Annotated in this window: 36 protein-coding genes; 10 read left to right on the top strand and 26 right to left on the bottom strand. The window is 65.3% G+C overall.

The features are described 5' to 3' along the window. On the bottom strand, positions 1–212 hold a 212-nt coding region (locus HV675_RS32270), incomplete at its 3' end, for a hypothetical protein (RefSeq protein WP_217478272.1). Positions 213–259: 47 nt separating this feature from the next. Further along, positions 260–3,028 carry an alpha-ketoglutarate dehydrogenase gene (gene mdeB / locus HV675_RS26750; RefSeq protein ID WP_175114472.1) on the bottom strand — a complete coding sequence of 923 codons (2,769 nt, stop codon included), beginning with the start codon at positions 3,026–3,028 and terminating at the stop codon, positions 260–262. A 149-nt stretch (positions 3,029–3,177) separates the two neighbouring features. Between mdeB and HV675_RS26745 the strand changes: the two genes are divergently transcribed. Continuing rightward, a complete protein-coding gene (locus tag HV675_RS26745; RefSeq protein ID WP_217478270.1) occupies positions 3,178–3,708 on the top strand; it encodes an Lrp/AsnC family transcriptional regulator in 531 nt (176 codons plus the stop codon). A gap of 55 nt (positions 3,709–3,763) precedes the next feature. Here the strand turns inward: HV675_RS26745 and HV675_RS26740 are convergent, their stop codons facing one another. Beyond that, positions 3,764–4,222 (bottom strand): MEKHLA domain-containing protein, encoded by a 459-nt coding sequence (locus HV675_RS26740; RefSeq protein ID WP_175114470.1) that lies wholly within the window; start codon positions 4,220–4,222, stop codon positions 3,764–3,766. Between the two features lie 329 nt (positions 4,223–4,551). Here HV675_RS26740 and HV675_RS26735 point away from each other — a divergent pair, with 329 nt between their 5' ends. Then, positions 4,552–5,451 (top strand): heme-binding protein, encoded by a 900-nt coding sequence (locus tag HV675_RS26735; RefSeq protein ID WP_175114469.1) that lies wholly within the window; start codon positions 4,552–4,554, stop codon positions 5,449–5,451. 78 nt (positions 5,452–5,529) lie between these two features. Here the strand turns inward: HV675_RS26735 and HV675_RS26730 are convergent, their stop codons facing one another. Both HV675_RS26730 and HV675_RS26725 read right to left on the bottom strand, forming a co-directional pair. Continuing rightward, entirely contained in the window at positions 5,530–5,862 is a 333-nt protein-coding gene (locus HV675_RS26730; protein ID WP_175114468.1) for a hypothetical protein, read from the bottom strand. 224 nt (positions 5,863–6,086) lie between these two features. After that, entirely contained in the window at positions 6,087–8,120 is a 2,034-nt protein-coding gene (locus HV675_RS26725) for a hybrid sensor histidine kinase/response regulator (protein WP_246270563.1), read from the bottom strand. A 334-nt stretch (positions 8,121–8,454) separates the two neighbouring features. Between HV675_RS26725 and HV675_RS26720 the strand changes: the two genes are divergently transcribed. Continuing rightward, the gene (locus tag HV675_RS26720; protein WP_175114467.1) at positions 8,455–9,828 is read left to right on the top strand and encodes a cation:proton antiporter; all 1,374 of its coding nucleotides are present in this window, start codon (positions 8,455–8,457) and stop codon (positions 9,826–9,828) included. Positions 9,829–9,959: 131 nt separating this feature from the next. On the opposite strand, the gene HV675_RS26715 is transcribed toward HV675_RS26720, so the two are convergent. Beyond that, positions 9,960–10,241 (bottom strand): DUF6723 family protein, encoded by a 282-nt coding sequence (locus HV675_RS26715; protein ID WP_175114466.1) that lies wholly within the window; start codon positions 10,239–10,241, stop codon positions 9,960–9,962. A 417-nt stretch (positions 10,242–10,658) separates the two neighbouring features. Between HV675_RS26715 and HV675_RS26710 the strand changes: the two genes are divergently transcribed. Continuing rightward, entirely contained in the window at positions 10,659–11,309 is a 651-nt protein-coding gene (locus HV675_RS26710) for a phosphoribosyltransferase (protein WP_175114465.1), read from the top strand. 23 nt (positions 11,310–11,332) lie between these two features. Here the strand turns inward: HV675_RS26710 and HV675_RS26705 are convergent, their stop codons facing one another. The 3 genes from HV675_RS26705 to HV675_RS26695 all read right to left on the bottom strand — a co-directional run bounded on the left by HV675_RS26705 (position 11,333) and on the right by HV675_RS26695 (position 14,013). Beyond that, the gene (locus tag HV675_RS26705; RefSeq protein WP_175114464.1) at positions 11,333–12,253 is read right to left on the bottom strand and encodes a glycosyltransferase family 2 protein; all 921 of its coding nucleotides are present in this window, start codon (positions 12,251–12,253) and stop codon (positions 11,333–11,335) included. Positions 12,254–12,679: 426 nt separating this feature from the next. Beyond that, complete coding sequence (gene galU, locus HV675_RS26700; RefSeq protein ID WP_175114463.1) at positions 12,680–13,573, bottom strand: UTP--glucose-1-phosphate uridylyltransferase GalU; 894 nt, start codon at positions 13,571–13,573, stop codon at positions 12,680–12,682. A 281-nt stretch (positions 13,574–13,854) separates the two neighbouring features. Next, positions 13,855–14,013, bottom strand: a complete 159-nt coding sequence (locus tag HV675_RS26695; RefSeq protein ID WP_175114462.1) for a hypothetical protein — start codon at positions 14,011–14,013, stop codon at positions 13,855–13,857. A 273-nt stretch (positions 14,014–14,286) separates the two neighbouring features. On the opposite strand from HV675_RS26695, the gene HV675_RS26690 reads away from it, so the two are divergent. Beyond that, positions 14,287–15,498: an acyltransferase family protein gene (locus HV675_RS26690; RefSeq protein WP_175114461.1), complete on the top strand. Its 1,212-nt coding sequence runs from the start codon at positions 14,287–14,289 to the stop codon at positions 15,496–15,498. Between the two features lie 147 nt (positions 15,499–15,645). Here the strand turns inward: HV675_RS26690 and HV675_RS26685 are convergent, their stop codons facing one another. The 4 genes from HV675_RS26685 to HV675_RS26670 form a co-directional block, all read right to left on the bottom strand. After that, positions 15,646–18,219 (bottom strand): glycosyltransferase family 4 protein, encoded by a 2,574-nt coding sequence (locus HV675_RS26685; protein ID WP_175114460.1) that lies wholly within the window; start codon positions 18,217–18,219, stop codon positions 15,646–15,648. Further along, on the bottom strand, positions 18,216–19,694 hold the full coding sequence (locus tag HV675_RS26680; RefSeq protein ID WP_175114459.1) for an oligosaccharide flippase family protein: 1,479 nt from the start codon (positions 19,692–19,694) through the stop codon (positions 18,216–18,218). The genes HV675_RS26685 and HV675_RS26680 overlap by 4 nt, the downstream gene beginning before the upstream one ends. 10 nt (positions 19,695–19,704) lie before the next feature. Beyond that, positions 19,705–21,879, bottom strand: a complete 2,175-nt coding sequence (locus tag HV675_RS26675) for an NHL repeat-containing protein (protein ID WP_175114474.1) — start codon at positions 21,877–21,879, stop codon at positions 19,705–19,707. 246 nt (positions 21,880–22,125) lie between these two features. Further along, a complete protein-coding gene (locus HV675_RS26670; protein ID WP_175114458.1) occupies positions 22,126–22,464 on the bottom strand; it encodes a hypothetical protein in 339 nt (112 codons plus the stop codon). Positions 22,465–22,498: 34 nt separating this feature from the next. Here HV675_RS26670 and gmd point away from each other — a divergent pair, with 34 nt between their 5' ends. Further along, entirely contained in the window at positions 22,499–23,542 is a 1,044-nt protein-coding gene (gene gmd / locus HV675_RS26665) for a GDP-mannose 4,6-dehydratase (RefSeq protein WP_175114457.1), read from the top strand. A 611-nt stretch (positions 23,543–24,153) separates the two neighbouring features. On the opposite strand, the gene HV675_RS26660 is transcribed toward gmd, so the two are convergent. After that, positions 24,154–24,504, bottom strand: coding sequence for a hypothetical protein (locus tag HV675_RS26660; RefSeq protein ID WP_175114456.1), 351 nt, complete (start codon positions 24,502–24,504; stop codon positions 24,154–24,156). 12 nt (positions 24,505–24,516) lie between these two features. Between HV675_RS26660 and HV675_RS26655 the strand changes: the two genes are divergently transcribed. Next, positions 24,517–26,655, top strand: a complete 2,139-nt coding sequence (locus HV675_RS26655) for a hypothetical protein (protein WP_175114455.1) — start codon at positions 24,517–24,519, stop codon at positions 26,653–26,655. A 57-nt stretch (positions 26,656–26,712) separates the two neighbouring features. Here HV675_RS26655 and HV675_RS26650 read toward each other — a convergent pair whose 3' ends face one another. The 10 genes from HV675_RS26650 to HV675_RS26605 all read right to left on the bottom strand — a co-directional run bounded on the left by HV675_RS26650 (position 26,713) and on the right by HV675_RS26605 (position 40,266). Further along, positions 26,713–27,879, bottom strand: coding sequence for a glycosyltransferase family 4 protein (locus HV675_RS26650; protein ID WP_175114454.1), 1,167 nt, complete (start codon positions 27,877–27,879; stop codon positions 26,713–26,715). Positions 27,880–28,066: 187 nt separating this feature from the next. Continuing rightward, complete coding sequence (locus HV675_RS26645) at positions 28,067–29,290, bottom strand: glycosyltransferase family 4 protein (protein ID WP_175114453.1); 1,224 nt, start codon at positions 29,288–29,290, stop codon at positions 28,067–28,069. After that, positions 29,287–30,756, bottom strand: a complete 1,470-nt coding sequence (locus HV675_RS26640) for a glucose-6-phosphate isomerase (protein ID WP_175114452.1) — start codon at positions 30,754–30,756, stop codon at positions 29,287–29,289. The genes HV675_RS26645 and HV675_RS26640 overlap by 4 nt, the downstream gene beginning before the upstream one ends. A 2-nt stretch (positions 30,757–30,758) precedes the next feature. Then, complete coding sequence (locus HV675_RS26635) at positions 30,759–31,967, bottom strand: glycosyltransferase (protein ID WP_175114451.1); 1,209 nt, start codon at positions 31,965–31,967, stop codon at positions 30,759–30,761. A gap of 178 nt (positions 31,968–32,145) precedes the next feature. Continuing rightward, complete coding sequence (locus HV675_RS26630; protein ID WP_175114450.1) at positions 32,146–33,066, bottom strand: glycosyltransferase family 2 protein; 921 nt, start codon at positions 33,064–33,066, stop codon at positions 32,146–32,148. 43 nt (positions 33,067–33,109) lie between these two features. Then, positions 33,110–35,338 (bottom strand): polysaccharide biosynthesis tyrosine autokinase, encoded by a 2,229-nt coding sequence (locus HV675_RS26625; protein ID WP_377700718.1) that lies wholly within the window; start codon positions 35,336–35,338, stop codon positions 33,110–33,112. A 162-nt stretch (positions 35,339–35,500) separates the two neighbouring features. Further along, positions 35,501–36,679, bottom strand: coding sequence for a polysaccharide biosynthesis/export family protein (locus tag HV675_RS26620; protein ID WP_175114449.1), 1,179 nt, complete (start codon positions 36,677–36,679; stop codon positions 35,501–35,503). After that, positions 36,673–37,116 carry an arsenate reductase/protein-tyrosine-phosphatase family protein gene (locus HV675_RS26615; RefSeq protein WP_175114448.1) on the bottom strand — a complete coding sequence of 148 codons (444 nt, stop codon included), beginning with the start codon at positions 37,114–37,116 and terminating at the stop codon, positions 36,673–36,675. Before HV675_RS26615 ends, HV675_RS26620 begins: the two co-directional genes overlap by 7 nt. Positions 37,117–37,261: 145 nt before the next feature. Beyond that, positions 37,262–38,680: a UDP-glucose dehydrogenase family protein gene (locus HV675_RS26610; protein ID WP_175114447.1), complete on the bottom strand. Its 1,419-nt coding sequence runs from the start codon at positions 38,678–38,680 to the stop codon at positions 37,262–37,264. 161 nt (positions 38,681–38,841) lie between these two features. Next, positions 38,842–40,266 (bottom strand): undecaprenyl-phosphate glucose phosphotransferase, encoded by a 1,425-nt coding sequence (locus HV675_RS26605; RefSeq protein ID WP_175114446.1) that lies wholly within the window; start codon positions 40,264–40,266, stop codon positions 38,842–38,844. Positions 40,267–40,811: 545 nt separating this feature from the next. Here HV675_RS26605 and HV675_RS26600 point away from each other — a divergent pair. Beyond that, positions 40,812–42,350, top strand: a complete 1,539-nt coding sequence (locus HV675_RS26600) for a mannose-1-phosphate guanylyltransferase/mannose-6-phosphate isomerase (protein WP_175114445.1) — start codon at positions 40,812–40,814, stop codon at positions 42,348–42,350. A 349-nt stretch (positions 42,351–42,699) separates the two neighbouring features. On the opposite strand, the gene HV675_RS32805 is transcribed toward HV675_RS26600, so the two are convergent. Both HV675_RS32805 and HV675_RS26590 read right to left on the bottom strand, forming a co-directional pair. Beyond that, positions 42,700–44,094: a transposase gene (locus HV675_RS32805; protein WP_175114444.1), complete on the bottom strand. Its 1,395-nt coding sequence runs from the start codon at positions 44,092–44,094 to the stop codon at positions 42,700–42,702. 537 nt (positions 44,095–44,631) lie between these two features. After that, positions 44,632–44,928, bottom strand: coding sequence for a YciI-like protein (locus HV675_RS26590; protein WP_175114443.1), 297 nt, complete (start codon positions 44,926–44,928; stop codon positions 44,632–44,634). Positions 44,929–45,236: 308 nt separating this feature from the next. On the opposite strand from HV675_RS26590, the gene HV675_RS26585 reads away from it, so the two are divergent. After that, positions 45,237–45,533 (top strand): PsiF family protein, encoded by a 297-nt coding sequence (locus HV675_RS26585; protein WP_175114442.1) that lies wholly within the window; start codon positions 45,237–45,239, stop codon positions 45,531–45,533. A gap of 511 nt (positions 45,534–46,044) precedes the next feature. Then, positions 46,045–46,496 (top strand): hypothetical protein (locus HV675_RS26580; protein ID WP_175114441.1); only part of this gene is annotated, 452 nt, incomplete at its 3' end.

The raw sequence follows: 46,496 nt of genomic DNA, 5'->3' as shown, positions 1-46,496 counted from the left end.
CACAGCCCGGGCGCGAGCCCCAGCGCGCCGCGCCCGGCCGGCGGCCAGCCGACCCCGCGCGGCAAGAAGCCCGCCGGCTTTTTCGACACCTTGTGGCACACCGTCTTCGGCGTGCGTTCGTAACACGGCACGCCGCGAGCCGGCTGCCGCCTATCGCGCGGCACGCGCGTGCGGCCAAACAGCCGGACAGGCCTGCGCAAAGCGTCCGTCATTGACGATCGTTGCGCGTCGCGCCGCATCGAATGCCGTTCAACGCCGCTCAACGCCACCACGGCGGCGTCAGTCCATCGCCAGGGTTCGCAGCACCGGCAGCGCCGCCGCGGTAACGCGCAATCGCGTCGCGCACCACCTCCCGTCCAATCTCGCCGTCGTCGGCCAGCGCATGCAACGCGGCGATCACGATCGCCACCCGGTCCACCTCGAAGAACGCACGCAACGCGCTGCGCGTGTCGCTGCGCCCGAAGCCGTCGGTGCCGAGCGTCACATAGCGGCGCGGCACATACGCGCGAATCAGTTCCGGCACCGCCCGCACATAGTCGGTGGCCGCGATCACCGGCCCGCGCGTCGCCTCGAGCGCGGCGCTCACGTAAGGCCTGCCCACGCCCGCCGCGTCAAGCGGCGCGCCCGCGTTGCGCGCGCGCCGCTCGGCCTCCATGCCATCGCGCTGCAGTTCGGTAAAGCTCGTGACGCTCCACACCGCTGCCTCGATACCCCAATCGTCGGCGAGCATCCTTCGTGCGGCGAGCGCCTCGCGCAGAATCGCGCCGGAGCCGAGCAGTTGCACGCGCGCGTCCCGCTGCGGCGCCGGCAAGCGGTAGAGGCCCTTCAGGATCGGCTCGCGCAAGGCGTCGAACAGCGCGGGCGTCACGCAAGGGTGCGCATAGTTTTCGTTGGCGACCGTCATGTAATAGAACACGTCATGCTGCGCTTCGACCATCTCGCGCATCCCCGCATCGACGATCGCGGCCACTTCGTACGCGAACGCCGGATCGTACGCGCGGCAGTTCGGAATGGTCGACGCGGCAAGATGGCTCGAGCCGTCCTGATGCTGCAGGCCCTCGCCGCCGAGCGTCGTCTTGCCGGCGGTCGCGCCGATCAGGAAGCCGCGCGCACGTTGATCGGCCGCGGCCCAGATCAGGTCGCCGATACGCTGGAAACCGAACATCGAGTAGTAGATGTAGAACGGCAGCATCGGCAAGTCGTGCACGCTGTACGACGTCGCCGCCGAAATCCATGACGACACCGCGCCCGCTTCGGAGATGCCCTCTTCGAGAATCTGCCCCTGCGTGTCTTCGCGGTAGTACAGCATCGAGCCGCGGTCTTCCGGCTCGTACAGCTGGCCCAGCGGCGAATAGATGCCGACCTGGCGGAACAGGTTCGCCATGCCGAAGGTGCGCGCCTCGTCGGCCACGATCGGCACGATGCGCCGGCCAATCGCGCCGCCCTTCAGAAGCGCGCTCAGCATGCGCACCAGCGCCATCGTCGTCGAGATTTCGCGGTCGGTCGCCGCGAGCGCGAACGACGCCCAGTCCGGCACCGGCGGCACCGCGAGCGCCTGGGTCGCCTGACGGCGGCGGCGCGGCAGATAGCCGCCGAGTGCGGCGCGCCGCGCATGCAGGTACTGCATTTCAGGGTTGTCGGCGGCGGGCTTGTAGAACTTCAGCTGCTCGACGTCGTCATCCGAAAGCGGCAGACGGAAGCGGTCGCGAAACGCCTTGAGCTCGTCGATATCGAGCTTCTTTTGCTGGTGCGTGGTCATCCGCCCCTGGCCCGCGGCGCCCATGCCGAAGCCCTTCATCGTCTTCGCGAGAATCACGCTCGGCTGGCCGCGGTGCGCGCGCGCCTGCGCATACGCGGCGTACAGCTTGCGGGCGTCGTGACCGCCGCGCCGCAGGCGGTCGATATCGTCGTCGCTCATCTGCTCGACGAGCGCCGCGAGCGCCGGATGCTGGCCGAAGAAATGCGCGCGGTTGTACGCGCCGTCGTTCGCGGAGAACGTCTGGAACTGGCCGTCGACCGTCTGCGCGAACGCGCGCGGCAACGCGCTGGTCGTGTCGCGCGCGAACAGCGCATCCCAGTCGGAGCCCCACAGCACCTTGATCACATTCCAGCCCGCGCCATGGAACTGCGCTTCGAGTTCGTCGACGATGCGCCCGTTGCTGCGCACCGGGCCGTCGAGCCGTTGCAGGTTGCAGTTGATCACGAACACGAGATTGTCGAGGCCCTCGCGTGCGGCAAGCGACAATGCGCCGATCGATTCGGGTTCGTCCATTTCGCCATCGCCGAAAAAGCCCCAAACGGTGCGCCCGTCGGTCTGCGCGAGGCCGCGGTTGTGCAGATAGCGCATGAAGCGCGCCTGGTAGATCGCATTGATCGGCCCAATACCCATCGAGCCGGTCGGAAACTGCCAGAAATCCGGCATCAGCCACGGGTGCGGATACGAGCAGAGGCCGGGGCCGGCAATTTCGCGCCGATAGTGCCGCAAATGCGCTTCATCCAGAAAGCCTTCGAGAAATGCGCGCGCATAGACGCCCGGCGACGAATGCGGCTGGAAGTACACGAGGTCGCCGCCGATGCCCGCTTCCGCGCCGGGCGCGGAAGCGCGAAAGAAGTGGTTGAAGCCGACCTCGAACAGATCGGCCGCGGACGCATAGCTCGCGATATGGCCGCCCAGTTCGCCGTACGCGTTGTTGGCGCGCACCACCATCGCGAGCGCGTTCCAGCGCAAGGCGGCCGCAAGCTTGTCTTCGAGCGCGGGGTTGCCGGGGTAACGGCCCTGCTGTTCGAGCGCGATTGTGTTCGTGTATGGCGTCACGCGCGTGCGCGAGGACTGCATGCCGAGCAGACGGGCATGTTCGGCAAGGCTGTCAAACAGGAATTGGGCGCGTTGCTTGCCCGCATGCGCGATGACACCTTCGAGCGCGCTCAGCCATTCGGCCGTCTCCTGCGGGTCGTCGTCTTCACGCACCGCATTGCGTGCAATGTGCAGCCACTGCATGGGTTCAACGCCGTTGGACAGGTCTGTCATCGCGTACTCCGCATCCGGTTGCCGATTGGTTGAGGGTACGGAATATGTTAGTGACGTGTCCGCAAAATGTGCGTCTCAATTGCTTGTGTTTTCCGATTCGCGTAGTGTATTTATTCTTAAGATCCCGCCATAACCGGAATGTTTGCACTATGAGCTCTGCTGCCCGCCCTGCCCGCCGCCTCGACCGGATCGACATCGGCATCCTCAACCAGTTGCAGCAGAACGCGCGCATCACCAATTCGGAGCTGGCGCGCGCGGTGAACCTCTCGCCCACGCCGTGCTTCAACCGCGTGCGGGCGCTCGACAAGCTCGGACTTTTCAAACAGCAGGTCACGCTGCTGAACCCGGATGTGCTGGGTTTGCAGGTGAACGTGTTTATTCAGGTCAGTCTGGAAAAGCAGGTCGAGGATGGCCTGCGGCGCTTCGAGGAAGCGATCAACGCTCGCCCCGAGGTGATGGAGTGCTATCTGATGACCGGCGACGCGGACTATCTGCTGCGCGTCGTGATGCCGGATATTCACGCGCTCGAGCGCTTTATCGTCGACCACCTGACGAAAATTCCAGGCGTGTCAAACATCCGCTCGAGCTTCGCGTTGAAGCAGGTGCGCTACAAGACTGCGCTGCCGCTGCCGGCCAACGGCCTGACGCTGCACGGCCGCGACGACGAAGACGACCTGTAGGCGGTCCGTACTTACGGGCCGCTCGGACACCACGCAGGCACGACTCAGGCACAGCTCAGGCGTCGGTCCAGTCTGCGAACCGCGCCGCCTGGCCTCGATACACGCCCGCGCGGTCGACCAGATTCCACACGATGGCTTTCTCGATCCAGAAACGCCGCCCGGACTTCGCGATACGCAGCCCGCGATAATCGCTCGAGTACCCTTTGCTGCGCACGTCGTCGAGCAGACGCTCGCGCTCGTCGCGGTTCGGCTGCTCCGCCGACAGCCGCGAATGCAGACGGGTGAACTCGTCCCAGTCGTATTCGAAACAGCGCTGCGCAGTTCTGTTTGCATAGACGAAGCGCGGATCGGCATCCGTATTGTGCGCAAGCAGCACGAATGGCGCGTCCTCGTACAACCAGCGTGCGGCATCGGCGGGCGCGATGTCGCGCTCGACGAGGGGTGCGCCGACCAGACGCAAGTGACTATCGGCCAGCAGTTCGGCGAATTCGGTATCGAGAGCAAGAGACTTCATGGGATGACGGCGCGAATGACGTAACGGCGGTTGACGGACAGGTGAAGAGATCGAGCGTTGCGCGAAGCGACCGCAGGCGATGCCGCCCGCGCTGAATCCTCATGCGTCGCGCGCTGATCCAATACTAGCGTAGCGCCGCAGGCGCTGCAGCGCGGCGCGCGGAGTCCCGCATTCCCGCCGTCGAGCGGCGCATCGTCCGCAACGCGGAATAGAGCGCAAACGACGAATGTTTAGATGGCAGGCACGCCAATACAAGGTCCCCGGTGCGCAGTCGGTTCGGGGCGAGGACACGCGGCGCCTCTCGCTATCAACATCCGTGGAGAACGCTTATGCTCACCCGCTTTCGCCCAGGTCCCTCATTAAATGAACAGGTCGAGCAACTGGGATTGCTCGCGTCGTTAGCCGGCCGGTGGTCGGGCAATGGCTACAACCTGATCATGCTGCCCGATTTCGATTCGACACCGCCGAGCACCGGCAACAAACCGTTTCGCGTGCTGCTTTCGGCCACGCATGAGACGCTCGAACTCACGCCGATCGGCGCCGATGTACCGAACCGCGGATCGCAATTGCCCGGTAACACGGCCGATGGACAACCGGATATCGCGATCTTCGGGCTGCGCTATCTGCAGCGTATCAACGACGCGGATTCGCACGAGCCGCTGCATATCGAGAACGGCTTCTGGCTGAATGTGCCGTCCAGCAAGATTCCGAAGGAAGACCCATCGGTGGTCCGGCTAGGGTCGATTCCGCACGGCTCATCGATTCTCCTGCAGGGCAACGCGTTCACGTCGCCGGACGGCAAGCCGCAGTTCGCGACGCTCGACTCGACGCCGCAGCGCAATCCAGCCGGCGCGGCGCTGGGCAGCGGCTATCTGCAGCCGCTCACCGACGCGGCGCTGCCGCCGCGCATCACGAACAAGGATGCGGTGAAGAACCCGAATGTGGTGCTCGCCGATGCGATCAAGCCGTTTCTCGAACACATGAAGAGCACAACGGTGATCACGGTGTCGAGCAAGACCGCGGGCGGCGTGATGAACATTCCGTTCCTGCAGAACACCACCAGCAACAACGCCGCGGCCACCAACGTCGAAGCGACCTTCTGGATCGAGACCGTGCAACCGGACGACGGTCATTCGTTCGAAGTCCTGCAGTATTCGCAGAAGGTGATACTCAACTTCCTCGGTATCGACTGGCCGCATATCTCAGTGGCGACGCTCTTCAGGCAGTGACGCGGCAAGCCGCGCCTCGCGCGCGCGCCACCGGTTGTCTCGGCGGCGCGCGCTTCCGCTCTCGCGGCGCAAGCGTGACTAACCGTGCCGGCCGTCCTCGTCGTGCGCCATCGGCGGCTTGAAATCCGGATCGATGTCGTCGTGCGGCTCGCTGTCGCGCTGACCCGGCTGGCGGCGCGCGGCGCTATCCGGACGATGCTCATCATCGCGTGCGGTTTCGCCCCGCCCTTTTTCGTCACGCGTACTTTCCGGCGCGGCGCGCGCAATTTCTTCAGCATCCACGCTGTCGGGCGGCGCTTCCGGACCGCCCGGCTCGTCCATCGTGTTGACGGGTCCGCTTGCGCGCATGCGCGACGAAGCGCGCGGCTGTTGCCGGGCATGCGGCGACGGCGAGGTTGAAGTTCGTGACATGAGATGGCTCCTTGCGATTGGGCGAACCCGGGCACACCGGACCTACCCCGTCACGCAACCGCCATTCCCGCAAGCCTGCCGCACGCGACGTGCTGCCCGTTCGGCTTCGGATCAGCCACGCACGGCTGCGCCCGTGCGCGTTCGCCTATGCCGCTGTCGCGCCCGACATCGACTACCCTGTGCGCCATTGCCCGCTCGCTGGCGAGGTGCGCCGCGCTTTACTTTTACTGAGCCTGCCGCGTGCGGGCAATCGTACGCAGCAGATCGATCAGTACTTCGGGGCTCACCGGCTTCACGAGGTGATGTGCAAAGCCCGACTCGCGCGAGCGCGCGAAGTCCTCCGGCTGGCTGAAACCGGTCAACGCGATCAGCACCGGGCACACGCGCTGCGCCCGCGCGGCCAGCCGCCGCGCGATCTCATGGCCGCTCATGCCGGGCAGCGCGATATCGAGCAGCGCGACGTCCGCGTCGAACTGTTCCGCAAGCGCGAGTGCGGACGGACCGTCCACGGCGGTGCGCGTGTCGTGCATGTCGAGCACCAGCGCGAGCGATTCGGCCGCATCGCGATTGTCATCGACAATCAGAATGCGCAAGCGCCGCGTGTGCCCGGCACGCTCGTCCCCGATCAGCGGCGCATCGGCCACGCTCGGCACCGGCACGACCGCAAGCGGCAGCGTGATCGAAAACTCGCAGCCTTTGCCGATGCCGTCGCTCGCCACCGAAATGCTGCCGCCGTGCATGTCGATCAGCTTGCGCGCCACGAACAGGCCGATGCCGAGCCCGTCGCGCGCACGGCCGGCGGGCGGCGTCGCCTGCATGAACAGATCGAAGAGCGCCGGCAGTTCGGCGGCGGCGACGCCAATGCCGCTGTCCTTCACGGCGACGCACGCGCGGCCGCTCACCACTTCGGCGCAAATATGAATTTCGCCGCCGTCGTCGGTGTACTTGATCGCGTTGTCGATCAGGTTCGACAGGATTTGCGTGAGCCGCGTGCGGTCGCCGTCGACCGGGATGGGCGTCGCGCGCGTGTTGAGGAAAATACGATGCCGCCGCAGCCCCGCGGCCGGCCCGTTGATTTCCATCGCGCGGCCGATCGCGTCGCGCAGATCGAGCACTTCGCGCTTCAGGTTGATGCGGCCGGTCGTGATGCGCGACACGTCGAGCAGATCGTCGATCAGATGCGACAGGTGATGACTCTGCCGCTCGATCACCGCCTGCACCCAGTGGATGGTCGGCGGCAACTGCCCGCTCGTCGCCTTGAGCACGTGCGCCGCGTTGCGGATCGGTGCGAGCGGGTTGCGCAGTTCGTGCGCGAGCGTCGCGAGAAAGACGTCCTTGCGGCGATCCGCTTCGCGCAACGCCTCCTGCGCATTGGCGCGCGTGGTGATGTCCGCGAGCGTGCCGACGAACGAGTGCAACACGCCATGCGCGTCGTAGCGGAACCGCCCGTGCATTTCGAGTACGCGCAGCGCGCGGTCGCCGATCCGGAACGCGCGGAACACCATATGGAACGGCCGGTGCGCATGTTCGTCGGCCAGATAGCGTTCGACGTACGCGGCTGCGTCATCCGGATGGATGAATTCGCGCATGAAGTCTTCGTTCGGCAGCGGTCCCGCGTCGATCGGCTGCCCGGTGATCTCGTACATCCGCGCGTTTTCCCAGACGCCCTGGCGCGTCACCGCGTTCCATTCGAAGATGCCGAGGCCCGCCGCGCCGGCCGCGATGCGCAGCCGCTCATCGCTCTCCTGGCGGGCGGCCAGCGCGCGATCGCGCTCGCGCAGCGACGCGCTGATGCGCTGGTTCTGCTCGTCGAGCAGTTGCCGGATCGCGCCGTGAATCGTCGCGCTGAAAAAGCTCTCGATAATTCGATGCGCGCCGGCCTGTTCGTCACGCGGCGACAGCGTATTCGCGAAGTATTCGCGCACCACCTGCTGCACGCTGACCTGCAGCAGATCGAGCTCGCGATACAGTTCGTCGAGCTGATAGCCATGCATCCAGCGCTTGCGTGCGTACTGGCGCGCGTCGAAATCGATCCGCGCGGTACGCACGGAACTGGGCACCGCGGTCAGCGCGGCGCAGATTTCATCATAGAGTTGCGGCAGCAGGTCGAACAGTTGCCGGTTGGTGAGCCGGTCGGCCTGTTCGATCGACGGGTCGGAGCGGACCGCGCGAAGCCAGCGGCGGGTAATGCGCCAGCGCTTGAAGCGAATGTGTACCGCGAGATCCGCATAGGGCCCGGATTCCGGCGCTATTGTCATAGTCAAGCGTGTTTCATGCGATGTGCGTCGAGTGCGTGAACATACCACGCTGAGCCTGTTCCGGATTTGAAGAATGCGAACGCTGTTTCAGGCAAACGACACAATCGTCAGTATTTATGCGCCGTACGCGTAGCGGCCCTCCTGCCGGCTGCCGCTAACGACACGACCGGCGCGGCGAGCCCGCCGCGAACGCGCCTCGCGCGGCGCCGCCGACGCGGTACGGCCCTTGCTTCCTTATCCATAACGCTTGCATCCGTCCATCTGCAACCGGGCCGCGCGTGCGATCCGGCACCGGTTTGCGATTTGCCCATTCAAACGAGGGCCCAACGAGCCTATGACGGTCGAAGCGACGTGGTATCTGATCATCGGCGGCCTGCTGATCGCGATGGCGCTCGCGCGCAAACTGATCGCGCATCTGCCGATGACGGGCGCGATGGTCTACCTCGCGGTCGGCTTCGGGCTCGGTCCGGCGGGCATCGGGCTGCTGAGCCCGGACCTCGAGCACGGCGCGCAGATGCTGCGCCTCGTCACCGAGACCGGCCTCGTGATCTCGCTGTTCGCGATCGGCATGCATTTGCGCGTGCCGCTGCGCGACCGTCTATGGCGGCTGCCGCTGCGTCTCGGCGTCGGCGCGATGCTGCTGACGATCGCCGCGATGACCGCGCTCACCCACTACGGGCTCGGCCTCGCACCGGGCCTCGCGCTGATCGTCGCGGCCGCGCTGGCGCCGACCGACCCGGTGCTCGCCAACGAACTGCGCCCGCGCGCGGCCGGCGACGCCGAGCCGCTGCGCTTCGCGTTATCCGGCGAAGGTGGCTGCAACGACGGCGCGGCATGGCCGTTCATGCTGCTCGGCCTCGCGCTGTGCGGCGTCGAAGTGAGCGGGACCGGCGTGATCGGCGTAGGCGGCATAACCGGCGGCAGCGCGCAGAGCGGCGGCGAAATTGCGAGCTTCGCCGGTTTCACGAGTGCGCTCGCGTGGGGCATCGGCAGCGCGATTGCGATCGGCTGGCTGCTGGGCGCCGGCGTCGTCGCGCTCGTCACACGCTTGCGCCTGCGTTTTGACGTTGCGCTCGGCGTCGAAGGATTTCTCGCGCTCGGGCTGATGTCCGCCTGCTACGGCGCCGCGCAACTGCTGCACGGTTATGCGTTCGTGGCGGTGTTCGTCGCCGGCGTCGCGTTGCGCCATCAGGAATTGCGCGCGACCGGCGGACACACCGCGCCGACCGAAGTGCTGGAGAAAGTCGAGCGCGGCGAGCGCGACAAGGCCGCGCGCACGCCGGAGCTCGCGCATGCCTATATGGCGGAATCGATGATGGCGTTCGCCGTCGAGATCGAGCACACCGTCGAACTCGTACTGATGCTGCTGATCGGCAGCGTCGTGTCCGCGCATTGGCGCGAGGTGATCGAATGGCGCGCGATCTGGCCGGCCCTCGCGCTGCTCTTCGTGGTGCGGCCGCTCTGCACGCTCGTCGCGCTCGCCGGCTCGAGCGCGACCTGGCCGCAGCGGCTGCTAGCCGGATGGCTCGGCATACGGGGCGTCGGCGCGTTCTACTATCTGCTGTTTGCGATCGAGCGGTTGCAGCGCGTGGCGCAGGACGCCGCGCTCGCGGTCGTGATGGCGGCCATCGTCGGCTCGGTGCTGCTGCATGGCGTATCGGCGACCTTGCTGCTCGACCGGTATCTGCGCGGGCCGCGTGATGGATGACGTGGGATGTGCGGTGGCGCGGCAAGGGCGGCGCGGGCCGGCTCGCGCTTGTCCACGCGATGTCGCGCGGCTGTGCGCCCGCGCGCGGGTCGTGCTATTTGTTCTCGTTCAGGTCGCGCGCGGAACGTCCGTCACGCCTCGGGATTGTCCAGATCGCCATCCACGACGTTTTCGCCGTATCGCTGCGCCGCTTCGCGCGCGGCCTGGCCGTTCTCGAACGGACCGATGTCGGGCGCGCCCGCAAACGGAAACAGCAGCCGTCCATCCGTTTTGCGCACGACTTTCAGCAGACCGACAAACGCGCCTTCCGTCGTCCGGCGATAGGTCGCATAGACCTCGTAGTCCTGTCTCGATGCGGCGCGCGACGTCCCGTCATCGCGCGCTTTGGGGAAGATCATCCGAGGCCTCGTCATGTTGCTGCTCCGCATCCGATGCCTTGCCGCCGCGCCAGCCGGCGGCAAGAGCTTTGCAATGGGAGCGCAAGCAATGTGCCCGTCTCGGATCGACGCGTCGCGGGCCGGTGCGAGCCGCGCATGAGCAACCCGCGAATGCGCGCCGCGATCACCACAATCACCGGATGTGTGCGATAGCGGCAACCGAAGCGCAGCGAGCGGCGCCCGGCCCCGCAAGCAGCGCGCGACTACGTGAATTGCGCGAAAAGTTACACCGCTCGCGTACGTTTGCAACGCACGCTGCACCAAGCCGTCGCGCGCCGTATCGATACGCCGTCTGGGCGCCGGCTCGCGAACCGCGCGGGTCTCGCGTGAACGGCCCATGCGCATGCGCGCGTGGCACACTGTGAATCTGCGCAGCGAACCGGAGCACCGATCATGGAGCGTGCCTTTACCGATCGCGCCGCCGCCGGCCGTGCACTCGCCGGCCTGCTCAGCGCCTATGCGAATCGCAACGATGTCGTCGTGCTCGCGCTGCCGCGCGGCGGCGTGCCGGTCGCCTTCGAGGTCGCCCGCCTGCTCGGCGCCGCGCTCGATGTGCTGGCCGTGCGCAAGCTCGGTGTGCCGTGGCAGGCGGAACTCGCGATGGGCGCGATCGCATCGGGCGGCGCGCTGTACGTCGACGAACCGCTGGTCCGTGAAATCGGCTTGCCGCAAGCCGCATTCGACCGTGTGCTCGCGAGCGAACGCATCGAACTCGAGCGGCGCGAACAGGTGTACCGCCCGCCGGGCCAGACGGCGTTGGACATGCAGGGCCGCACGGCGATCGTGGTCGACGACGGGATGGCAACCGGCGCGTCGATGAAGGCGGCGGTGCGCGCACTGCGCACCCGGACGCCGGCGAAAATCGTCGCGGCGCTGCCGGTCGCGCCGCCTGGCGCGCACGCGAGGCTCGGCGACGATGTCGATGAATTCGTTTGTGTCCTGACGCCGGCGAACTTCTATGCGGTCGGCCAGTTCTATGCGGACTTCAGCGAGACGACCGATGACGACGTGCGCGCGCTGCTCGCGCAGCGCGCGCCGCATTAGCGCACGCGCAGCGGCCTGGCGGCCTAACGGCCTGCGAACTTGAACAGCGAACCCAGCGCATAGTGCGCAATGCCGGGATGCAGCGCGGCTTCGCGCAGCGCAAAGCCAATGCGCTTTTCCCGCAGCGACGTCTTCACGTTTTCCCAATGCAGGCGCGTCGTGAGCGAGCGTCTGCGCCGCTCCAGTTCCGATAGCAGCGACTCGCTCGCGCGCTGCGCGCCCGCGCGGAAGCGCTGGTCCGCGACCAGCATCCCTTCGAGCGCCTGCCGCGCCACGCCTTTGGACAGCGAGCGGGTGCGCTGCCGGTACAGGTAGCCCATTTCCGGGTAAAGCGTCATGCTGCCGTGCGCCGCAAGCACACGCAGCAGAAAATAAAAGTCCTCGCCGACACGCAGATGCTCGTCGTAACGCACCCCTTCGATGGCACGCCTGTCGAACATCGGCTGCAGGTAGCCGAACGCGTCGTTTTTCACGAGGCCGACCGCATCGCAGGTCTGCTTGCCCTGCAACGCGAGCAGCGTGCGCGGCGTCAGCGCGCCGTCCTCGTCGACGATGCGCAGATCGTCCGCGACGATCATCGCGCCGTCGCGCCGCGCCGCTTCGACCATCGTCTCGAGCCGCCGCGGCGTGATCAGGTCGTCGCTGTCGACGATCGTGATCCACTGTCCGCGCGCCACGTCGAGCGCGCGATTGCGCGCGCCGGACGGGCCCTGGTTGCGCTCGGCCGGCAGTACGACGATGCGGGTGTCGTCCGCCGCGGCCGCGCGCATGATGCGCAGGCTGTCGTCGGTCGACGCGTCGTCGGCAATCAATAACTCCCAGTTCCGCAGCGTTTGCGCCTGCACTGAGCGGATTGCGTCGATGAGCCAGCGCGCTCCGTTGTAGTTCGCCATCACGATGCTGACTTCGGGTCGGCCCGCGGGGCCGCCGGTCACTGTGTTCACGTCTCGCTCCTCGAGGACTCTGGATGGATCGCCGGAATCGGCGCCGCTCGCGTGGCAGCGACCGCGTATCGCGATCGCTCCGCGCATCGGGCATGCTTGCCGGCCGCAAGCGAACACCAGGCAGGTCAGCCTGATGACAACGCGCGTCACGCGCATCGCGCGGGCACGCGCCGCGCGATGCGCCATCCCGCCGTGCATCAGGCAGCGCCACTGCCGCGGTCCGATGCGTCCAACCGGCGTTTCATTCCGGTGCGATCATCCGGCTGCGGTAGCCGGCATCATCCGCTCAGCGAGACGATGTACGCCGCCGCGCGTGTGCGACTCCTACGCGCGCCTTGCGGCGCCGGTCACGCGCGGCCCGCTGGCTGACCCGGCCGGGTACGGCCAGATGCGCGCGACGCAGCAGCGTCGCCATCGAGAAGTCGCTCAGGCGGCCGCGGCCGTCAGACGCTCCGGGAGATAGCTTTGCAGATACTCTTCAAACTCGGCGCGCACTTCCGGGTGCCGCAGCGCGAATTCGACGGTCGCCTTCAGATAGCCGAGCTTGCTGCCGCAATCGAAACGGGTGCCGAAGTAGCGATAGGCGAGCACCTGCTCTTCGGTGAGCAGCGACTGTAGCGCGTCGGTCAGCTGCAGCTCGCCGCCCGCGCCCGGCTTCAGCGCGCGGATATGCTTGAAGATGGTCGGCATCAGCACGTAGCGGCCGACCACGCCGAGATTGGACGGCGCGACTTCCGGCGCCGGCTTTTCGACGATGCCCGACAGCTTGATCACGTCTTCTTCCCACTCGCGGCCTTCGACCACGCCGTACGAACGGCTGTCTTCACGGGCAATCGTCTCGACGCCGACGACCGAGCTGTGATAGTGATTGAACACGTTCACGAGCTGCTTCATCACCGGCTTTTCGCTATGCAGCAGGTCGTCCGCGAGAATGACCGCGAACGGGCTGTCGCCGATCAGCTTTTCGGCGCACAGCACCGCGTGCCCCAGGCCGAGTGCTTCGGCCTGACGCACGTAGAAACAGTCGACATTGGCGGGCTTGATGCCGCGCACGAGCTCGAGCAGCTTCTGCTTGCCGCGCGCTTCCAGTTCCGCCTCGATCTCATACGACTTGTCGAAGTGATCTTCGATCGCGCGTTTGCTGCGGCCCGTCACGAAGATCATTTCGGTGATGCCCGCGTCGATCGCTTCTTCAACGGCGTACTGGATCAGCGGCTTGTCGACGATCGGCAGCATTTCTTTCGGACTCGCCTTGGTGGCGGGCAAGAAGCGCGTGCCAAGTCCCGCCACGGGAAACACGGCTTTGGTGACTTTCAGCATGGTATGCATTCCCACTCGGTTGATGATGTTTGCACCCGCCAGTTCCCGAGGGGTTTCCTTCCGGCGTCCCCAAGGGCTCGGCGGTGAATCTGGTGTGAAAAAAGCCTAGCGGAAAAATAATCGGAATTCCGTTAAAGACGCGCTAATTTCTTCGAGTGGCTTTCGCAGATTTACCGGAGCCGTTCTTATAAACTGGGTAATGCGTGGACCTTACCGGATAACGGCCGGCCGACGGGCGGCAATAGGGTAAATATTGCCGCCCGCGGACGCCGTACCGGAAATTACTGAAGAGCGGACTCTTCGTTTTCGTCGAACTGCGGAAGCTTGCCCGCGTGAATCCGGAAACGGCCGATAGGCTCGTTACGCAACGCTTCGCGGTAAGCTGACACGGCCACCAGAACCAGCAGGACGACTACGCCAGCAAGCACATGCACGCTCATTGACCACCCCCTCGCCAAGAATTTGTTGAAGTCAAAGTTAGCACAAAAAAACTAGTGGATAACGCGAACAGTATTTACCCGGAATATTTAATGTTGACACTCGCGTGACAACGCAATTCGCATGGTTCACATTGCATTTTCATACACTTTTTTATCGCTTTTATTTCAAACGTCGAGCATTACGATACGAATGCGGGGTCCGTGCACGCGGCTCGCACGCCCTGCTTTCATTTACCTGTCGCACCATCGTGCCGGCATACACACGAGGACCGCATGAGCGATTCCGTCCTGAACGCCACCACGACCGCCTCACCCTTCAGCGCCGCGCCTGCCGGCCACGCGCACATCGCCAGCGCCGGCAAGGAGCACGTCGTCGACGCGATGCGCGGTTTCGCCGCGCTGCTGGTCGCCTACTTTCACTGCCGCCAGGTGGTATGGGTCGGCATGCAAAGCTTTCACCACACTGTCGGCAGGTCATTCGATTTCAGCTCTCTCGTTGCGTATGCGACGTTTCCGATCGCGTGGGGTTCCGCAGGTGTGCCAGTCTTTTTTGTGATCAGCGGTTACTGCATCCATCGCGGCGGCGCCTTTCGCCTCGCGCGAGACCCCGGTTATCGGCTCGATGCGGGCAACTTCTGGATGCGCCGCTTCGCGCGTATCTATCCGGTGCTGCTCGCCGCGCTGCTCTTCACGCTCGCGCTCGACTCGATCAGCCTGCATCTGCCGCCAGTCAGCCACAAGGTGCGCGACATCGGCCTGCTGCCGTTCCTCGTCAACCTGTTCTCGCTGCAAGGCGTCGCCGGCTACACGTACGGGTCGAACGGCGCGCTGTGGACGCTGTCGCTCGAAGTGCAGTTCTACGCGGTCTATCCGCTGCTGTTCGCGCTGCGCCGCCGCTTCGGCATGAATACGGTGCTGGTCGCGGTCGCGCTGATCAATATCGTGTCGGCTATCGTGCTCGAACGGCACGATATCCAGTTCTTCCCGTCATACTGGTTTTCGTGGACGCTCGGCGCCTGGATCGCCGAGGCGCAGGCCGGCGCGACGCCTGCGCGGCCACCGCGTTCGACGCTCGTCTGGTACGGTCTCGCGGCCCTCTTCACGGGGCTCGGCTGCGCTGCGTTCTATGCAGGCCAATACCTTGCGTTCCAGCTCTGGGCCATCGGCTTCGCGTGCTACCTGTACAAGGCGCTCGAACGCCGCCGCGCGGTCGAGCCGGCGCCGATGCGGCTGCTGTCACGCGTCGGCGACTTCAGCTTCTCGCTATACCTGATTCACCTGCCGGTCTTCGTGCTGCTGTCGTCGGTGTTCTACCGCTCTGCGCTGCAGATGTCGATCTGGCCGTCGTTCGGCTATATGTGCATCGCGATTCCGGCTGCCTATGTGTTCTATCGGCTCGTCGAACTGCCGGCGATGAAATGGTCGGCAAGCTTCAAGCCGAAATCGCGCGCGAAGGCTGAGGCGCCCGCGGCGCGCGTGGCCTGAGCCCTTTGGCCTGAATCCCTTGGCCTGAATCCTTTGGCCTGAATCCTTTGGCCTGAATCCTTTGGCCTGAATCCCGCGGCCTGAATCCCTCGGCCTGAATCCCGCGGCCTGAGCCTTTCAGCCGCCGCGATCCGGCCCACCGGCCGTTCAGCCAACCTTCGCCTGCGCCGCCTGTCCTTGTCCGCCAGCCGCGACCCGCTGCAAAATCCGCTCGACCCCGGCCACATATGCGGCGGCGCCAAACGTGCCGGTCGCGGTCTGATAGCCGCGCGTCACGAGCCGATCGCGCAGCGCCGGGTCGGCGCGCAATGCGGCGAGCGTATCCGCGAGCGCGCGCGCATCGCCGGGCTTGCACAGCATGCCGTTCTCGCCGTGCTGGAGAATCTCGGTCACGCCGCCCGCACGCGCGGCCACCACCGGCCGCCCCGCGAGCATCCCTTCGACGATCACGCGCCCGAACGGCTCCGGCGTGATCGACGTATGCGCAACGACATCCATCGCGCACATGCAGGCCGCGATATCGTGCTGGAAGCCGAGAAAATGCACCCGCTCGCCCAGTCCGTGCTGCGCGACGAATGCGCGCAACTCCGCCTCGTAGGCGTCCTCGCCGAACAGCGCCGAGCCGACCAGCACCGCATGCATGGGCGGGTTCAGCCGGGCGTCGCCGCGCAGCATCGCTTCGAGCAGCACATGCTGCCCTTTCCAGCGCGCAAGGCGGCTGAAAGAACCGACCAGAAACGCATCGCGCGGCAGGTTCAACTGCGAACGCAAGCTGCCTCGCGGGGTGTCGCGCAGCGCATCGAACGGCGCGCTCGCGATGCCGTTGAAGACCACCTCGACCTTGTCGTCGGCGAAGTTCGTCAGCTGGACGAACGCGCGGGCGGAGGCGGCCGAGTTCGCAATGACGTGCGCGAGCCCGAAGCGCGCGCACCATTTGATCACCACCCGCTGCCGCCCGCCGAAGTGCTCGGCGCTGACGATGTCGCGCAAATGCCAGACCACCGGCTTGCGGGCGAGCTTGCCGGCCAGCACGCTGACTACCATCGCGCGCTGCGTATTCGCATAGATCACGTCGTTGTGACGCGCGTGCGCCGCGGTCGCGCGCACCAGCGACCCCACGCTTTTCAGCGCGCGGCCGAGCGGCGGCGAGCCGCCCTGCTTGCGCATGTCGCGCGTCGCGCCCGCATCGAGCACGGTGGCCGGCACGCCGGCGCGATCGAGCGCCGCGCGAAACGGGCCGTCGTCGAACAGCACGACGTCCATGCGCGCGCGCAGCGTCTTCACAATTTCGAGCAGCGACAATTCCGCGCCGCCCAGCACGCCGCTCTGATCGACCGCCAGCACGCGCAGCGACGCGGCCGGATTCGCCGCCGCGTTCTTCTGCGCCGGATCGTACGGCGCGTACGGCGGCAGCGTCACGCCCTTCAGCGCGGGCGCCTGCGCGCGCACATGCGCAAAGAATCGCTCGCGAAACAGCGCGGCGGAAAAGCGCTCCGCATTCGCGCGGCAATCCGCGGGCGCGAAACGGTCCGGCTGCGCAGCGAAGTTCTCGACCGCGGCAATAATCGAGCCGGCCGCCTGTTCGTCGAAGAAGAGGCCGGTGGGCCGCGGGTCCGACAGGTCGCGCACCGTTTCGAGCGCGCCGCCCTTGCCGTAGGCGATCACCGGCGTGCCGCACGCCTGCGCCTCGACCACTGAAATGCCGAAGTCCTCTTCGGCCGCGAACACGAACGCCTTCGCGCGCCGCATCCGGTCACGCAGCACGGAAAACGGCTGATAGCCCATGATCTCGACATTCGGCGCCGCTTTCGCACGAATCTTCTGCATGTCGGGCCCGTCGCCGATCACGACCAGTTGCCGTTGCGGCATCTTCGCGAACGCTTCGACAATCAGGTCGATCTTCTTGTACGGCACCATCCGCGACGCGGTCAGATAGAAGTCTTCCTTCTGCTCCTGCACCGAAAACGCTTCGACGTCGACCGGCGGGTTGATCACGTCCGCGTCGCGCTGATAAACCTTCTTGATGCGGCGCGCGATAAACGCGGAATTCGACACGAACGAGTCGACCGAATTCGACGTGCGCACATCCCAGTTGCGGATGTAATGCAGGACCATGCGCGCGAGTGCCGATTTCGGACCGCGCGTGAGCTTCGATTCGTTCAGGTACTGATGCTGCAGGTCCCACGCATAGCGGATCGGCGAGTGCACATAGCTCACGTGCACCTGGTCGGGTCCGGTCAGCACGCCTTTGGCGACCGCGTGGCTGCTCGAAATCACGACGTCATAGCCGGACAGATCGAACTGCTCGATCGCGAGCGGCATCAGCGGCAAGTACGAGCGGTAATGGGTCTTCGCTTTCGGCAGCTTCTGGATAAACGATGTCGTCACCGGCTTGCCGCGAATAAACGTGCGGTCCTCGAGGAAATCGACGAGCGAGAACAGGTCCGCATCCGGAAAGCACGCGATGATCTGCTCGAGCACGCGCTCTGCGCCCGCGTACGTGACGAGCCAATCGTGCACGATCGCCACGCGCGCCGTTTGCGCGCCATGACCCCCAGGCGCCGCCGCACGACGCGGCGGCGCCACCGGTGCAACGGGCGCGACGGGCGCAAGCGGTGCGAGCGGCACGTCACGCCCGGGCGCGACGTTCGGCACAGGCGGTTGCGGGCGCGCGCTCGTGGTGGCCCATCCTGGCGTTTCTTCAGCGATGTCGTGGTTCATGATGCGCTCTTCCGTGAATACAGCCTCACGAGCCGGCCGAGCACCGCGCGCGCGAGATCGCGCAGCGCGGGCGTCATCGTCAGCGACCACGCGAGGTTCGCGCCGACCACCAGCACGGTTGCCGCAACCACCAGCGGGATCGTTGTCGCAAGCGTCGACAGCCACAGCGCGGCAACGAGGAATGCGAGGTGCGCGGCCATGTCGAGCACGATCGGCCGCGCATGGATGCGCGACACCCACAGCAGCACGAGGTAGTCGAACAGGCCGCGCGCGGCCACCGCGACCGCGGCGCCGGTGAGCCCGAAGAAATGCAGACCGCCCCAGATCGCAGCGGCAAAGAGCGGCGTTTCGACCAGGCCCACGCGCGCCGCGAGCGCCGGATGCACCTGCGCCTGGATCAGGATGCGCGCGAGGTTCGCCTGGCCGGTCAGCCACACGAAGATGATCAGAATGCGCCCGACCGGGCCGCCCGCGCTCGCCACTTCATTGCCGACCCACAGATGCAGAAACGGCTCGAGCACCAGCATCGCGACGAGCATCACCGGCGTAAACACGCCGTTCAGGAATTCGAGTGACTGCCGCATCACGAGGTCCGCATTCTCGCGATTGAGCGCCGACAGGCGCGGAAAGAGCGTGCGCACCATCGCGGTCGGGATGATGTTCAGCCGCGTGACGAGGTTTTGCGGCACCGAGTAATACGTGACGAAGCGCGCGCCGAGTCCTGCGCCGATCAGCACGCGGTCGGCCGATTCGGCGATCAGCAGCATCACCGACGTGAGCAGCATCCAGCCGCCGAAGCTGAACAGGCCCTTCGCGACGCCGAACTGCGGCGGCAGCATCGTGCGGATATCGAGCACCTTCAGCGCGGAGCGGCACAGCAGGACGGCTGCGATCGTGCGCGCGGCCACCGCGGCGGCCAGCACGTTCGGCAAGGTCGGGCCGATCCACCACGCGGCGAAAAGCGGCAGCAGCTGAAACAGGAACGTGCCGATCGTCTGGTTCGTGTTGTAGCTGCCGAACTTCTCCGCGCCGTTGATCGCGCCCGCAAATACCCACGACACGTTCGAAATGGGAATCGCGATCGCAAGCCACGGCAGCGCGGCGACCACCTCGTGCTGCAACGCGGGCGACACCTTCGAGAAATACGACGTGTAGATAAAGGTGCCGAAATAGATGACGAGGCCGCCGATCACGCCGGTCGCGAAGTTGAGCCACGTCGCGCTCCAGAACACGCGCGTGCACTCGTCCTTGTCCGCGGACGCGCGCGCCTTCGAGATGTGATTCTGCGCGGCCATGCCCATGCCCAGATCGAGAATGCCGAAGTAGCCGATCAGCACCCACACGAGGCTCACCACGCCGTAACGTTCGACGCCCAGCACCTTGATGTAGGACGGCACGGTGACGAGCGAGACAAACGTGGGCAGCACCAGCCCGACGAGATTGATCGCTACGTTCCTCAGGATGCCCTTGTCCATCCGTTATCCTTTACGCCGGTTTCCAGCGGTACATCATCACCTTGCCGCGCGCGTCTTCCTCGACGAACACCAGGTACTCTCCATCACTGCGGCGCGCCGCGCTGATGCCGTTGGCGACGTCGACCCAGCCGGACGCGCCGCCCACTTCCGGCCCCGGCTTGATCACGCCGACTTCGTTGCCGCGCTGCTTGTCGAACACGTGCACGATGCCCGCGGGTTCGACCGCGAACACGTACTGGCCTTCGACCGTCACCCCGATAATCGTCACAAGCGGTTTGGCGTTGGTGTCCCACGGCAGCTTGACCGTATAACGCGCGTCGGGCCTGCCGCTCGACCACTTGTCATAGCGCACCAGCACGCGGCCGACTTCTTTCCATTGCGGCTTCTGGTACGGCGCGTCGTCGGTATAGCCGGTCGCGTACAGCGAATCGGTCGATGCGTCGTACACCGCGCGGTGCACCTGGTTGAACGGCGCCGGCAGCGGATACGACTTCATGTCGTCATACGAATAGACCGGATTGCCCGCCTTGTCGAAGCCGCCGAAATGGAAGCGATAGATCCCCTTCGCATCGACGGTGTGCCAGATGTCGCCGGCCGTATCGACCCACCAGCCCCAGCCGCCGATCAGCCGCGTGCCGCTCGAATTGCGCGCGAACTCGTCCGCCTCGAAACGGCCGTTGCCGTTGGTGTCACGCCACATCCAGTCGCCTCCGGGCGGCGCATCCGGAATCGCGTTGACGTCGCGCAGCCCGCGTCCGGCGATATATCCGGATGGAATCGCCGTCTCGCCGTCGCGCGCCGCGTCGAAGCGATAGATCTTCAGGTGATCTGAATACATGTCGGTCAGATACAGGATCGTGCGTCCTTTGAGTTGCCGCGCGATCGGCAGGCCCGGCCACTGATCGACGTGGAACACCGGATCTTCCGGATATTTGAAACGGTTCGACAGAAAGCCGGCGTACGTCCATTGCTGACCGGCCGGTTTCGACAGATCGAGCTCGAAGCGCTTGTTGCCGGTATAGACGCTGTTCGGACGCGCCGGGTCGATCCACGCGCCGTCGACGAATAGCAGACCCTCGACGTTCCACAAGCGCTTGCCATCCGGCGCATAGCTCTCGAGCGTCGCGCCCAGACCCGCGCCGAGACTGGTGCCGGCCGGCGCGAAATTCGGGCCCAGGCCGTTGCTCGCCACATAGACGTTGCCGCGCGCATCGGCGCCGACGGCGGTCAGGCCATTGAAGCGCTGCGGGCCCGGCCGGCCGGCGACGCCTGAGAAGATGCCGCCGCGCTCGCCGAGCGTGCCGGACGCCGCATAACGGCCGCCCTGCTTCGTGAAGAACAGCACCTGCTGGCGCGGCCCGTTGTCCGCGATCAGCACGCGCCCTTGCGCGTCGATTGCGACGTCGACCGGCACGCTGTCCGCCGGCAGCGGCAGCGTGTCGTCGAGCTTCTGGCCCGTGGCGGAGTAATGCGCGAGCTTCGGCTTGCCGTCGAGAATATCGGTCAGCACCCACAGCGTGCCGTCGGCGCCAAGCGCGAGATGACCCGGTTGATGCACGTCGAACGAACTCTTGCGCTGCATCGACTCCGGGTCGTAAAGATCGACACGGTCGGTCGCCGCGCTCGCGACGTAGAGCATCGTATCGTTCGCGGCAAGCCCGGTCACTTCGCTATGCGTATCCGACGCCACGTCGTTGACGATCAGGAAGCTCGCCGCCAGCCGCGCACGCGGATCGGCCGCATTCGCAACCGGCTGGAACGGCGCGGTGCGTTGCGGCTCAGCCAGCGCACGGCGCGTCACGCCATACCACTGATGGCCTTTTTCCGGCCACACGCCCTTGCCGACCAGATGGCCTCGTTCGGTGCCCACGGTGACCGCGATAAACGCATAGCGATGATTGAGCGCAACCGCATTGCCGCCGCCGTTGCCCCAGCCATGTGTGCCGTTTGCGTAGCCGAGCATCTTGCCGTCCTTATAGATGCCTGCTTCCGCACCGCTCTCGTCCCACGGCGAGTCTGTGTAGACCTTGCCGTCAGGCGTGACCGCGATGGCGGTGATATTGATCTGCGTCCAGCTTCCGTCGCCGAATCCGAAGCTGTTGCCGATCCATGACGTCTGTACTTTCAGCGGTGCGCCGCCCGACGCAACGGACGCCGACGGTGTTTGCGCGGACGCACCCGACATCGTGACGAACGATGCAAACGCATAGAGCACTCCGGCAAGCAGAGATCGGATCAAAAGCAGTTCTCCGGTCGGAAAACCTCGGCGGGACTCGCTGGCCGCACCGGGTCGTATGTATGAAGAAAGCGCGTACGTATGAAGAAAGCGGGCGCTGTCGAGCGCGGCGGGGCCGCCACGGCGCTCGGGCCGCAAAATGAGTTGCGACTCAGATTAAGCGGAAATACATGGCGGAAAAAAAATTCAAAAAATTCAAAATAATTCAGCTTTATATCGCTCTGGAATACTCGATAAAACGTCGACCATGCTGATCGAATGTCGCAGAAAAATTCGGTTAGCTTGTTTTTCGTTATCCATACTTTCCGCAAGCGGATTAAATGGTGCGAAATTGTTACCGACCGTTCTGGAGTCGCGCGTGCCGGGCTGCGGCAGGCAGCGATGCGCACCGCTCAAACGATTCGACATGCAAAACGATTTAATCGTTTTGCCGCATTTTTTCGACGATTTTCTCTTTCTAGAATGGATGGCCGATTCCCGCTGATGTGCAACAGCTGCTGCAACAGCTGTCGTAATCGCGACGGCTGTGCGCATGGACCCGATTTTCAGGCAACGAGAAAGGCAACCGATGACAACCCAACGCAAAGCCATCATTACCGGCGTCTCCGGCCAGGACGGCGCCTACCTGACCAAACTGCTGCTCGGCAAAGGCTATCAGGTGACCGGCACGTACCGGCGCACGAGCTCGGTGAACTTCTGGCGCATGGCGGAGCTCGGCGTGCTCGACCATCCGAACCTGACGCTCCTCGAGCACGATCTGACCGACCTCGGCTCGACCTTGCGCCTGCTCGACATCGCGCAGGCCGACGAGCTGTACAACCTCGCCGCGCAAAGCTTTGTCGGCGTATCGTTCGACCAGCCCGCGACCACCGCGCAGGCAACCGGTGTCGGCGCGCTGAACCTGCTCGAAGGCATTCGCATCGTGAACCCGAAGATGCGCTATTACCAGGCATCGACCTCCGAGATGTTCGGCATGGTGCAGGCCGTGCCGCAGCGCGAGACCACGCCGTTCTATCCGCGCAGCCCGTACGGTGTCGCGAAGCTGTTCGCGCACTGGACCACAGTCAATTACCGCGAGTCGTATGGCATCTTCGCGACGAGCGGCATTCTGTTCAATCACGAATCGCCGCTGCGCGGCCGCGAATTCGTCACGCGCAAGGTGACCGACACGGTCGCGAAGATCCAGCTCGGCAAGGCCGATGTGCTCGAGCTCGGCAATCTCGATGCGAAGCGTGACTGGGGTTTCGCGCTCGAGTACGTCGACGGCATGTACCGGATGCTGCAGGCCGACGAGCCGGATACCTTCGTGCTCGCAACCAACCGCACCGAGACCGTGCGCGACTTCGTGAGGATGGCGTTCGCGGCGGCCGGCTTCCAGCTCGAATGGTCGGGCAAGCAGCAGAACGAGACCGGCATCGACGTCGCGACCGGCCGCACGCTCGTGCGCATCAACCCGAAGTTCTACCGGCCCGCCGAAGTCGACCTGCTGATCGGCTGCGCGGACAAGGCGAAGGCCAAGCTCGGCTGGGAAACGCACACCACGCTCGAGCAGTTGTGCCAGATGATGGTCGGCGCGGATATCGCGCGCAACCGGATTCACGAGACGTTCTGAGCTTCGCGCGTCGGCCGGGCCGCTTGCGTCCGGTCGACGCGCGGCATGCAAGCGCAGGCCATGCTGCACGGCCTGCGCTTGTCTCATCTTCCTCCTGCAGTTCTCCCTCTCCTGCGCTCATTGCGCCCGCCCGGCGCAAGCCTGCCCCGCCACGTTGCATCGGAGCGTCATGACCACGCTGCCATGGGCGCCGCCCCTGCGCTCCGCGGCGTAGCGCCCTGGCAACGACGATCGATCCGCTGTGTCCGGGAGACCGCACGGGTCAGTGCGGATATATCACCTTGCGCGGCGCCCGTCAGCGGAATATCGCAGCTCACTGGTCGTCATGCGACAGCAACCGGCCAGAAGACCATCGGCGTGAGCAGAACAGGAAGGCGCGTCTCGACGCGACGACCCGGCGTTTGTCCCCACACAACGCCCGCGCGTGCGCCCCCAAACCATGGAGAACTCGATACTTGAATATCTCATCGACAATACGTCCGTCCACCGGGACCTACGTCGGTCCGCCGCATCGCGCGAGGTTGGACCCGGCGTCCAGGACTTCGCCCGCGAAGAGCGGCCCGTCAGCGCCCAATCGAGGCCCGGCAACGGCATCGCGGAGCAACGGGCCGTTACCCGGAGCCACCGGGCAGGAACTCGATCATCTGGCACACACCTACCTGGTGGAGCGCCAGCAAGGCGATCGCACGGACATCCCGGTCCAGGCGAACGATGCGCGCAACGCGCATCGGATCGCCGAAGCCACCGCACAGGATCTGACCGGCTATCCTCCGGAGGTTTCCGGATTCGCGCCGCGCCATGCGGAGATGCTGGGCCAGCTCGCCGCGCTGCCCGTGCGCGAAGCGCGTTTTTACGCGGGCGGCGCGGCGACCTTTCAGGCTGCTTTTCGAAGTGCGACGGGCGAACAGCGGGAAGCCATCGGCAAACAGTTCGATCAGTTGGCAAACGCGGTTCGCGACCAATGCGCGTGGGCCATGAACGATCCGCTCGAACGTGTACTCGGAGTGTTCAATACCCCTGTCGGCGCGGGGTATCTCGACAGTGCGGGGCAGTACAGGCTGAGCCAGCTTTCTCGACTGCGCAACCGTTTCATGACGACGCGCACGCCGCAGCAACGCGAAAGCCTGTTCAAATCGGCGGTAGCGCTCAAGAAAAACCTGCAGTCGCAGATCTCGAACGAGGTCGACCGATACGGCAGGAAGCAGGCCGAAGACTGGAAAGCGGCCAACGACGACGTCGACAGAATGATCCGGGAAGCCGACCATGTGAAGGACGATCCGGGCAAGCGCTATGAGTTGATCGCGCGCCAGTTGCATACGTCCAATCCGGGCAGCGGCGAAGATCCGTTCGAGGAACGGCGCATTCTGGCGTTCACACAGCGCATGCAGGACGACCCCGCGCTGCGCGACAAACTCTCGCAATGGCATTTCGAGGCGGCCGGCAAACTGAACAGCTACGATGTCGGCGGCCCGAAACGCTACGAAGACATTCTGAAGTCCCTGCCGGCCGCCGGTCCCGACTACGTGCGCGACCTCGCCGACCGTTACGACACGCTGCTCAACGACACGACAACCCGGAACCATTCGATCACACCGGAGGAGCGCGCGACGAAAGTTGCCGGGCAAATTCTGGAGGGCACCGCGCGCGTTCTGCTCGGGATGACCCCGTTCGCTCCATTGAGCTCGGCGTTCGACGCGCATTCGACGTTGTCGCCCTCCGCGCGTATCGGCATCGATTTGACGGCGAACCTGCTCGGCATGGCAATCGACCCGGCCAACGCCGCGAGTGCCGCGCTCGACGAGGCGAAGCTATTCGCGCAGGCGGTGAAGGAAATCGACGCCGCGGCCGAAGTCGGAAGCGTCGCGAGGACAGCCGCGGACGCGGCGACGGCCGGGCGCATCGCGCCGTTTTCGATGCCCGCGAGCCATATCGACGCGGAGCAGAGCATCACGGGCCGCGTGATGGGAATCCCGGCCGGATATGCAAGCGAAGTCGATCCCGGCTCGCTCCAGCCGTCCGCCAGTACGCGCGGCATGCTCGAAGACGGGAACGGACAAAGCTTCGTGCCGATCGACGGCCGCGCATATCCGGCCCGTTACGACAAGACCTTCGATACGTGGCGGGTGTTCGATCCCGACAACCCATGGCGACCCGCCTATCCTGTCCGGCTGAACGCGAACAACGAGTGGGTCGTGCATGGCGACGTCGGCCTGCGCGGCGGCATGATGGACGCAAGCGCTGCTTCATCGCCCGCGATGTCGCCGGAACTGAAGACGGCCCTGGAAGTGAAGGACTGGAAATCCGCGACGAACACCGCCCTCGACGACCCTGCATACAGACAGGCCTACAAGGCCGCATTCGAGAAACTGCCCGCGGATCAACAAAGAGCCATCCGACAATGGACCGCCGTGGATAACGGCAGCGACAGCGGCAGCGGCAGTGACAGCAGCAGTGGCAGCGATAGCGAAAGCGGCAGCGATAGCGGAAACGGTAGCGCAGCGGCTGCGGGTTCGAAGAATTACGAGCTGAACAAGGCGCTGTACACCCATACGCCCTATGACGGAATCGACAAGGATGTGAGCGATCTGATCGGAGGACTGGACGGCCTGCCCGCGCCCCCGAAACAGCAGGCGCATCTTCTGCGCGTCGCGGATGTTCCGGCTGACTACGCGACCCGGTTCAAGCCTGGCGATCTGATCACGAACAGCCCGGCCTTCATGTCGGCATCGAGCGGCAATGAGTACGCGACCTACGCATTGTGGGATCAGGCCGCGATCGCAGGCACGGATCACCCTGCCCTCGCCTTCTACGATATCGAGGCCCGTTCGGCCAAACCCTTTCTTGACGGAATCGCGACCGACGCATCGGCTGAGCGCGAGTGGCTGTTTCGCCCGAACACGGTATTCAAGGTCAAGGAAATCGGCGTCCTTCCCGCGTCGGGTCCGGACGAGAAGCCGCGTGTCGGCATGCGCCTCGTGGAAGTTCCGGTCACCGCGGCGCTCGAGGCCAAAAATATCTACACCGGGCAAACGGTGAAGGTCTCGCCCGGCGGCCCGGCGGTGGAAGAAATCGTGGCCGGTCCTTCGCCCGCGAAGAAGCAGAAGACCGGTTAATCGCCGGCCGTCGCCGGCATCGCGAGCTCTGCCGCGCGCTGCGCCGCGGGCGTGCGTTCAGTGCAGCGAGCCGGCGGCGATCGCCTCGCCATACACGGTCGCGACGCGCTGCGCGATGACCGGATTATCGAAGTTCGCGCGCGCGTACGCGCGGCACGCATCCGCGTCCGGCAGCTTCAGCGAGCCGTCGAGCGCTTGCGCCAGCCCGTCCGCAATCGCGTCCGCACCCGTGGACGGCAACACCAGATCCTGCGACAGCCCCGCCACCGCTTCGGGCAGACCGCCGACCGGCGTCACCAGCACCGGCGTGCCGGACGCGAGCGATTCCACGGTGATGAGGCCAAAGCCCTCGAGCGCAACGGTCGGCACCACGCTGATCGTCGCCGCGCGGTACAGCGTCGCGAGATGCTGGTCGGGCACAAAGCCGAGCAGCTTCACGTTGTCGGTGAGGCCGGCCTCGTCGATGCGCGCCTGCAGCTCGCCTTCGAGACGCCCCTTGCCCGCGATCAGCAGCAGCACGTCGGGCGCGCGGCGCTTGACCACTTTCACCGCGTCGATCAGATCCTCCAACCCCATGCGCCGCACGAGGCGCCGCACCGCGAGCACGATCGGCCGGCCGAGCGGCAACTGCAGCTTCAGGCGCGCTTCGTTCTGCGTGAGCGGCAGGTTGAACTGGTCGACGTTCACACAGCCCGGCACGACGCGAATGCGTTCCGGTGCAATGCCGTAGCGCGCCGTCAGGATCTTGCCGAACGCGTCGGAGAGTACGATCAGCCGCGACGAGCGCGCGTACACGGTCTGCTCGAGATAGCGCTTGGCGCGCTGGCCGAACGAGTCGGCGCCTTCGACATGGCTTTCGTCGGCCCACGGCCCCTGAAAATGCGACACCTGCGGAATGCCGCGCATCACGTCGAGACCCGGGAACGTATAGAGCGCGAAATGCGACGAGATCACGTCGGGCCGCTGCGTTTGCAGTTCGCGGCGCAGTGCGCGCCGTGCGGCCATCAGCCGCATCGGCAACGATTGCGCGGCCGGACCGAAGCCCTGAATCGCGCCGTTCGTGTCGGCCGCGACGCGCGGCGAGCCGGCCACCACGCCGCGCACCTGAACGCCCGCGCCCGGCAGCGCACCGATCAGCGAGTAGTACATCCGGTCGAGGCCGCCGGCGCGCTCGGGAAACCAGTGCATGCCGATCTGCAGCGATTTGATCGAAGGTGTTGTCATGGTCATTCCTGTTCGTTTGAAGCCGCGCCTGATCGTGTCGAGCGCCTCGGGCCCATCCCGCGCAGCCCGGCGATGCCGCCGCGCGGCGGGTGCGTGTGTATCCTCGTGTGCTCTTCCGCAGCGCTTGGTGCACTGTTTTGTGCGCAGTCTTGCGCACTGCCGTGTGCGCTGCGCGGTAATGCGCGCGTCACGCGCCGTCCGCGCCGCGCGATGCGCCGGCGAGCAGGTTGGCCGCGGCCCCCTGCGCATCGCTCGCGCCGTTGCGACTGCGGTCGTCGCGCAGCCCGGCAATCTGCCGGTACAGCGCGATGTATTGCGCGGCCATGCGCGCCCAGCCGAAGCCGGCCGCGAGTTCGCCGGCCGCCGCGCCCATCGCGCGACGCATGCGGTCGTCGCCGGCGAGGCGGCCGATCGCATCGGCCAGCGCGCGCGGATCGTCCGGGTCGTCGAGCACGATGCCGCACTCGGGGGTGATGATCTCGGCGCCGCCCGCGGTGCGCGCGGTGACGACCGGCAGCCCCGCCGCCATCGCCTCGAGCAGCGACAGGCTCATCGCCTCGTAGCGCGACGGAAACACGAACGCGTCGACCGAATGCATCAGCACCGGCATGTCTTTCACGAGGCCCAGAAAGTGCACGCGATCGGCCACGCCGAGCGCGCGCGCCTCTTCCGGATACGGGCTGCCCGGCAGATAGCCGGCCACCGCGATCTGCACGTGATGCGGCAAGTGCCTGAGCGCCCTCAGCACCGTGCCGAGGTTCTTGCGCGGCGTGCGCAGGTCGCCGACGAAGAGCAGCACGAACGCGTGCGGCGGCAGCCTGAACTTCGCGCGGTCGCCGCTCGCGGCCGCAAAACCGCGCGTATCGACGCCGTTGTAGATCACGTCGAGCCGGTTGCGCGGCGTCAGGCCGATCGCGCGAATCTCGTCCGCGACCTTTTGCGACACCGCGGTGATCACGCGCGAACGCCGGTAGGCCCAGCCCTCGAGCAGCGCATTCAAACGCGTGTACACGTACTGGTAGCCGGACCACAGCCCTTTCGACACACCGAACGGGTAGTACCTGCTCGCGAACCAGCCGCTATGCACGAAATGCGCGGTATTCACGTCGGCCGGCGCCCACGTGATAAAGCCGTTGACATGCAGCACGTCGAATTCGCTTCGATGCGCGCGCAACCATTGCGCGCTGCGGATCGCGAACACCTGCTGACGCAACAGGTTGCTCGGCCACCATCGGCCGATCCTGATCGGCACCCAGCGCACGAGCGGATGCGCGAGCAGGTCCGGCGCGACGTGCGTTGCCACCAGCGTGACCGAAATGCCCTCGTCGAGCGCGGCGCGCGCGATCTCGTGGTTGACGCGGCCCTGTCCGTCGTTATGACGGACGACGTGCGTGACAATCGCGACTCTCAATCGGTTTCTCCGTGAAGAACGGCTTGGGATCTGCGGTGCTGCTTCTGATAGTGCGCCGCGGAGAGGATCGAAAACAGACTCATGAAAAGCAGCGCTCCGCCTGTGCCGACCAGCGTATTCGTGAATACGATCATCGCGAGAATCGCGACGGACAGCGACAGGCACGATGCGACGAACTTGTCGTCGCCGAGCTTGAACGACGCGAAGATCGCGCGCATCACGAGCCAGCCGATACCGGACAGATACAGCAGCGTGCCGGGCCAGCCGAGCACGAACGGAATGTTCATCACGCCGCTGTCGAAGTTGCCGTACTGGCCGAGCTGGCCGTCGTTGCCGCTCGACAGCTTGGTGGACGTGCCGGTTGCGCCCATGCCCTCGCCCGCGACGTCGGTAAACGCCGTCTGCGCGAAGTCGGCGAAAAACTCGTTGCGCGCCTGGTAGCTGCGGTCGTTATCGAGGTTCGTGATCGTCTGCAGACGCGTTTGCATCCGGTCGGCGACCGGGCCGAATGCGAGCAGCGGCACACACAGCCCGACCAGCAGCACGCCGCTCACGATGATGCGAACACGCACCTTGTTGTCCGACTTCACGAGCAGCATCACGAGCGCGATGACCCAGCCGCCCCAGGTCGAGCGCACGAGACTCAACGCGAACGCGATAAAGCCGAAGGCGCCGGCAATCCACCGTACCTTGTGCTGCGCGGCGAGCACGAACACCATCGCGCCCAGCATCGCGAGCGCGAACGGGCCCGACGAGTTCATCGTGCTGAACACGCGCACGCCCATCGGCACCGGATCGCCCTGCGAGCTCATCTGCGCACCGAGCATCCACAACACGTCCCACGGCGGCATGATGAAAAACTGCACGGCGCCGTACACGCCCATCGCGAGCATGCCCCAGATAAACGTGTTGACGATCGTGTCGCGAAACGCCGGATAGTCGCGCGTGTTCACCAGGATGTGAAAGCCGATCAGAATCGGGTACAGCCAGTTCGCGAGATCGTAGAGCGCCGCGAGCGGTCCGGCCGAGACGAAGCCGATCAGCAGCGCGTACGCGAGCCCGAATAGAATCAGCAGCACCGGCAAGCCGCGCCGCTGCGCGAGGATCGGGTAGTAGCGCACCAGCGACAGGCCGCAGATCATCGTGACCGCAAGCGGCGCGACCTGGATCAGGCTCGTCGGCGTGTACGCGTTCTTCGACCAGTCGGCCAGACGCCGCACCTCGGGGCTCAGGAACCACAGCCACCACGTGAAGCCGAGGTAGCGCGCCGGGCTTCTGAAGTACAGCCACGCGCCGACCAGCACCGCGAGCGCCGGAAACCCGTAGGTCAGCGCGGCGCCCTGGTGCCCGATGATCAGCACGATCGTGATCAGCCAGAGCAGCGCGGGCGGCATCCACTCGCTGCGCTCCGGCGCGCTGACCAGCCCGCGTGCGCCCGTCACTCCCGCTTGCAGTAGCGATGCCATGCCTAGCCCCCTCCGCGCTCGGCGCGCGCCGCCATGCGCGACGGCGCGGCGTCGACCGTGGTTTTGCCTGCGCGGGTGCCTGCATGATTGCCCGCAGCGCTTGCCGGTTCGCCCGCGCCCGACGCACGCATGCGACGCCGCAGCAGATCGCGCGTGATGCGTACATGCTGATGCGCGAAGTGCTGCGTGGTGAAATCGCGCGACAGCAATTCGGCTGCTGCGGCGCGCGCCTGGCGCAGCGCGTCGTCCGGCGCCGCGATCAGGCGCTCGAGCGCGGCGCGCAACGCGCGCGGATCGTGCGGCGGCACGTAGCGCGCCGCGTGCGGCGGAAAATACTCCTGCAGGCCGCCGACGTCGGCGACGATCATCGGTTTGCCGACCGCCGCGGCCTCGAGCGTCACGGTCAGGCCCGAGACGTGCGAGTTCTCGCGCAGCGGCACGACAATCACATCGGCCCAGTCATACAGCTCGCGCTGTTTCACGATGCCCGAGGCCGACGCGATCTCGACATTCGGCGCGCGCAGCGACGCCGGAATGCGCCGCCGCGTCGCGATCTTCACGGCGTAGCGCGCGTCATGGCCGAATGCTTCGATCAGCGTGCGCCAGTCGCGGTCGCGATCGTTGCCGATCGCCGCGATCCGCACCGGCGTATGCGGCGCCCACGCGGCCGGCTGGCGCACCGGGAAGTCGCCGGTGTTCAGACCATAGAACACCTGGGTGGCGTCGCGCCGCAGGTAACGGCGGCACAGCGCGGCATTGACGCTCGAATGCGTGGTCAGCACGTCCGCGTGCGCGAGCAGCTTGTGATACAGCCAGCGCCGCAAGACTCCGTAGCCCGGCCATTTATCGAGCAGCCAGATGCTTTGCGCGAGCAGCAGCGGCCGCGCACGGTGACGAAACCGTCGCGCATTCAACGCGAGCAGCAACGCGACCGCGAGGTGCTCGTGCTCGGTATGCGTCCAGACGACATCCGAGCGCAGAATCTGCTCGCGATTGCGCCACGTGTGAATCATGTCGAAGCCGAGCAGCGCTTTCAACGCGCGGCGCACGAGTTTGACCGACCGGCTTTCGCGCACGTCTTCCGAGTAGGTCAGATGGAACTCGTCGGACTCCGCATGGTGATAGCCGTACAGGCAGCCGATATTCTCGCCCTGGCGATAGGTGCGCGGATCCGCGCCGTAGAACAGATGGACGTTGACATTGATGCTCATGCAGGCACTCCGGGCTGCTTACTCATTGACGCCGCGCATTGACGCCGCGCATCGCAACTGCGCATTGAAACCGCACACGAAAGCCGCGCATGCAGACCACGCATCGAACGGCGCGCAACACCGTTGCGAAGATCCGCCCGACGACGACACCGCGCGCGCGGTTCGCAGGCGCCGCGCATCACAGCAGCGCACGGCGCGCCTCACGCGCGCCGGTGCGCACCGCCTTCCAGCGCAACCACTGCGTCTGCCGCCGCGCGAGCAGTGCGAGCACCGCGTGCACGGCGCCCGGGTACACGCGCGTGCCGACCAGCGTGTACCACCACCACGCGGTCTCGCGGCGCAGCGGCGGCAGTTGCGCGCGCAGGATCAGATGCAGGTTGTACGCGGCGTTGCGGATCGCGGTCATCGTCTGCGCGTCGCGGCGGTCGTCGTCGTGGCGCTCGGCCGGGAAGTGATCGACCGCGACGCGCGGGTCGTAGACAAGCTTCCAGCCCGCCTTCTTCACGCTCATGCTGAACGCCATGTCGTTGTGCACCTGCGCGCCCGCGCCGCGCAGCCGCGTGTCGAAACGGATCGTGCGGACTGCCGCGCGCCGGTAGCTCATATTCGCGCCCTTCAACACATCCACTTCGCGCGCGCCGCCGACACCGAGATGATGATTGCCGATAATCCTGCCCGACGGCGTCAGCTTGCCGACGAGCGGTTGTGAGCCGCTCAGCACGCCGCCCTTCTCATGGACCCAGTCGCGTCCGCCCAGCGCACCGAGGTGCGGGTCGGCGGCGAAATGCGCTTCGATACGCTGCACCCAGTCCGCATGCGGCGCGGCATCGTCGTCGGTGATCGCGATCACGTCGCCGCGCGCCGCATCGAGGCCGCGATTGAGCGCTGCGACCTGCCCCGGCACGTCGACGAGCGCGACCACGAGCGGCAACCGGCGGGCGGCCAGATGCGCGCGCAGGCACGCGTGCGTCGCTGCGTCGTCGGGACGCGCAATCACCACGACTTCGTCCGGTGCGCGCCGCTGCCGCTCGAGCGCGGCCAGACAGCGCGTCAGGTCGTCTGGACGGCGAAAGGTCGGCACCAGTACCGTGATTTTCATCGAGGCTCTCCGCTCAGCTTCAGGAGGTTTCGCGAGCAGACCATCAGGTGCTCAGATATTCCTGCACGGCTGCGTAACTGCGGTCATAACCGCCGCGCGCGCGCGAGGGCATCGCGTTGAAGATCGCGCCCTGCACGTGCACACCCGCGACGGAGAGCCGCTTCAGCGAATCGCTGATCTCGTTCTCGGTATGCATGCCTGAGCGCACGACAAAGAACGTCGAGCCCGCGTAGCCGCCGATGATCGATGCGTCGGTCACCGCCAGCACCGGCGGCGTATCGATCAGCACGACGTCGTAGCGTTTTTGCAGCGCGTCCAGATACTGCGGCAGACGCGGCGACATCAGCAGTTCGGACGGGTTCGGCGGACGTTCGCCGCACGAGATGAACGACAGCCCGGGCGTGTCGGTCTGGCGAATCGCCTCGTCGAGCGAGATCTGCCCGGACAGCAGTTCGGACAGGCCGTTCGCCTGCACGCCGCCCAGGTGGCGCTCGAGCGAGCCGCGCCGCATATCGCCGTCGATCATCAGCACGCGCTTGCCCGAGTGCGCGAGCAGCACCGCGAGGTTGACGGTCAGGAAGCTCTTGCCGACCGCCGGCATCGGGCCGGTCAGCATGATGATGCGGTTGCGCGCATCGATCAGCGTGAACTGGATCGAGGTGCGCAGGCTGCGCAGCGCTTCGATGCAGACGTCCTTCGGCTTCGCATTCGCGAGCACGAGGCGCTCGCGCGTGCCGCCGCGCACCACCTTGTTTTCGAGCACGGCCTGCTCGGCCGACAGCGGCACGAGACCGTACACAGGCAAGTGGAAAATACGCTCGACGTGCTCCGGATCGTCGATGCCCTTGAACATGTTGCGGCGGATCAGCACAAAGCCGGTGCCGACGATCAACCCGAGGATCGCCGCCGCGGAGAGAATCAGGAATTTCTTCGGCTTGACCGGATCGCCCGGCCGCAGCGCCGCGTCGACGATATGCACGTTGCCGCCGGTGCCCGCGCGCTGCACCGACAGCTCCTGCACGCGGTTGAGCAGCAGCACGTAGATGTCTTCCGCGACCTTCGCATCGCGTTGCAACTGCACCGCGCGCACCTCGGTAGCCGGCAGATCGCGGAAACGCGACGAGTAGCGCGTTTCCTGCGCCTGCAGTTCGGCCATCTGCTCGCGCGCCGCCTTCAGGATCGGGTGATCGTTCGCATAGGTCTGCTGCAGCGACGCGACCTGCATCTTCAGCGATGCGATCTGCTTCTGATAGTCGATTGCGCCGTCGAGGTAGATCTTCGCTTCATCGGACGCGTTGATCGAGCCGGACTTGCTCTGGTACGCGGTGAGCGCCGCCTCGGAGTTTTCGAGGTCCGCCTTCAGGCGCGGCTCTTCGCTCTTCAGGAAGTCGAGCATCCTGCTCGCGTCGGCCTGCTTGGTCTGGATGTGCTCGCGCAGGTACGACTGCGCGACTGCGTTCGCGATCGCCGCGGCCTGGTCGGGGTTGGTGCTTTCGAGCGAAATCTGGATCACGCCGGTCTGCTTGCCCTGCTCGGTCACCTTGATCGCCGACTGGAAGCCCGCGATCGCATCGAGATCGTTCGCGCGCGTCACGGTGAACTGCGTGCCCGGCCGCGCGACCAGCGTGTCGACCAGCATCGTCACGCCGCCGCCCTGTGCGGTCTGCCCGACCTGACCGTGCAACAGCAGCGCGCCGTCCGGCCCGTGCAGCTCGTACTGGCCGTCCGCGAGCGCGGTCATCGTCATCTCCTTGCCTTCGAGCGCCGGCGTCACGTCGACCGAATCGACGGCCACCTGCTCGCCGCCCCACGCGTACGAACTCAGGCCGAACCACGGCTTCGCGAGGCCGCCGGACCTGTCCAGACGCGCGGCGAGGCGGCCGAGCACCGGCAGCGTCTTCGGCGTGACCGAAAAGTTCAGCTTCATCTCGTGCACGACGGGCCCCAGCACGCCGCGGCTTTTGATGATCTCCATCTCGGCGTCGGTGGGCAGCGCGCCCGCCGCGGAACCGGTCGTGATCGGCGCGCCGGACTGGTTCTGCGTGAGCGCCTGCGACGTGTTGTCCTGCGTCTCGACGCGCACGTGTGCATCGGCCGAATAGACCGGGCTCGCGATATAGCAGTAGAAGCCGGCCAGCGCGACGATCGTCGCGGCGATCGCGACCAGCCACCAGATGTCGTCGATGATCGTCTGGATCAGCTGGCCGAGGACCACGTCTTCTTCCTCGGTGCGGCCCTGGACGGCCAGATGGGTATTGAATTGAGTACTCACGGTTCAGTCCCGGTTCGGGTTCGAGGCTTACTGCGATTTCAGGGCGGCGCGGGCTGTGCAATCGTTGCGACACACATTGCAACAGCCGCCCGCCGGCGATTCTCACTGCGCGGCAACGTCACGCGGCCGCCGTCGCTGCGCGACGGCGGTCACGAAACGGCATCAGTTCGTCAGTTCCTTGATAAAGAACACCGACTGCAACGCAGGCAGAATCTGCTGGATCATGCGATTGAAGGTGGCCCCGGCAGCGGTGCCGACGTACACGACATCGAGCGGCTGCAGCTGGAACTGCGAGCTCAGCATCACCGCATCAGGCTGCGTCATGTCGAGCCGGAAGATCTCCGGCGAGGTTGGGTTGTCGCGCATGCCGCGCATCACGAAAATCTGCCGCGGGTTGGCATCGGTATCGAGCAGGCCGCCCGCGCCGGTCAATGCATCGGCGATCGTGAAGCGGCCCTTCAGCATGCTCAGCGTGACCGGCGTCTTGACCTCGCCCATCACGAAGATGCGGCTGTCGGTGCGATCCGGCACATTGATCACGTCGCCTGGCTGCAGCGTCACGTTCTGCGATACGTCGCCGCGATCGAGCATCGCGTCGGCGTTGAGAATGTAGAGCTTCTTGTCGCGCGTGAGACGCACGCGCTGCAGGTCCGCGTCGGGGTTGGTGCCGCCCGAGCGCGAGATCGCATCGACGAGGTTGAGCGGCACGTCGCTGATCGCGAGCGGCCCCGGCGTCTTCACGTCGCCGGTCACTTCGACGCGCTGGCTGCGAAACGCGAGCACGCGCACGTCGACCTGCGGGTTCTTGATGTACGGCACGAGCGCGATCGACAGTTCGTCGCGAATCTGCGCGGTCGACTTGCCGGCCGCGCGAATGCGCCCGACGAACGGAAAATAGATGGTGCCGTCCGGGCCGACGGTCTGGCCGAACGGATCGGCCTGGCCCGGCAGCGCGGTCGTGTACGGCTGCTGCAGCGTGCTCGCGATCGACTGCGTGGTGTTGCCGCCGGTCGACAGCGTGGTGCCGCTTTGCGTCGTCAGTTCCGGGTGATTCCACACGGTGATGCCGAGAATGTCCTGCGGCTCCACGTGATAGATGTAGTCGCCGCCTTTGTAGACGGACGGCGGCAGCGGCGGCGGCGCCATCGCGGCAACGAACTTCGCCTGCGCGACGATCAGCTGCGCGTCGATCGTTTTCACATCGTAGGTCGGCGCGGGACCGGTCGACGGCTGTTCATTCAGGCGCGCCGTGTCGAGGTGATAGCCGGGCGCGACCGAGCATGCCGACAGAAATATCGTCAGTGCAACGAAAAATAGACCAGTGATTTGTCGCTTCAGCATATTTTATTGAGCCATCCCATGACCAGATGTTCGATGAGCACGAGGCTTTCGCGATAGTGCCGCTCTTCGCCGCCGTGCGGGTCGACCACGTCGGCCCCTTCCCACTTGCCGAGCGCGTGGACCTTGCCGCGTGCCGCCGGGTCCAATGCTTCGACGTCCTTAACCTGACGCTGCTCCGTAACGAGCACGAGGTCTGCGTCGCGCACCATCCGTTTGTTCAGGCGCCGGGCGTGATGCTCTCCGGCCGTGACGCCGCGCTCTTCGAGCAGGCGCCGCATCACCGGATCCATGCCGTCGCCGTCGACCGCGCGGATACCGGCGGAGTGAAAAGCAATCGGCGCGCCCGGGTGTCCGCTGCGACGTGCCTTGAACAGCATCTCGGCCGCGGGCGAGCGGCAGACGTTGGCGTGGCACACGATCAGCACATTGGAGAACATGGCGGCCTCCGTAGATTGCGTTGGCGGTTTAGCGGGTCTTTTTCTGTATGAGCAGTCAAAAGTTTTCAAGCGGTTTGTCAAAATGACGTGCCCGCGGCCTCACGCACTGCTGCGTCAGCGAGGCCGCGGTTCCCGGCATGCAGGATCAAAGCGGCGTGGCGGCCATCGCCTTCGACGCATCGCGCGCCGTCGCATCCTGCTGCGCATGCTGCCGGCCGATCGCGTGATACTCGATGCCGAGCTCGCGCATCGCATCCGGCTCATACAGGTTGCGGCCGTCGAAAATCAGCGGCGTCTTCAGATGCGTTTTCAGGCTGTCGAAATCGGGACTCTTGAACACCTTCCATTCAGTCAGAATGACGAGCGCGTCGGCATCGCGCGCGGCCTCCATCTCCTCCTGCACGAACGACAACCGCGCATGGCGCTGCGGCATATGCTGCAGATCGAGCGCCAGCACGCGTTGCGCTTCGTCCATCGAGACCGGGTCGTAGGCCTTCACCTTTGCGCCGCGCGCCAGCAGCTCGGCGATCAGCGGACGGCTCGGCGCTTCGCGCATGTCGTCGGTATTCGGCTTGAACGCAAGGCCCCACACCGCGAACGTGCGGTCCGACAGATCGCCGCCGAGACGCTCGACGATCTTGTTCGCGAGAATCTTCTTCTGCGCGTCGTTGACCGCTTCGACGGCTTCGAGAATGCGCAGGCCCTGACGATGCTCGTTCGCGGTGCGAATCAGCGCCTGCACGTCCTTCGGAAAGCACGAGCCGCCGTAGCCGCAGCCCGCATACAGGAAGTCGTAGCCGATGCGCGGGTCCGAGCCGATGCCGCGGCGCACCGCTTCGATATCGGCGCCGACGCGATCCGCGAGATTCGCGAGCTCGTTCATGAACGAGATGCGCGTCGCGAGCATCGCGTTCGCCGCGTACTTGGTGAACTCGGCCGAGCCGACGTCCATATACAGCGTGCGCTCGCGGTTGCGGTTGAACGGCGCATAGAGGCGCTTCATCATTTCGCGCGCCTTTTCGCCGGGCACGTCCTCATCGCAGCCGATCACGATCCGGTCCGGGCGCGTGAAGTCTTCGACGGCCGCGCCTTCCTTCAGGAATTCCGGATTCGACACCACCGAGAACATCTGCTTCAGGCTGCGCGCGGCGAGCTCCTGCGTGACGGCGCCGGCCACGCGGCGCGCAGTGCCGACCGGCACCGTCGACTTGTCGACGATCACCTTGAAGCCTTCCATATACTTGCCGATGCTGCGCGCGGCGGCGAGCACGTATTGCAGGTCCGCTGAACCGTCTTCGTCCGGCGGCGTGCCGACCGCGATGAACTGGATGTCCCCATGCGCGACCGAGGCCGCCACGTCGGTCGAGAACTTCAGGCGCCCCGCCTTGCGGTTGCGCGCGATGATCTCCTGCAGGCCGGGCTCATGGATCGGCACGCCGCCGTCGTTGAGCACATCGATCTTGCGCTGATCGACATCGAGACAAAACACATCGTTGCCGATGTCAGCAAGACACGCGCCCGTTACGAGGCCTACGTATCCGGTTCCAATGATCGTCACATTCATGAATCACACCTCGGGAAATTGAGTGGTCGACTGGGACTCGAAAAAATACAAAGCGAATACAACATGAACTGGCGTGCGCGGCATGCATGCGAAAGCGCGGCGCGCTTCACGCAAGCCGGCGTGTGCTGAAGACGCCGGCGCGCACGGGCATAGTGCCGTTTTCAGTACGCATTGCTGCCGACGAAACCCTTCCAGAAAGTCAGCACGACGATCTTCATATCCAGCCAGAACGTCCAGTGCTGCATGTAATACAGATCGAGCTTCACGCGGCCCATCATCTTTTCGATGCGGTCGGTTTCGCCGCGGTAACCGTTGATCTGCGCCCAGCCGGTGATACCCGGCTTGATCCGGTAGCGGTGCATATAGCCGCGCACCAGGTCCTTGTAGATGTCGTCGTGCTCGAGCGCATGCGGGCGGGGCCCGACCACCGACATCTCGCCCTTGAGCACATTGATGAACTGCGGCAGCTCGTCGAGGCTCGTGCGGCGCAGGAAGGCGCCGACCGGCGTGATGCGCGGGTCGCGGCGCGTCGCCTGGGTGATCTTGCCGGCTTCTTCCTTGTGCATCTTCATCGAGCGGAACTTGTAGATTTCGAACTCGTTGCCGTCGATGCCCTTGCGCTTCTGCCGGAAAAACACCGGCCCCGGCGACGACAGCTTCACGAGCACCGCGATCACGACCAGCAGCGGCGACAGCGCGGTCAACGCGGCCAGCGCGAACAGGCGATCGAACACGCGCTTGGGCAGCACGCGCAGATCGGTGATCGGCGAGGCCGCGAGATTGATCGCCGGCACGCCGAGCAGATCGACCATCGGCTGATTGAAAAGCGTCAGGCTGCGCACGTCCGGAATAAAGCGGATATTCACGAAATCGTTGCGGAACTCGGTGACGAAACGATGAATCGTGCGCTCCTTCGACATCGGCAACGCCATCCACAATTCACGCACCGCGTCGCGCCGCATCATCTGCACGAGCCTCGCAAAGTCGCGCTCGACCGGCACGCCTTCGACATCGTGCGGCCCGAGTTCGGTCGCGCGCGGGTCGTCGAGCGGATCGCCTTCGCGGCGGTTATGCGCGCCGTCTTCCGTATAGATGATGTGCGGCATGAAGCCCGCCTCCGGGCGGCTTCTGATCTGCTCGACCAGAAACTTGCCGTACGGCACGCTGCCGACGATGGCGACCGCCTTCTGGTTGAAGCCCTCGCGGCGCAAGCCCTTCAGCACCGTGTGCACGAGCGTCTTCGAGACGATCAGCAGCAGCACGCTCGCCACCGCCCAGAATCCGAGCCACAGGCGCGACAGCAGTTCCGCGCGGTGCAGGCTGAAACTCATCAGAATGCCGGTCACTTCGACCAGCAGCCAGCCGCACGTCACACGCCACAGCAGGTCGTACAGCGACTTGCCGCGCCACGACTGATAAATGCCGAGCGCGGGAAAAAACAGCACGATCAGCAGGCAGTCGACCGTCAGCGAAATGCTTTGCATGTCGTCGAGCCACGCGAAGTGCCCCGCATGCACCGCGGCCGCGATCATGGCGCCCAGGGCGACCATCGCAATGTCGATGATTCTCGATAGAACGCTCAGCATGCTGCTGCACCTCGTTGAACAATCTGATTCGGGCCATAACGGCCGACCTTGCGGTCCGCTATGTCAACCGGTCGGGCGGCTATATTTATCGCGCGGGAATGGCACTGGCGATTAAGTGAATACCCTCGTACTAGTGTGAATAAAGGAGCATTAAAATTCGCGCCGCAAGCTCCTAAAAAAAACAATTTGTATCGGTAAGCATTGCCCGATTTTTTCAGAATTTATTCAGCAAGATTTACCTTTTCCGGCGCCTGGAAATGCATTTCCAGCGTAATCGGCACGGACTTCTGCGCGTTTCTTACAGTACTTTCACCAACCCGTCCGCGCGTTGTTGTATTCATGCAGTTCGGATTCGTATGAGAACTGAATCCGGCCATTTCTCAATGCTCATATTTATCTGATTTTTTAAGTTCTCGTGACTTAAATCTATCGCAATTCAATGGGGAAAATTTCTAGAAAAATTCTCATAGAATTATGCGAAATTTTATTGAGCAATTAAGACGTGCTAAAACTCGAAGCACTCACCCCTGCTCGAGGAGTTAACCATGAGTGCTCTCGGTACGGCATCAACCGCCGTCCAATCCCGGCCCGCGTTTTCCGCGCCGCTGTCCGTCAAGCTCAAGATCCAGCCAGTGATTCTGGCCGGTGGCTCCGGCACGCGGTTGTGGCCGATGTCGCGCGAGCAGCACCCCAAGCAGTTGATCGGCCTGCTCGGCGAAGATTCGCTGCTGCAGTCGACGACCCGGCGTCTCGATGCGCTCGACGCCGGCTATCCGGTGGCCGAGCAGCTGGTGGTGGTATGTAACGAGGAGCATCGCTTCACGACAGCCGAACAACTGCGCGTGACCGGCAAGGCGAGCCGCCTCATGCTCGAGCCGGTCGGCCGCGACACGGCGCCCGCGCTGACGGTTGCCGCGTTGTCGGTGGCAGCGCAGGATGAAGACAGCATCATGGTCGTGATGCCCGCGGATCACGCGGTGGCCGATCACGCCGGCTTTCAGGCGGCAGTCGCCGCCGGCGTGCAATACGCGGCGGCCGGTCATATCGTGACGATGGGCGTCGTGCCGGCGCGCGCGGAAACGGGTTATGGCTATATCCGCATCGGCGCGCCGATGCCGGCCGCAACGGGCGAAGGCGTAGGCGCGGGCGGCGCGCGCCGGCTCGAGCGCTTTGTCGAGAAGCCGCATCTCGAGCTCGCGCAGCGCTACGTCGAATCGCAGGAATACTGGTGGAACAGCGGCATCTTCATCACGCGTGCGTCGACGTGGCTGAAGGCCATCAAGCACTTCCATCCGGCAATCTATGATGCGTGCGTCGCCGCCCATGCGGGCGGCAGCTCGGACGGCGACTTTTTCCGGCTGCAGCGCGACGCATTTGCGAATTGCCCGTCGAACTCGATCGACTATGCGGTGATGGAGCAGCTCGGCGGCGATACGGCGGTGGCAAGCGGCGTCGTCGTGCCGCTCACGGCCGGCTGGTCCGACGTCGGCTCATGGGACGCGATCTGGCAGATCCTGCCGAAGGACGACGCCGATAACGTCGGCCGCGGCCGCGTGATGTTCGAAGGCGCCGAATCGACCTTCGCGCATTCGGAAGGCCGCCTGATCGCCTGCGTCGGCACGCATGATCTGGTGGTCGTCGAAACGGACGACGCGATTCTGGTCGCCGACAAATCGCGTGTGCAGGACGTGAAGAAGGTGGTCAGCCGGATTCGCAGCGAGCGCGGCGCCGAGGCGACCAACCACCGCAAGGTGCATCGGCCGTGGGGGCATTACGATTCGGTCGATATCGGCGAACGCTTCCAGGTGAAGCGCATTGTCGTGAAGCCGGGTGCGCAACTGTCGCTGCAGATGCACCATCATCGCGCGGAGCACTGGATTGTCGTGCGCGGCACTGCGCTCGTCACGCGCGGCGAAGAGCGATTTATCGTGTCGGAAAACGAATCGGCGTATATCCCGCTCGGCGTCACGCACCGCCTCGAAAATCCGGGCAAGATGCCGCTCGAAATCATCGAGGTGCAGTCGGGTTCGTATCTCGGCGAAGACGATATCGTTCGCTTCGACGATACGTACGGTAGGCGTTAAGCGTTCCGGGTGCGAGAGGCGGGCATCGAGCGTCTCGCCCGGATGCCTGCTTCGCGATGACCGGCGGCGCGTTGCCGCCGGGTTTGGCCGTCTATCTGGTTCGTGCTCGCCGGGCACAGCACGACATCGTGGATGTGCGCCGTTCATCCTGTGTTGTGTGTGTGCGCACTGAAGGCGCACAGCACACACTCGAACGATCTCAGCCGCAGCGACTCCGCATCTGCGCGATGAATCCAGTCAGATTCAACTCGAGACCCAAACTCGGGTTTCAAACCTGGTTTCAAGCACGCGTTTCCAGCGCGGATTTTCAACCGCGATTTTCTCCGGCGATCACACTCGGCATTCGTGTTCAGCGCACGTGCGAAAGAAGTTTGCGCGTGGGCGGAAAGCGGTCCGACGACTTGTTGTCGGCAGCCGCGGCGCCGCTGTCGCCCGGATAGCGACGCAACTGCAGACGATGATGCGCGTTCGCATGCTGCGGGTACGACGCGGCGCCCGTTTGCTGCGCGTTGCCATTGCCGTTGCTGCCATTGCTGCCGTTGTTGCGATTGCCCGCGGCAGCCGGCAGCGCGCTCTTCGCCGCCGCCGATTCCGGCATTGGCCGCGTGACAGGCGTGTGTGCGGTTTGCGCGGCGTGTGCCGGCTGCTGCCCGGCCGCCTGCTGTTCCCCCGCCGGCGCCGACATGGTGGCATACGACTTCACAGTTGCGCGTTGCGCCGCCGCGGCATGGCTTTGGGCATCCATCGCGAATCCGCCTTGCGTGATGCCGCATTCGCGATCGATCCAGTCGGCCGCCCAATCGAGTGCGAACTGACGCGCCGCTTGCGGATCGTCGAAACGCGGACCGATCAGCCCGGAGCGTTCGACGCGCCGCCCGTCTTTCATGATCTCCGCCCACGCACGATACATTGCGCTCGCCACGCGCTCCGCGGCCACGTAGATCACATAGCCGCGTGCGTCGTCGAACTGCGCGCCGTCGGGCATCGCGAGATTCATCCACAGCGGCGTGTGACAGTCCTCGTGCCCCTGTGCGTGACCATGCCCGGCAGCGGCATGCGACGCGTCCCCGGCTTGCCCGTCGAACGCATGCGCCGCATGAGCGGAATGACCGCCGTACGCCGCATCGGCCGCGGCGTCGCGTGCATCATGCAACGCGTGTTGCGCGCCGCCGGCCAGCTTCGCTTCGCGCGCGTTCGCTTCGGTATCTTCAATATCGGCTGCGGGCACGATTTCGTTGGCGACCGACTCCGCGTCGATCTCACCCGCGAGTTGGCGCGTGATGTCAGCCATCGCGCCAAGCGGACGCCAGCCGTTCGAGACGCAGGATGGACCCGGCGCCGTTTGCCATGATTCCGGGCTCTTCCAGAACACGCCACGCACGGTGTCGTCGCGCGGCTTCGGCGGCTCGACTTCCGGCGACGGTTTCGCCGCGCTCGCAGGCGGCGCCGGTTCAGGGATATACGCGAACGTGCGGCCGGTCTCGGACAACAGGCGGACCATTTCGATCAGGGTGCCGTTCGCCTGCCATTCTTCAAAGCGGCGGCGGCAGGTCGGGCCGGACGGATAACGTCCAGGCAGTTTCGACCAGGGCTCGCCTGTGGTGAGAATCCACAGCACGGCGTTGGCGACGATGCGTGGTTCGGCGCGCGGCCGTCCACGGCGATTCAACCGGACGGCTGGCTCATCGGAAACGAGCGCGGCTAGCCTTGCCCATTCGTCATTGCTTAGCTCATCGAAAAACATGCATTTCTCCACGCGGGCCAGGCCAGGCCGCGGCTTTGGGCCGTCACGAACTTCTGGTGGTTCGTGTAAGCGCCCCCGGTTGCACAATATGTTTTCCGTTCCGGCCGGATTGCGAAGAAATCGCGCCGCGCAGCACTGCGTCAGTGCGTGTTTTCCCAATTACCGCGCACAGAACGTGGTCTCACTCATGCATGGGAGAATTTGTGCACGAAGCATACCATTACCAGGGTTTGCGTGAATGCGACGTGGGCAAGTGTTACGGATGGAAACAAACTTGTCCTGTTTGCTGGGTTGTTTTGATCGTTTTTGTCACGTAAACGTCGTGCATTCTGTTGCGGCGAACACGCGCTTTGTGACTTGCTCAAAGCCGTTTTAACGCGAGCGCGATTCGCTTATGCAAACCTCCGCGCGATTCGCCGCACAAGCCGCATCGCATGCAAATGCCCACCCTTCAGTTGGCATGCGTTGCGTGATTCATACGGTCGCGTGGTTGCCGCCGGCCCGTGCGCGTACACGGGCCGCGCGCGTCATGCGCGATCAGCGCATCGGCTTCGCCGCGTCGTCACCCACCACCGTCGTCCAGGGACGCACGCGCCAGCGTTTGACGAGCCCCGCGCGCACATACGGATCGGCTCGCGCGAAGTCTTCAGCGGGTTGCGTCGATGAACCTTTGAAGAGCAGCACCGCGAGGTCGGCCGGTTCCGCGAGCGCGCCGGCCAGTTGCAGTTCGCCGCGTGCGACTGACTCCCACGCGAGCTTCAGATGCGCGGTGCGAAACTCGCCGCGCCGCTCGAGATAGTCATCGACGAGGTCGTACATCAACAGATAGTGCATCGCGATCCTCCGTGGTTGACGCGCCACTTCAGCAGCACGCTGACGTGGCGCGCCTGCCGCACCGGCACGCGAAATCCGTTCGCGCGGCCCGCGGCAGGCGGCCCGCCCTCGGCTTCTGCTGCGATACATCATGCGCCACGACGCGCACACCCAGGGAAATACCTGCCCCGCCCGCGCACGTCACGGTCAACCGGCGCCCCCGCCGGCCCGTTCTGACAATTACCATTCAATACGATGGTGTAGCAGACAAGCCGGACGCTTTGGCACCGGATCGAACAACGACGAATAACGCTAACTTGGAGTGTCCCATGAAGATCCAATCCGCAATCGCCGCACTCGTGCTCGGCGGACTGCTCGCGGCCCCGGCCTTCGCCGAAAATAGCCAGCAGAGCAAAATGACGATGTGCAACAAGCAGGCCGGCGACAAGAAAGGCGATGACCGCAAGGCGTTCATGAAGAACTGCCTGTCCGCATCGTCGGCAATGGCCGCATCGGCGCCGATGACGCAGCAGGAAAAGATGAAGGCTTGCAACACGCAAGCGGCCGACAAGAAAGGCGACGACCGCAAGGCGTTCATGAAGACCTGCCTGAGCAACAAGGGCTAAGCCGTTCGCGTTCCTACCGGACGGGCGCGCGTCGGGATCGCATCCCGTTTGCATCAGTTTGCATAGCCGCGCGCCGGGTTCTTTCGCATGCGCGTTCGATGGCGAGCGCGCTTTGCTGCCTGCTGGCGTCGACGCGCGATCCCGTCTGCTCGACGTCAGCATCGCCACTTTCGCCACCGCTGACACCGCACACGACGCGCGATGCGATGCTCGTTGCGTCGTCAACCATCCGCGACCCGACGCGCGCGCGGGTGTCGGCTATATCCGTGCGCTGCATCGCGAATGCGCACTTGTCCCGCACGCCGTCCCGCTTTCCGCTCTGTTGCGCTCGCCACGGCCGCCTCGATGGCGCGGCGGGTTTGCCCATTCGCGTATCAGCGAATTGCGCCGGAACCGTTTTCTTCTATGATGGCGGCACAGACGGCCCACACCGCGCAATACAAGAACAATCGATACACCACCAGGGCCGCCGGCTTGTCGTTGATGCCAAAGAGCATGCACGGAGGCACGAATGGTTGGGAGACACAAGAATCGCTGGCTGCGCCGCTGGCTCATCACGATCATTTTCTGGTCGGTGCCGGTGGGCATCGTCGCGGTGCGCGAGATTCAGGAAGAGATGGCCTATAACCGGGTCGACCTCAACAACGCGCTGACCAGCTGGCAGTTCAGCGACGCGCAACGCGCGGCCGGTGCGCCGGCCCGCTGCCGCGGCACGCCTGACGATGCGCGCGCCGCCGGCTGCCCGGCCGACGTGCTGGCCGCCAACGCGCCGCGCCAGCAGGAAGCGATCGATGAATACAACCTGCGCCGCAAAACGCTCGCGTCTTACCTGTGGCACGCGTTCGTCGGCTACTGGGTCGTGCCGGCGGCGACGCTCTTTGTGATCGGTGCGGTGCTCGGCGGCATCCGGCGCGCGCTGCGCCGGCCGCCGGCGCCCCATGCGGCGCCCGGCGCCGCGCCAGG

The organism is Paraburkholderia solisilvae (genome assembly GCF_902859875.1).
Classification (GTDB): domain Bacteria; phylum Pseudomonadota; class Gammaproteobacteria; order Burkholderiales; family Burkholderiaceae; genus Paraburkholderia; species Paraburkholderia solisilvae.
The sequence above is the reverse complement of the archived record's forward strand: the minus strand, read 5'-3'. Positions and strand labels throughout refer to the sequence as shown.

Coding starts and splice junctions, on each gene's coding strand:
- mdeB (WP_175114472.1), bottom strand. CDS start 3,028: ATGACAGACCTGTCCAACGGCGTTGAACCCATGCAGTGGCTGCACATT.
- HV675_RS26745 (WP_217478270.1), top strand. CDS start 3,178: ATGAGCTCTGCTGCCCGCCCTGCCCGCCGCCTCGACCGGATCGACATC.
- HV675_RS26740 (WP_175114470.1), bottom strand. CDS start 4,222: ATGAAGTCTCTTGCTCTCGATACCGAATTCGCCGAACTGCTGGCCGAT.
- HV675_RS26735 (WP_175114469.1), top strand. CDS start 4,552: ATGCTCACCCGCTTTCGCCCAGGTCCCTCATTAAATGAACAGGTCGAG.
- HV675_RS26730 (WP_175114468.1), bottom strand. CDS start 5,862: ATGTCACGAACTTCAACCTCGCCGTCGCCGCATGCCCGGCAACAGCCG.
- HV675_RS26725 (WP_246270563.1), bottom strand. CDS start 8,120: ATGACAATAGCGCCGGAATCCGGGCCCTATGCGGATCTCGCGGTACAC.
- HV675_RS26720 (WP_175114467.1), top strand. CDS start 8,455: ATGACGGTCGAAGCGACGTGGTATCTGATCATCGGCGGCCTGCTGATC.
- HV675_RS26715 (WP_175114466.1), bottom strand. CDS start 10,241: ATGACGAGGCCTCGGATGATCTTCCCCAAAGCGCGCGATGACGGGACG.
- HV675_RS26710 (WP_175114465.1), top strand. CDS start 10,659: ATGGAGCGTGCCTTTACCGATCGCGCCGCCGCCGGCCGTGCACTCGCC.
- galU (WP_175114463.1), bottom strand. CDS start 13,573: ATGCTGAAAGTCACCAAAGCCGTGTTTCCCGTGGCGGGACTTGGCACG.
- HV675_RS26695 (WP_175114462.1), bottom strand. CDS start 14,013: ATGAGCGTGCATGTGCTTGCTGGCGTAGTCGTCCTGCTGGTTCTGGTG.
- HV675_RS26690 (WP_175114461.1), top strand. CDS start 14,287: ATGAGCGATTCCGTCCTGAACGCCACCACGACCGCCTCACCCTTCAGC.
- HV675_RS26685 (WP_175114460.1), bottom strand. CDS start 18,219: ATGAACCACGACATCGCTGAAGAAACGCCAGGATGGGCCACCACGAGC.
- HV675_RS26680 (WP_175114459.1), bottom strand. CDS start 19,694: ATGGACAAGGGCATCCTGAGGAACGTAGCGATCAATCTCGTCGGGCTG.
- HV675_RS26675 (WP_175114474.1), bottom strand. CDS start 21,879: ATGTCGGGTGCGTCCGCGCAAACACCGTCGGCGTCCGTTGCGTCGGGC.
- HV675_RS26670 (WP_175114458.1), bottom strand. CDS start 22,464: ATGCGCACAGCCGTCGCGATTACGACAGCTGTTGCAGCAGCTGTTGCA.
- gmd (WP_175114457.1), top strand. CDS start 22,499: ATGACAACCCAACGCAAAGCCATCATTACCGGCGTCTCCGGCCAGGAC.
- HV675_RS26655 (WP_175114455.1), top strand. CDS start 24,517: ATGAACGATCCGCTCGAACGTGTACTCGGAGTGTTCAATACCCCTGTC.
- HV675_RS26650 (WP_175114454.1), bottom strand. CDS start 27,879: ATGACAACACCTTCGATCAAATCGCTGCAGATCGGCATGCACTGGTTT.
- HV675_RS26640 (WP_175114452.1), bottom strand. CDS start 30,756: ATGGCATCGCTACTGCAAGCGGGAGTGACGGGCGCACGCGGGCTGGTC.
- HV675_RS26635 (WP_175114451.1), bottom strand. CDS start 31,967: ATGAGCATCAATGTCAACGTCCATCTGTTCTACGGCGCGGATCCGCGC.
- HV675_RS26630 (WP_175114450.1), bottom strand. CDS start 33,066: ATGAAAATCACGGTACTGGTGCCGACCTTTCGCCGTCCAGACGACCTG.
- HV675_RS26620 (WP_175114449.1), bottom strand. CDS start 36,679: ATGCTGAAGCGACAAATCACTGGTCTATTTTTCGTTGCACTGACGATA.
- HV675_RS26615 (WP_175114448.1), bottom strand. CDS start 37,116: ATGTTCTCCAATGTGCTGATCGTGTGCCACGCCAACGTCTGCCGCTCG.
- HV675_RS26610 (WP_175114447.1), bottom strand. CDS start 38,680: ATGAATGTGACGATCATTGGAACCGGATACGTAGGCCTCGTAACGGGC.
- HV675_RS26605 (WP_175114446.1), bottom strand. CDS start 40,266: ATGCTGAGCGTTCTATCGAGAATCATCGACATTGCGATGGTCGCCCTG.
- HV675_RS26600 (WP_175114445.1), top strand. CDS start 40,812: ATGAGTGCTCTCGGTACGGCATCAACCGCCGTCCAATCCCGGCCCGCG.
- HV675_RS32805 (WP_175114444.1), bottom strand. CDS start 44,094: ATGTTTTTCGATGAGCTAAGCAATGACGAATGGGCAAGGCTAGCCGCG.
- HV675_RS26590 (WP_175114443.1), bottom strand. CDS start 44,928: ATGCACTATCTGTTGATGTACGACCTCGTCGATGACTATCTCGAGCGG.
- HV675_RS26585 (WP_175114442.1), top strand. CDS start 45,237: ATGAAGATCCAATCCGCAATCGCCGCACTCGTGCTCGGCGGACTGCTC.